Origin of the sequence: Acinetobacter sp. 243_ASPC, assembly GCF_001054715.1 — a bacterium.
GTDB lineage: Bacteria > Pseudomonadota > Gammaproteobacteria > Pseudomonadales > Moraxellaceae > Acinetobacter > Acinetobacter soli.
In genome coordinates this window covers 1-57,671 of the sequence record NZ_JVOR01000046.1, presented here as the reverse complement: position 1 = coordinate 57,671, position 57,671 = coordinate 1, and the positions used below count along the sequence as shown (strand labels likewise).

General features: G+C 45.2%; 47 protein-coding genes and 1 riboswitch (1 of these 48 running past the window's edge). Of the genes, 18 read left to right on the top strand and 29 right to left on the bottom strand.

Translation table 11 applies throughout. The features are described 5' to 3' along the window. From ADA42_RS04945 to ADA42_RS04880, 14 genes are all read right to left on the bottom strand, one after another. Positions 1 to 1,198: the 5' portion of a monovalent cation/H+ antiporter subunit D gene (locus ADA42_RS04945; RefSeq protein ID WP_048763910.1), read on the bottom strand. Its footprint begins 611 nt before the window's first position; the window shows 1,198 of its 1,809 coding nt (coding positions 1-1,198); its start codon is at positions 1,196 to 1,198; its stop codon lies off the left edge, out of view. Then, positions 1,198 to 1,566 (bottom strand): Na+/H+ antiporter subunit C, encoded by a 369-nt coding sequence (locus tag ADA42_RS04940; protein ID WP_004943971.1) that lies wholly within the window; start codon positions 1,564 to 1,566, stop codon positions 1,198 to 1,200. Before ADA42_RS04940 ends, ADA42_RS04945 begins: the two co-directional genes overlap by 1 nt. A 2-nt stretch (positions 1,567 to 1,568) precedes the next feature. After that, positions 1,569 to 4,412, bottom strand: coding sequence for a monovalent cation/H+ antiporter subunit A (locus ADA42_RS04935; RefSeq protein WP_004932499.1), 2,844 nt, complete (start codon positions 4,410 to 4,412; stop codon positions 1,569 to 1,571). A gap of 325 nt (positions 4,413 to 4,737) precedes the next feature. Continuing rightward, positions 4,738 to 6,108 carry an ATP-binding protein gene (locus ADA42_RS04930; RefSeq protein ID WP_048763908.1) on the bottom strand — a complete coding sequence of 457 codons (1,371 nt, stop codon included), beginning with the start codon at positions 6,106 to 6,108 and terminating at the stop codon, positions 4,738 to 4,740. Between the two features lie 14 nt (positions 6,109 to 6,122). Continuing rightward, positions 6,123 to 7,625: a UvrD-helicase domain-containing protein gene (locus tag ADA42_RS04925; RefSeq protein ID WP_004932507.1), complete on the bottom strand. Its 1,503-nt coding sequence runs from the start codon at positions 7,623 to 7,625 to the stop codon at positions 6,123 to 6,125. Between the two features lie 9 nt (positions 7,626 to 7,634). Beyond that, positions 7,635 to 8,408, bottom strand: coding sequence for a bifunctional phosphoribosyl-AMP cyclohydrolase/phosphoribosyl-ATP diphosphatase HisIE (hisIE, locus tag ADA42_RS04920; RefSeq protein ID WP_004932512.1), 774 nt, complete (start codon positions 8,406 to 8,408; stop codon positions 7,635 to 7,637). A 227-nt stretch (positions 8,409 to 8,635) separates the two neighbouring features. Beyond that, on the bottom strand, positions 8,636 to 10,255 hold the full coding sequence (locus ADA42_RS04915; RefSeq protein WP_048763906.1) for an ABC1 kinase family protein: 1,620 nt from the start codon (positions 10,253 to 10,255) through the stop codon (positions 8,636 to 8,638). Positions 10,256 to 10,268: 13 nt separating this feature from the next. Continuing rightward, entirely contained in the window at positions 10,269 to 10,934 is a 666-nt protein-coding gene (locus tag ADA42_RS04910) for a ubiquinone biosynthesis accessory factor UbiJ (RefSeq protein WP_048763905.1), read from the bottom strand. A 13-nt stretch (positions 10,935 to 10,947) separates the two neighbouring features. Beyond that, positions 10,948 to 11,892: a bifunctional demethylmenaquinone methyltransferase/2-methoxy-6-polyprenyl-1,4-benzoquinol methylase UbiE gene (gene ubiE / locus ADA42_RS04905; protein ID WP_004943959.1), complete on the bottom strand. Its 945-nt coding sequence runs from the start codon at positions 11,890 to 11,892 to the stop codon at positions 10,948 to 10,950. A gap of 170 nt (positions 11,893 to 12,062) precedes the next feature. Continuing rightward, complete coding sequence (locus ADA42_RS04900) at positions 12,063 to 12,767, bottom strand: FFLEELY motif protein (protein ID WP_004943957.1); 705 nt, start codon at positions 12,765 to 12,767, stop codon at positions 12,063 to 12,065. 104 nt (positions 12,768 to 12,871) lie between these two features. Next, entirely contained in the window at positions 12,872 to 13,945 is a 1,074-nt protein-coding gene (locus ADA42_RS04895; RefSeq protein ID WP_048763903.1) for a fimbrial protein, read from the bottom strand. A gap of 1 nt (position 13,946) precedes the next feature. Next, a complete protein-coding gene (locus ADA42_RS04890) occupies positions 13,947 to 16,535 on the bottom strand; it encodes a fimbria/pilus outer membrane usher protein (protein WP_048763901.1) in 2,589 nt (862 codons plus the stop codon). Positions 16,536 to 16,553: 18 nt separating this feature from the next. Continuing rightward, a complete protein-coding gene (locus tag ADA42_RS04885) occupies positions 16,554 to 17,252 on the bottom strand; it encodes a fimbrial biogenesis chaperone (RefSeq protein WP_048763900.1) in 699 nt (232 codons plus the stop codon). Between the two features lie 20 nt (positions 17,253 to 17,272). Then, entirely contained in the window at positions 17,273 to 17,809 is a 537-nt protein-coding gene (locus tag ADA42_RS04880; RefSeq protein ID WP_048763898.1) for a fimbrial protein, read from the bottom strand. 308 nt (positions 17,810 to 18,117) lie between these two features. Here ADA42_RS04880 and ADA42_RS04875 point away from each other — a divergent pair, with 308 nt between their 5' ends. Together ADA42_RS04875 and ADA42_RS04870 are read left to right on the top strand one after the other, a co-directional pair. Beyond that, the gene (locus tag ADA42_RS04875) at positions 18,118 to 18,450 is read left to right on the top strand and encodes a hypothetical protein (protein ID WP_004943943.1); all 333 of its coding nucleotides are present in this window, start codon (positions 18,118 to 18,120) and stop codon (positions 18,448 to 18,450) included. 155 nt (positions 18,451 to 18,605) lie between these two features. Further along, positions 18,606 to 20,030, top strand: coding sequence for a hypothetical protein (locus tag ADA42_RS04870; protein WP_004943939.1), 1,425 nt, complete (start codon positions 18,606 to 18,608; stop codon positions 20,028 to 20,030). A 33-nt stretch (positions 20,031 to 20,063) separates the two neighbouring features. Here ADA42_RS04870 and ADA42_RS04865 read toward each other — a convergent pair whose 3' ends face one another. Next, a complete protein-coding gene (locus ADA42_RS04865; RefSeq protein ID WP_004943936.1) occupies positions 20,064 to 21,404 on the bottom strand; it encodes an MFS transporter in 1,341 nt (446 codons plus the stop codon). Positions 21,405 to 21,582: 178 nt separating this feature from the next. Next, positions 21,583 to 22,086: a hypothetical protein gene (locus ADA42_RS04860; RefSeq protein ID WP_004932539.1), complete on the bottom strand. Its 504-nt coding sequence runs from the start codon at positions 22,084 to 22,086 to the stop codon at positions 21,583 to 21,585. Positions 22,087 to 22,253: 167 nt separating this feature from the next. Between ADA42_RS04860 and ADA42_RS04855 the strand changes: the two genes are divergently transcribed. The 3 genes from ADA42_RS04855 (at position 22,254) to recD (ending at position 31,465) form a co-directional block, all read left to right on the top strand. Continuing rightward, entirely contained in the window at positions 22,254 to 25,916 is a 3,663-nt protein-coding gene (locus ADA42_RS04855) for an exodeoxyribonuclease V subunit gamma (RefSeq protein ID WP_048763897.1), read from the top strand. Positions 25,917 to 25,919: 3 nt separating this feature from the next. Then, the gene (locus ADA42_RS04850; protein WP_004943929.1) at positions 25,920 to 29,639 is read left to right on the top strand and encodes a UvrD-helicase domain-containing protein; all 3,720 of its coding nucleotides are present in this window, start codon (positions 25,920 to 25,922) and stop codon (positions 29,637 to 29,639) included. 74 nt (positions 29,640 to 29,713) lie between these two features. Beyond that, a complete protein-coding gene (gene recD / locus ADA42_RS04845) occupies positions 29,714 to 31,465 on the top strand; it encodes an exodeoxyribonuclease V subunit alpha (protein ID WP_048763895.1) in 1,752 nt (583 codons plus the stop codon). A 553-nt stretch (positions 31,466 to 32,018) separates the two neighbouring features. On the opposite strand, the gene ADA42_RS04840 is transcribed toward recD, so the two are convergent. Continuing rightward, positions 32,019 to 33,317, bottom strand: coding sequence for a serine hydrolase domain-containing protein (locus ADA42_RS04840; protein ID WP_048763894.1), 1,299 nt, complete (start codon positions 33,315 to 33,317; stop codon positions 32,019 to 32,021). Between the two features lie 275 nt (positions 33,318 to 33,592). Here ADA42_RS04840 and rpsO point away from each other — a divergent pair, with 275 nt between their 5' ends. The 4 genes from rpsO to crcB all read left to right on the top strand — a co-directional run bounded on the left by rpsO (position 33,593) and on the right by crcB (position 38,175). After that, a complete protein-coding gene (rpsO, locus tag ADA42_RS04835) occupies positions 33,593 to 33,862 on the top strand; it encodes a 30S ribosomal protein S15 (RefSeq protein ID WP_004920392.1) in 270 nt (89 codons plus the stop codon). 256 nt (positions 33,863 to 34,118) lie between these two features. Next, positions 34,119 to 36,206 carry a polyribonucleotide nucleotidyltransferase gene (gene pnp / locus ADA42_RS04830; RefSeq protein ID WP_171063713.1) on the top strand — a complete coding sequence of 696 codons (2,088 nt, stop codon included), beginning with the start codon at positions 34,119 to 34,121 and terminating at the stop codon, positions 36,204 to 36,206. A 171-nt stretch (positions 36,207 to 36,377) separates the two neighbouring features. Next, entirely contained in the window at positions 36,378 to 37,601 is a 1,224-nt protein-coding gene (locus ADA42_RS04825) for a CorA family divalent cation transporter (protein WP_004943916.1), read from the top strand. 58 nt (positions 37,602 to 37,659) lie between these two features. Then, positions 37,660 to 37,726: riboswitch (Fluoride riboswitch) on the top strand. 65 nt (positions 37,727 to 37,791) lie between these two features. Beyond that, positions 37,792 to 38,175, top strand: coding sequence for a fluoride efflux transporter CrcB (gene crcB, locus ADA42_RS04820; RefSeq protein WP_004943914.1), 384 nt, complete (start codon positions 37,792 to 37,794; stop codon positions 38,173 to 38,175). Here crcB and ADA42_RS04815 read toward each other — a convergent pair. From ADA42_RS04815 to ADA42_RS04795, 5 genes are all read right to left on the bottom strand, one after another. After that, the gene (locus ADA42_RS04815) at positions 38,163 to 38,522 is read right to left on the bottom strand and encodes a chaperone modulator CbpM (RefSeq protein ID WP_004932565.1); all 360 of its coding nucleotides are present in this window, start codon (positions 38,520 to 38,522) and stop codon (positions 38,163 to 38,165) included. The two genes, crcB and ADA42_RS04815, sit on opposite strands and share 13 nt — an antisense overlap. A gap of 11 nt (positions 38,523 to 38,533) precedes the next feature. Continuing rightward, complete coding sequence (locus ADA42_RS04810; RefSeq protein ID WP_004943911.1) at positions 38,534 to 39,475, bottom strand: DnaJ C-terminal domain-containing protein; 942 nt, start codon at positions 39,473 to 39,475, stop codon at positions 38,534 to 38,536. 200 nt (positions 39,476 to 39,675) lie between these two features. Further along, positions 39,676 to 40,551 (bottom strand): Hsp33 family molecular chaperone HslO, encoded by an 876-nt coding sequence (locus ADA42_RS04805; protein WP_004943908.1) that lies wholly within the window; start codon positions 40,549 to 40,551, stop codon positions 39,676 to 39,678. Between the two features lie 50 nt (positions 40,552 to 40,601). Continuing rightward, positions 40,602 to 42,443 (bottom strand): monovalent cation:proton antiporter-2 (CPA2) family protein, encoded by a 1,842-nt coding sequence (locus tag ADA42_RS04800; RefSeq protein WP_004943905.1) that lies wholly within the window; start codon positions 42,441 to 42,443, stop codon positions 40,602 to 40,604. 72 nt (positions 42,444 to 42,515) lie between these two features. After that, on the bottom strand, positions 42,516 to 44,747 hold the full coding sequence (locus tag ADA42_RS04795; protein WP_004943903.1) for a primosomal protein N': 2,232 nt from the start codon (positions 44,745 to 44,747) through the stop codon (positions 42,516 to 42,518). Between the two features lie 138 nt (positions 44,748 to 44,885). Here ADA42_RS04795 and gspF point away from each other — a divergent pair, with 138 nt between their 5' ends. The 3 genes from gspF to ADA42_RS04780 all read left to right on the top strand — a co-directional run bounded on the left by gspF (position 44,886) and on the right by ADA42_RS04780 (position 47,244). Further along, on the top strand, positions 44,886 to 46,091 hold the full coding sequence (gene gspF, locus ADA42_RS04790; protein ID WP_048763890.1) for a type II secretion system inner membrane protein GspF: 1,206 nt from the start codon (positions 44,886 to 44,888) through the stop codon (positions 46,089 to 46,091). 24 nt (positions 46,092 to 46,115) lie between these two features. After that, positions 46,116 to 46,637, top strand: a complete 522-nt coding sequence (gene gspG / locus ADA42_RS04785; protein ID WP_004943896.1) for a type II secretion system major pseudopilin GspG — start codon at positions 46,116 to 46,118, stop codon at positions 46,635 to 46,637. Positions 46,638 to 46,899: 262 nt separating this feature from the next. Next, positions 46,900 to 47,244, top strand: coding sequence for a hypothetical protein (locus ADA42_RS04780; protein ID WP_039909751.1), 345 nt, complete (start codon positions 46,900 to 46,902; stop codon positions 47,242 to 47,244). Between the two features lie 40 nt (positions 47,245 to 47,284). Here ADA42_RS04780 and lnt read toward each other — a convergent pair whose 3' ends face one another. After that, positions 47,285 to 48,847 carry an apolipoprotein N-acyltransferase gene (gene lnt, locus ADA42_RS04775; protein WP_048763886.1) on the bottom strand — a complete coding sequence of 521 codons (1,563 nt, stop codon included), beginning with the start codon at positions 48,845 to 48,847 and terminating at the stop codon, positions 47,285 to 47,287. Then, complete coding sequence (locus ADA42_RS04770) at positions 48,844 to 49,683, bottom strand: HlyC/CorC family transporter (RefSeq protein WP_025095328.1); 840 nt, start codon at positions 49,681 to 49,683, stop codon at positions 48,844 to 48,846. The genes lnt and ADA42_RS04770 overlap by 4 nt, the downstream gene beginning before the upstream one ends. A gap of 187 nt (positions 49,684 to 49,870) precedes the next feature. Here ADA42_RS04770 and tusA point away from each other — a divergent pair, with 187 nt between their 5' ends. Next, positions 49,871 to 50,128 (top strand): sulfurtransferase TusA, encoded by a 258-nt coding sequence (gene tusA, locus ADA42_RS04765; RefSeq protein ID WP_004932596.1) that lies wholly within the window; start codon positions 49,871 to 49,873, stop codon positions 50,126 to 50,128. 98 nt (positions 50,129 to 50,226) lie between these two features. On the opposite strand, the gene aroE is transcribed toward tusA, so the two are convergent. Together aroE and ADA42_RS04755 are read right to left on the bottom strand one after the other, a co-directional pair. Further along, positions 50,227 to 51,027 carry a shikimate dehydrogenase gene (gene aroE, locus ADA42_RS04760; RefSeq protein WP_048763883.1) on the bottom strand — a complete coding sequence of 267 codons (801 nt, stop codon included), beginning with the start codon at positions 51,025 to 51,027 and terminating at the stop codon, positions 50,227 to 50,229. A 76-nt stretch (positions 51,028 to 51,103) separates the two neighbouring features. Next, positions 51,104 to 51,292, bottom strand: a complete 189-nt coding sequence (locus tag ADA42_RS04755) for a DNA gyrase inhibitor YacG (RefSeq protein WP_004932603.1) — start codon at positions 51,290 to 51,292, stop codon at positions 51,104 to 51,106. Between the two features lie 98 nt (positions 51,293 to 51,390). Between ADA42_RS04755 and ADA42_RS04750 the strand changes: the two genes are divergently transcribed. The 5 genes from ADA42_RS04750 (at position 51,391) to metC (ending at position 55,832) form a co-directional block, all read left to right on the top strand. After that, on the top strand, positions 51,391 to 52,029 hold the full coding sequence (locus ADA42_RS04750; RefSeq protein WP_414629810.1) for an SAM-dependent methyltransferase: 639 nt from the start codon (positions 51,391 to 51,393) through the stop codon (positions 52,027 to 52,029). Then, positions 52,019 to 53,224: a TIGR03862 family flavoprotein gene (locus tag ADA42_RS04745; RefSeq protein WP_048763879.1), complete on the top strand. Its 1,206-nt coding sequence runs from the start codon at positions 52,019 to 52,021 to the stop codon at positions 53,222 to 53,224. Before ADA42_RS04750 ends, ADA42_RS04745 begins: the two co-directional genes overlap by 11 nt. A gap of 79 nt (positions 53,225 to 53,303) precedes the next feature. Further along, positions 53,304 to 53,717 carry a GFA family protein gene (locus ADA42_RS04740; protein ID WP_004932613.1) on the top strand — a complete coding sequence of 138 codons (414 nt, stop codon included), beginning with the start codon at positions 53,304 to 53,306 and terminating at the stop codon, positions 53,715 to 53,717. 183 nt (positions 53,718 to 53,900) lie between these two features. After that, complete coding sequence (locus ADA42_RS04735; RefSeq protein WP_004932617.1) at positions 53,901 to 54,371, top strand: Lrp/AsnC family transcriptional regulator; 471 nt, start codon at positions 53,901 to 53,903, stop codon at positions 54,369 to 54,371. Positions 54,372 to 54,668: 297 nt separating this feature from the next. Then, positions 54,669 to 55,832, top strand: coding sequence for a cystathionine beta-lyase (metC, locus tag ADA42_RS04730; RefSeq protein WP_004932619.1), 1,164 nt, complete (start codon positions 54,669 to 54,671; stop codon positions 55,830 to 55,832). A gap of 66 nt (positions 55,833 to 55,898) precedes the next feature. Here metC and ADA42_RS04725 read toward each other — a convergent pair whose 3' ends face one another. The 3 genes from ADA42_RS04725 to ADA42_RS04715 form a co-directional block, all read right to left on the bottom strand. Further along, positions 55,899 to 56,231, bottom strand: a complete 333-nt coding sequence (locus tag ADA42_RS04725; RefSeq protein WP_004932623.1) for a HopJ type III effector protein — start codon at positions 56,229 to 56,231, stop codon at positions 55,899 to 55,901. Positions 56,232 to 56,467: 236 nt separating this feature from the next. Then, positions 56,468 to 56,716 (bottom strand): type B 50S ribosomal protein L31, encoded by a 249-nt coding sequence (locus ADA42_RS04720; protein WP_004932625.1) that lies wholly within the window; start codon positions 56,714 to 56,716, stop codon positions 56,468 to 56,470. An 85-nt stretch (positions 56,717 to 56,801) separates the two neighbouring features. Continuing rightward, positions 56,802 to 57,671 (bottom strand): AarF/UbiB family protein (locus ADA42_RS04715; RefSeq protein WP_048763877.1); only part of this gene is annotated, 870 nt, incomplete at its 5' end.

Here is a 57,671-nt window from a genome sequence, read left to right as displayed (position 1 = left end):
GCATGAGTGCAATCAGTAGATAAACAATCGAGAGTAGCTTGTCTTGTTTCATTTGCGGCGCAATTTTAAGGTGATCCTTAAACTCACCACGTTGCGCAGTAATCCAGCCTGAAAACAGATAAAATGCTGCTGCAATCAGGGTACTATGCACCAGATAATACAGCGCTGCAGCCCATGCTTGCGTGTTGGCCATGGCAATGGCAATCAGTAATGTACCGACCGACGATAAGATCATAAACCCGATAAAGCGACGTAAACGATCTGCTCCAATAGCGCCAATCACACCATAAATGGAGGTGATCAGGCCAATTGGTAGTAGCCATTGCTGTAACATCGCTTGTGAGAAGGTATCATCAAATACCGTACCATTAACACGTAAAATGGCATAAATCCCCACTTTGGTCATAATGGTGAAAATTGCAGCGACGGGCGTTGTGGCCACAGCATAGGTTTTCGGTAGCCAAAATCCAACGGGAAGCATGGCTGCTTTAATTCCAAAAACCACAAATAACAATAAGCCACCCGCTGCTGCAAGTTTGTGTGCATCAGGCTCAAGAATTGGCATTAAGCGCGCCACATCCGCCATATTGAGACTGCCGACACTGCCATAAATCATCCCGAGGCCAATCAAAAATAGTGCAGAAGCCAGCAAGTTGATGGTGACGTAATGTATTCCCAATTGAAACCGCGCTTTGCCTTGTGTATGTAACAGCAGTACATACGATGCCAACAGCAAAACTTCAAAAAAGACAAACAGGTTGAATAAGTCGCCCGTTAAAAATGCCCCGGACACCCCCATGAGTAAAAAATGAAACATGGTGTGGAAATAACGACCACGCGCATCCCACTCTTTGCTGGCAAACCACAATACAGGTGCAGCAAGGGCATAAGTGAGCAACAGCATGAATGCAGACAAGCGATCCAGAATTAATACAATGCCAAACGGTGCCGACCATTCTCCGAGTTGATAAACCGTAATCTGACCAGTATTGGCGATCATGAAATAACTAATCGCGGTTGCCAGACTCAACAAGATTGAAACTAAACTGATGCCGCGGCGCCATGGTTGACGCGGATCGTGATCTAAAGCGCCCGATCCGGGATTCCCCAACAAAATGAGTGCAAATGCAGTAAAAGCCGGAATTAAAATACTCATGATTGGCGCATGAGCATGCCAGAAGGTCATAAAATCAAACATTATGGCTTGTCCTCACGCGGGTCATAGTTCAGTGATGGATCTTCTTTTGAATCGACATGATCGGTTCCAGACTCATAACGACTGCGGATGGCCAATTGCACCACAAAGGCTGTGGTCGCAAATCCAATCACAATCGCAGTCAACACCAAAGCCTGAGGTAAGGGATCTGTTACATTGGCTGTTTCGGTGAGTACGGCAGGAGAGTTCGTCTGCAAGCGTCCCATGGCAAACAAAAATAAATTCACAGCATAACCCATCATGGCCAGTCCCAATACGACGGGAAAGGTACGCGCACGTAGAATCAAATAAATACCAGTTGCAACCAATAACCCGATTGCAGAGGCCAGTAAAAACTCAAGACTTATCATGATCAATCTCCTTCACGTAGAACAGGACCAGACATGGTGGAATGTCGAGAATCCCCCAAGACTGAAATCAGCAGCATGGTGGCGCCCACAACCGTGGCATAAACGCCCACGTCAAAAGCTGCGGCACTGGCCAGATGCATTTCTCCCAAAAGTGGCGGATGCACATAAATATGCGCACTGGTCAAAAATGGACGTAACCAGTACCATGCGGCTAAACCCGTAAGCCCTGCAATCATGAGTCCTGAACCAATCCAGATTTCATATAAGCGACCAGACTTAGCTTGCAATAGACGCTCAGCGCGATCCTGACCCTGTGCAACATACTGAATGATCAATGCCATGGAGGTAATCAAGCCAGCAATGAATCCGCCTCCAGGATAGTTATGCCCACGTAAAAAGATATACAAGCTCACCACCAATGCCACAGGAAGTACCCATGAGGCTGTGGTTCTGAGCATGAGAGGAGAGGGATTAAAACGATAGGTCAGACCTGGTGTCACGCTGGTGCCGTGGATTCGCATGCCATCCATGAGGCACAGTGCACCCAAGGCAGCAATTCCGAGTACCGTGATTTCACCGAAGGTATCGAAGCCACGGAAATCGACCAGAATAACGTTGACCACGTTTGAACCGCCGCCAAGTGGAAGCGATTGTTGTAAGAAGAACCATGAAATTGAATTGTGATCACGCGTTAGAATCAGCCATGCAATCCAGCCCACCCCAGCGCCACCCAAAATCGCGATACTGGCATCGCGCCAGCGACGCGTACGTTTGGATTCATAAGGTGTAAGTTGTGGCAGCAATGACAAACTCATCAGCAATAACACTGTGGTCACCACATCGACGGTAATTTGGGTCAAGGCAAGGTCAGGTGCAGAAAGGCCGACAAACACCATGGTCACCACCAAACCAATCGCACCGCTGATCAAGACAGCTTTGATTCGTTCATGATGGAACCAGATCATCATCCAGCAGGCACAGAAAAGTACCAGCCATAACACCACAGCAGCCCACGGCGCCAGTAACAGCTCACGTGTTCCTGTGGTCAAGCCCTGATTCACCAGAGGTGTGGCGACAATGGCAATGCTAAAAAGTAAAATCCAAAACAGATAAAGCTGTAATGATCCGGTTTCTGTGCTGAGCTTGATTTTACGACTGCCCAACAATAAATAATGAAGGAAACGATCAAACAGCTCACGCCCTTGCAAGCGCCCCAAATAAGGGTCTAAATCGATATCGCGCAAGCGCTGACCTTTTGCAAGTGCAAAATAAAACAATGCCCCACCCACCAGTGCGATGACACTCATCAGCAGTGGCAGATTAAAACCATGCCAAATCGCCAGATGACTTCCTGCAAAATCTGGTGTCATCAGGCTTGCACGGGTGGTTTGATTGACAATGTTTTCGACCAAGAGCGCCGGTAAAATACCGACTAAAATACACAAAGTTGCCAGTAAGATTGCAGGTAAACGCATGCCGATTGGTGGTTCATGTGCATTTTTATTGGGAACTTTACTGCCGATTGGACCATCAAAAAATACGCCGTGTACCAGTCGAATCGAGTAACTCACGGCAAAAATACCCGCCAGTGTTGCCACGATAATCGAGAAGATCAGCGCACCACCCGAAAGATTGGCCACCAACTCGGTAAAGAACATTTCTTTAGAGATAAAGCCATTGGTGAGTGGGACACCAGCCATCGAAGCGGCAGTGATCATGGTCAGGGTGCCGGTAAAGGGCAGCATTTGCCAAATTCCGCTGAGTTTGCGTAAATCGCGTGTTTGGGTTTCGTGGTCGATAATTCCCGCGATCATAAACAGCGCTGCTTTAAAGGTGGCATGGTTAATGATGTGAAAAATCGCCGCAGCCACCGCAAGCGGTGATCCGATACCGAGCAAACACACAATAAGCCCTAAGTGGCTGATGGTGGAATATGCCAAAAGACCTTTTAGATCTTCTTTAAAAATCGCAAAGAAAGCAGCCATACATAAGGTAAATAGGCCGACAAACGTCACGATATTATGATACAGCGCTGCACCCACAAAAATTGGGGCCAAACGTGCCAGCAGGAAAATTCCTGCCTTCACCATGGTTGCAGAATGCAAATAGGCCGAGACAGGTGTAGGGGCTGCCATGGCATTGGGTAACCAGAAGTGAAACGGGAACTGCGCGCTTTTGGTAAATGCACCCAGTAGAATCAGCAGCAAAGCCGGTACAAATAGGCTATGTGATTGAATCAGCTCTTTCATTCCGAGCAGTTGATCAATCTGATAAGTTCCTGCGATTTGACCCAGCAAAATAAATCCACCCAGCATCGCAAGACCGCCCATACCTGTAATGGTAAGTGCCATACGTGAGCCACGCTGTGCCGCTTCGTAATTCCCCCAATATCCCACTAGTAAAAAAGATGAAATACTGGTCAATTCCCAAAAAATCAGGAGCAGAATGAGGTTATTGGAAAGTGAAATTCCCAGCATGGCTGCCATAAAAATCATCAGCAACATATACAGCTTGGAGAGGGAATTTTTGGCGCTCAGGTAATAATATGCATAGATGTAAATCAGTGTACCGATGCCGGTAATGAGGAGGCTAAACAGCAAGCCCAACGCATCGAGACGAAAACTGAGATTGATTCCAAGTTGAGGTAACCATGCCCAGCTTTGCTGAACAACGGCACCACTAAATACCGCCTGAGCTTGGGTCAAGAGCAAACTGAAACTGGCGAGACTGACCCCAATGGCACCGAGTGCGGTGATCCCTCGAGAAAATCGCTGCAGAAATAAGACAAGTGTTGTGCCTAATATTAACGGTAATAAGATAATGATCGGTAACACGCTGGTATCCATGTCATGAGTTAGGCCGCAGCCTAAACGTGAATCTTATCTTTTAAGCGGTCTAGGATGACAAAGAGCCTTCCAAATATTGATCACTTAAAAACCAAAATAGAACAAAGCAAGGAAAAAACAAGCTGTATTGCGCAACTTGAAAAAACAAAATAAAACTATCCAAAGCAGTATACAGGATAGAAAATAAACACACCTCAACGCTTACATGAAAATAACATTATCAAAGACTTAAATGAAGACTTCAGGCTAAGATAGTGATTTTCATTGATAGGTAATTTCAATTGTAACACAAAATCTGATTTAATTTGTTAATTATTCAGCCTATTTATCGTGCGGAATCAACATGCGGTTCATCTGAGGGTAAATCTGGCTTGAGCAGCTGAATCAGTTGCTGTTTTTGTTCTGGCGAAAGTGACTGAATTTGCGCCACTAAACCATCTAGTTGCTCGGTGCCAGCCAGTAAGCAAGGCGACTCATCGGGAGCCGATTCAGTCGCTTGATTAAACAGTCGATTATAGATTTGATCATAAAGATGTACTGGGGCACTGGGTTCAATAGTGTGAATTTGAAAATGGATCAGTTTCAACGATTGATAATCGCTGGCATGCTCAAGTAATTCGTCCCGATTGCCTGTCGCAATAATTTGAATGGCCGGAAAGGCACGACTCAGACGCTTTAATATTTCATGCGAAAGCTGATGGTCCAGCTGAGCATCGATATGGTCGATCATCAAAATCCCTTCGCCTTCAAGGCAAGGGTACAGACTAAATGGATTCAGCAAGCATAGGCGTCTGACCACATCTCCCACCAGTGCGATCCAGACTTTGAGTGAGTTAGACAATTGTTGATAAGGGAGGAGCTGCCCTTGATAGCGCGCCATAAGTTGCAATTTAGGGTGATACTCAAGGTAAAGATCGGTCAATTCAGGAAAAACCATTTGCAAACTATTTTTCAGTGCTTGTAAATGTGGCGTTTTTAATTGAGCCTGCGCATGAAACATTACTTCTTCAAGTGGTGGTGCATTGCTGTCTTCATCATGTTGGGTGACGCGTTGTAGAAGCTGAGCAGCCTGAGCATTTTCAACATCACTGACTTCACGCAACCATTCAAAGAAGCGTGCAAATGTGGTGTAGGGTGGCGTCACAGTTTCATAGGCAGAAATGGGTTGAAACACCGCCGGAATATTTTTGCTGAGTAAATTTACTTCGTGAATAAAACGATCGGCAGGGTAGTAAGCGATCAGAGGCAGGCCTTGTAACGGATCTTGATGTATGGCGTGCTGATAAAGACTAACCAGTTGTTCAAGTTGTTGCGTATCAACTTGACTGATGCCTGTCCCACTGGCCGATAAGGTTTTAAATAGTCGCCATGTGCATCCGTGAGCGTCGTATTGTTGTACATCGCTGCTTTCTGTGATCACACCTATTTCAGCAGGAAATTGCACATCTAATTGAATTTTTGCCTGCGTTTTTTGAAAGCTGATATCTTGATCTTGCATGACAATGCCGGCAGCACGCGCGTCTTTAAAGCGTGCAGGAAACCAACTGAGCGCCTGAAAAAGATGCTTGAGCAGCGTGGTTTTACCTGATGAATGCTCACCCAGAATCAATGTGACGGGCTTTTGAGCGTAATCGAACTGTACGTCAAGGTTTTGAAATGGACCAATATGTTTTAGACGGATCGATTTTAGCTTCATCAGTGGCTCACTCTCTATACGACAGATGTACTCAAGCGCTGTGACGAGCGTAACTTGAGCTGTTGCACAAGATCATAAATATGATGGATGTTCAAACTTACTTTAGCACGGGTACAAGCCACATAGAGCAGACGAAGTTCTTCATCTGTAATTTTATGCTCTAAATTGTTAATTTTAAATTGGTAGTCGTCTTCAATATGCACGCGGTTCCACTCAAGACCTTTGGCTTTATGTGCCGTTGAGATCACATAGTCTGCTTGCTCAATCGGTGTAATTTTGGACAATGCCTTTTTAAGAGGGGCTGTACCGTGGTCATCGACCAGTTTCACCAAAGGCTTAATGTCACTGCCATCATTGGTTTCACAATATTCATGTACATCATGCCATGAATTGAACCATGCCAGCTCTGGAACGTCGGTCACACGTTTGCCCTGTTTGAGCTGGCTGGCCGCATCGACAAAGCGATTGAGTTTATTGTGATCGGCTTGGAGGCTGACTTTATCGCCATGAACCAGACCAGAGAGGAGTAACTCCATGGCACGGGCATTGGTTCTGCACAAAATCGCATCACGCTGTTTGGTATGCGGTTTGTTGACGACTTTTGAATTCAGTTCGGGATTGCCCAGCAGCGGGATGGTTTCATTCAGTCCATGCAGCAGATGATTGGCAATATCGGCAATACTTTCGCCAAAGCGAAACGAGGTGGTCAGGCGTGACTCAGGCAAGGGCAGTTGTTGCATGGCATTGACTGCACCGCGCCAAGCATAAATTTGCTGATGCGCATCCCCTACATAGATCACCTGTGTACTACGTTGTTTGAGCAAGATGCCGAGCATGAGTGGATCGGCATCTTGTGCTTCATCAAATAGCACATAATCGGCTGGAATGACGGGATTTGATAACGCCCAGAGCTTGAGGTAGATATCGTGCCCGATACCCGCCTGATGCTGTGGATCAATCGATTCTAGCCAGCGCCGCTCAACTGCCGGATAAAGATGCTGTTGAAGCTGATCGATGTCATCGGGATGCAGCCAGCTCGGTGCCTGAATATGTCGAGGTGCAGGATATTGCGAGTTGGTCGAGCAAAAGTAACTGACCGTGTTGGCCACTAAACTGGCTAGACGACTGGGCATCAGCACATATTTTTCGTAACGCCCGCCCATCAATCGACGTAAAGTAATCGGCTCAAGCCGATAATCCTTGGCCATAAAGCTGGGGCTGAGTCGTGGTAAGCGAAGTTTATCGGTAACGCCGCGTGGCACACTACGAAATGCCAATGAATGAAAGGTTCTGCAATCCACTTGTCGATGAAACTTTTGCTGTGCCTCACTGGCAATGGCTTTGTTAAAAGCCAGATACATGCCACGCCGTGCAGGCATGGCATCACTGATCATTTGCAAGGTGGTGGTTTTTCCTGTGCCTGCATAGGCAATCACCTTAAACGATTCACCCAAACGGGCATTGTCAATTGCGGTCGCTTGTTCGTATGTGGCTTTTGGTTTTTCTTGGCTCGACACAGGTGGCAGTTATCCTTTTATCCGATTGGCTTTTTCGACCAGACCCGATAGGCCTTGACGTCGTGCCAGTTCATTGAGTACCAATTCAGGACTGAGATCGAAATAGCCCAGCATGATAATGCTATGGAACCAAAGATCGGCTGTTTCATAAATTAAATCATTGCGCGTTGCATCACTTGGTTGGTGTGCAAACTCTTTAGCCGCCAGCAGGGTTTCAATATTTTCTTCACCCACTTTCTCTAAAATCTTGTTTAGGCCTTTTTGATACAGACTGGCCACGTAGGAGCTGTCTGCTTGTGCCTGCTTACGCGCTTGCATGAGCTGACCAAGGTAGGCAAGAACATCGATTTGATCATCGGTCTTGAGAGTGTCGTGTGGCTCTTGCTTGGCCGTTTCACCATAAATGGCGGTTGGATCTTTGAGCTGCGCATCAACGATTTCCCAGCCTTGCGGAGTCAGTACGCGATAAAAACAGGATTCACGGCCTGTATGGCAGGCAATGCCTCCGTGCTGCTCGATCTGTAAGATAATGACATCCGCATCACAGTCGAGACGAATTTCATACACGGTTTGAAAGTGCCCAGATTCTTCGCCTTTATGCCAAAGCTTTTGACGCGAACGTGAGAAATACACGGCCTGTTTTTTTTCTGCGGTTAAAGCCAAGGATTCACGATTCATCCAAGCGACCATCAAAATACGACCAGTTTGATGATGCTGCGCGATGGCTGGAATTAATCCTTGTTCGTTAAATTTTACTTCATCGAGCCATTGCACGTTGTTCATGAGACATCACCAATATGGAAATAGAAAAAGAGTTGTTGGTCATTTAAGACGGTTATAGTGTACGGCATCTGACCGGATTTGCGAAAAAAAACTCGATCTTTTGGCCAGATTCATGGGGGCTTTACCAGCATATACGAAAAACTGGGCCATATGGCCCAGTCGGATTGGCGTACTTCATTAGGCAGATAGCGCTCATGAAGCAGTCTGCACGAGATGACGCCGTGCTTTTATTTGGTCACGCGCCAGAGCGCAATCAGTGTAGCCACGACAATTAAAGGAGCTGAGAAATACCACGGTGCAATCACAGCAATACTGAGTAAAATTGCAATCATGCTGCCAAAGATCCAGCTCCGCTTTTGTTGCTGTTCCATTTGCAAACGTAATTGCAGAATTTCACGCACCTGACGATCTTGCCATGCAGATTGATTTTTTAATCCGTTTAAACTGTCGATCATTAAAGTCGGGAGGTCATGCGCGCCCAATAACAGATCAGGAATTTGCTGACCCAGCGCCTTCATGTTTTTGACTGGATTCATTTCCGCTTTCACCCATTCAGTCAAAATAGGTTTGGCCAGTTTCCAGATATCCAGTTGTGGATACAAATCGGTGCCCAAACCTTCTACATGGACCAATGTTTTGAGCAGCAGCATCAGTTGAGGTGGAATTTCCAAACGAAAGCGTCGGGCAATATCCATCACCTGCAATAAAATACCGGCAAAGTCGAGCTGATCCATGGGTTTAGAGACCATCGGGCCTACGGTACGGCGCATTTCACGAGCCAAGGCATCCTGATCGGTACCGGGTGGAATCCAGCCCGCTTGGTGTACAATCTGAATCAACTGCATAAAGTTGCTGTTCATTACTGCCAGTAGCATGCGTGCAACGGTCATCTGATCTGATTTAGACAACTCGCCCATAATCGCACAATCGAGTCCAATGAAACGTGGATTAGTTGGATTGAGGGTTTCAACAAAGACATTGCCAGGATGCATGTCGGCATGGAAAAAGTTGTCGCGGAAAACCTGTGTAAAGAAAATTGTGAGACCTTTTTCGGCCAGTTGTGCACGATCCATACCAAGGCGATCAAAGGTAGCGGTATCGGAAATCGGCACACCTGTAATGCGCTCTGCCACCATCACGTCGGTACTGTCCATATAAACTTCGGGCACATACATCATGCTTGAGCCCGTAAAGTTATGGCGCATGCGACGGGTATTGTCCGCTTCAAGTGTGAGATCCAGTTCATTGAGAATGATCTGACGGTAATCTTGAATAATTTCAGTTAAATGCAGTGCGCGTGCGGCCTCAATCCGGCTTTCGAGCCATTGACCAAGCCATGTGATAATTTCAAAATCTTGCAGAATCTGACTGCGAATATTGGGACGAGTGACTTTAACCACCACTTCGCGACCATCAAACAAAGCCGCGGTATGCACCTGTGCAATTGAGGCAGCAGCAAGGGGCTGTTCGTCAAAACGTGCAAAGAGTGTATTTACATCGGCTTTCAGCGCATTCTGGATCCGCTGTTTGGCAATCTGGGTATCAAATGGCTTAACCTGATCTTGTAATAATACCAATTGTGCCAAAATTTCAGGTGGAATTAGATCACGACGTGTCGAGAGCAATTGCCCCATCTTGATGGCCAGTGGCCCCATATCTTCAATGGCTTCTTTGAGCTTGAACGGATTTTTACGTTCACGGCTCGACCATGCGGCAGGATGTAGACGGATCAGATTAAGGGCATGGCGTGCTTTGGTAGGCAATTCTTCCGCAGGAAACAGGGTGTCGAGCCGATAGTGTGCAGCAATACGCCAGAGTTCGAGTAACCGTGAAACGTGCGGAACCATAGTCAGTTGTCACCTAATTGTTGGGTAGTATCTTGGTTTTAAGTTGTGAAAGTCTGGCTTCGATTCGATCCAGCTCTTGATTCAATTTACGGGTTTGGCCTTGAAGTGCGTTTATTTGCCAACGTGAAGCGAACAAACCGGTATCTTCTTTGAGTGCATCTTCAGCAAAAAATAATCCGCTTTCGACTGCACGTTTGAGGTGTTTGGGCACACCACCGAGTTTGCCCAGTTCATGTGCAAGCGCAGGGCCAACCCATGGACTTAAATGTGATGCAAGATCAGGTTCAGCTTCATTTAAAATACGCTGAATGTCTTGCAACAGATGATAATCACCTTGAAGCGGTACGTTACCGATCTGCTCTGGATCGCTGAGAAGCAATTTAAGGAGCGAGATGACATTGGGCACATGCAAGGTAGCGGTGGCTTCGATGACGCAGTGTTGTTGATCAAAAGGGCGTTGTTCAAAGATTGACGCTTTCTCGGCATGTCCTGTCACTGTAGGTTCAAGACGCACCTTGTGTTCATCAAAAAACACATCCACCGACAGCTGCGGACTGTCAATCACCACACGCAGCAGCTTGTCTTGGAGACGGTTGAGCTGGATGCGGGTAATGGCATCCAGATCGATAAAATGATGAATACAGCGTTCGATTGCACCTAGCGCAAGAATCGACCACATCAGATTACATCCTTTAAAGTTTGAATCCGCGGTGAACAGCCACAATACCGCCGGTGAGGTTGTGATAGTCGCAGTTTTTAAAGCCAGCCTGCTCCATCATACCTTTTAAGGTACGCTGATCAGGATGCATACGAATCGATTCGGCCAGATATTTATAACTTTCGGCATCGTTGGCTACAAGTTTGCCCATGATTGGCAAGGCAGTAAATGAGTAAAAATCGTAAAGCTTTGAAAAAGGTTCAAAGACGGGTTTTGAAAACTCAAGGACCAACAGGCGACCACCCGGTTTTAGTACGCGATACATCGCTTCAAGTGCGGCATCTTTATCCGTGACGTTACGTAAGCCAAAGCTGATCGTCAGCAGATCAAAGCTGTTGTCTGCAAAGGGTTCGAGTGTTTCGGCATTGGCCAGTACAAAATCTACATTGGTACAGCCTGCATCAAGTAAACGGTCACGCCCGACGTTAAGCATCGACTCATTGATATCGGAAAGTACGACACGTCCTTGAGGGCCGACTTCACGGCTAAACACTTTGGCAAGATCCCCAGTACCGCCCGCAATATCCAACACATGCTGCCCACGGCGCACACCCGACATATTAATTGCAAAACGTTTCCACAAACGATGAATACCAAATGACATCAAGTCATTCATGATGTCGTATTTACTCGCCACGGAGTGGAACACTTCGGCCACTTTTTGGGCCTTATCTTCAGCTTTTACAGTTTGATATCCAAAGTGTGTGGTATCACCGACATTGCCTGTTTTACCTGCACCCCGTGGTAAATTGTATTTTGGTACATTACTGATCGGCGCATCGTTGAATTCTTGTTGTAACGACTGTTGTTGACCTTGTGGTGTACCTTGAGGAAGTGGGCTATTCAGGAAAGGACTGGTACTGTCTGAACGTTGAGCCGGCTCAGTAGGAGTAGTGGGCGTTTGATTTTCGTTAGACATGATGTCGCTCCTGAATGTAAACACACATGATCAAATGATAATGGCTGTGCATGATGACAGAGTTTGGAGTTGTTTGACAGACGTCATCATGCAATTGTTATTAATACTATACATAAAATGCAGCAGTGCAAGCATGGCATGCACCCTGCTGAAAACGCAAGGAAAGCAGATCAATAAAATGGATCAGGATGCCCTGCATGAACCTTTTCAACAATCTCACGCTCTTTGTGGGTAAAGGCCTTGATAAACGCTTCAGCCGACTTCATGGGTTTCATGGCGCGAAAGCCTTCATCAATAAAGTGATACATCAACTCAAAGTTATGCTTCATGACTGGCCCTTTGGCCATTTTAAATGCGGTATACATTACAAATGAGCGCATATATTTATCAAGCGCTTTGCCGAGGTCATCGAGTAAAGCCAACTGATGTAGTCGCTGCGCTTTCTGGTCGAGCTGAATTAAAGTTTGACGCATCATTTCGTCTGTAATGGGTGTGTCGACTGGATAGTCTTTAAGAAGTTGCAGTGCAATTTGTTCGTCTAATTCAAGCGCAAGAATGGCTAAACTAATCGATTTCGTCCCCGTTTTGATGGCATTGTCGGGCACCAGTTTTTCAACTTTGTGGGCATATTTGAGTAATCGTTCAATTTGAGCCGCCAGTGGATCAAAGTCGGGACCACCATATAAACGATTTAAAAAATAATCTGTCATTAAGCGATATTGTGGTTGTTCAAACAGATCGGAATGGGTATGTATCATGCGGGCTTTTAGCCAGCTTTGTGCATCAAAAAGACGATCGCGCAAAATCGGATCATGATGATGCGCAAGCGCATGATACTGCTTTAATAAGTCATCAAATGGAGCAAGCTTGGACATAACGAACGTGCAAAAAGAACATATTTAGAAAAGCATACGTTGCTTTCATGAGTAGAGCTATGGCCATTTAATCTGGACGCTTAAAAAAAATCCCAATGCGTAAACTATTTAAAATAAACCTCATAATTGAGCGTAGAGCTAAATTGTCCCGCAGTAGACGGTTTGGCTAGAAAAAAGACACCCGCTTCAAAGTTTTTCGTGAGGGTCGAACCGTTGCTGCTTCCAAAATCAAATGTACTGTCTAGCGCAATCGGCTGGGTGCTGCCTGCTTCATAGACTTTAATGCCCACTACATTTTTCATACCGGTTTCAGAAGGCGTTATGGTGTCGGTGTCATAGGCTTGTGTTGAAGTAAACTTGCCTGCAAAAGGATAGGCCGCACAATTTTTACCTGTTGTAGTTACATTAATAGTGAAAGGTGTACGGCGTAAAATAGGACCGACATCTTGATAAGTGTAGTAAGAGCCTAAATCGACATTTTGTGTATTTAAACTGGTTACGCAGTCAATATAAGTCACAGCAACATTCGAAATTTTTTCCTGAAAGTTGCCATTAGCATTTCGGGCACCTACACCATCCAGCTGAAAAGCCTGATAGGTCTGTGCACTTCCAGTGTAGTTGTTGCCCGAACCACGAGACTTAATAAATAGCGAATAACTTACCGTGATAGTTCGAGGGTCCGAACAATAACCTGATGATCTACCAATTAAGGCACAATTATTACGCGCTGTTGAATCTCTATTTCGTCCTGAAATCGCGATATAACCTGTATCGACTTTATAATCGGTTAAAGAATCGATTGGATAATCAGTACCATTGTAACGCACCCCTATAATTAAATTAGTACTTCTAAAGGCTTGAGCGAGTGTTTTGGTGGCATCGTCTAACCATAGGTAGGCTCGTTCAGTGCCATTTGTTGCATAGTCGTCATAACAGGTAAAGGTTGTAGTATAGACGGCCGATTGCCAAAGCAGGGTATTTGCAGCCTGGTTTGAGTTAGTCACTCGGATTGTACCTACATTGGTGGTGTGTGTAGTGTTCGTTGCCGAGTTGATATTAAAATTGGTGGGCGATTTTGAGCCTTCCAGACAGCGTGTTGCCCAGCTATTTTGAGTACCGATAAGAATCGTTAAAATAAACATACACAGCTGTAAGAAGCCAGATCGGGTCATTTGCATGTTAATGTGCTCCTACAGCAGTACATGAAACATTGATTTCATCATAACCTGTTTGACGGTTACTTAAGGTAGGCAATGTCAATTGGCACTGCTCGGTTGTATCTTCACCCCATTTCACCAAAAGTGTTTGTCCTGAGCTGACACCGCTTAAAAATGCCTGACCATTGAGTCCAACCAGACCAACATTTTTCTGGGTTTTTATATCGATTACAGATGCGCCTGTCGTGACTGTTTTACCATTAAAAGATAATGTGGTGAGTACACTCTGACCAGATCTCACATCGAATTTTACTTTCACAACAGCATATTTGGTTGGAACAATATCACTAATGACAGGATCATCAATGTTTACGTTCTGACCGATATCTTCAGCTCTTAATGCAACACGGTTGCGCATATAGGCTGTACTGCCACTGATAACCGCATAGCCGGATTTATCAACTTTTAAACCCGCCTGATTCTCAACACGTACACCTTCTGCACCTTTGGCCTCAATCACGATTGGATTGCTATACATTTGCTGACCAAAAATAATGCCATCGGAATGTACCAAAACACCGCCGTTAATATTGGCTGAAGCTTGCTGATACTGATTAGAGTAAGTATAGCCAAAGCTGGAATTGAGTTTGGTTCCTCTGTAATTGGTATTAAACGCAACACTGTTATTATTATTTTGTTCAGCATATCCAAACTGAACCTGAGCGTTCAGATTCTTGTCTTCGAGGAAATTGCCTGAAAGCGCTGTGGTGGTGTTGCTACCTGTAGAACCTGAATATTGATAACTGGTATTCGAAATCAAATCGTATTTTTTGATGGTCATTGGACGATCAAGCGGAATACTGATGTTAAAGCCGACATTGTAGTCTGAGCTTTGGAACATGGATTTTGTTTTTTGATAGTACAAGCCATAAAAGATACCTTTATAGTTATGGTTGTACCCGACTTGCCAGCTTTCCTGATTAAATTCTTTCTGCCAAAAATCAGTTTTGGCTAACGTTGCATATACTTGTCCGCGCTGTCCCAAACTCTGATTAAAAGACACCTGAAACTGATTACGTTTATTGTAATAAGTAGAAGAATAATAGTAACGACGACGTTCCTCTTCACTTAATTGATCATTATTGCTTGCAGTGGTGTCGTCGTAGGTGTATTCGTAGAGCCCATTTTTCCATTGGGCCTTTTCTTGTAAGGCATCACCTAGACTATAGTAGTTTTGAGTAGAATAGCGATATCCGACAACACGGATATTGGTCCCTAAACTATTGAGTGATTTAGAGTAAAGAAAACGTAAACTTCCGCCTTCTTTCTTATCGCCTTGAGCTGTAGTATTTTGCGCATAAGTGATATCACTTGAAAGTGCGCCAAAATTCCCCATCGACACCGCAAGACCTGTGGCAACGGCGTAGTAGTCCTGAGCGGCAATCGCACCTGTATATGGGGTCAGGTAATTATTTAAGCCGTAGGCATAACTTAATTGGGCAAAGTATGGATGATAGTTATTATAGGTTCCATCACGGTACTGTCCTGCCGTCAGCTGGAACTTACTTTGACCTGCCCGCACCATATTAGGAACAGCAGAATAAGGTTGAACAAATTTTTTAATGCGTCCATCACTTTCAATAATGGAAACTTCTAGATCACCACTTTGATTCGCTGCATATAAATCGTTAATGACGAAGTTGCCTGCAGCCACATTGGTGGTATAGATAATATAGCCATTTTGACGAATCTCGATCAGTGCATTGGTCTGGGCAACGCCTCGAATTACAGGGGCATAGTTTTGTAAACCCAATGGCAGTTGAATCGTATCGCTACTGAGCTGAACACCACGAAAATTAATGCTATCGAATACATCATTGCTACTTGAGGCATCGCCAAGCTCCAGACGCATCGGAATTGGGGTATGCAAATCACGTTCAAATTTATTCGAAACTGTTTGCCAGTGCGTGGATTGACCTGAATATTGAGTTAGGCTGCTTTGGTTGCGATAGCGCCATGCGCCGTAATTGAAGCCGCCGTTTAAAAAGAGGGCGTTATTATAGCGATCTTCAGTATTTTTATTATTGAAATAGTTAGAGCTAAGAGAGTAGTTGAGAACAAGTGCATTAATGCCTTGATTAAATAAACGTACAGGCACATAACCACGTGCATATTGTTGTAAATTGATTTGTGGTATCGATAAATCAATCTTTTGTGCATTGGTATCGGTGGTAATTGTGGCATTTGGGATTGCACTTAAATCATAACAACCAGCAGCATTTTGTCTTTTTTCTGAAGGAGATTGAAATAAAATGCTGTAATCGTCAATTAAATGCTGATCAAGACAAGGCATAACATTATTGTGCTCATCTTTTAAAAACTCGACTGAGCGAGTTCCTACTTTTTGTCCATTAATAAAAATTGAAAAATCGTATGTTCCTGGCGTAATGCTATATCCATTTTTGACTGCCTCAATGGAAACCTGATCGGTTACATCCTGCAAAAATGCAACATTAAACTCAGTATCAGCCGCATGTGCAAGGGAACTATATATTCCTATGCACACCGCTGTGAGCCGAAAAGGGAGATTTTTCAATAATAAATTTGGCATATAAGATAGACAGGTCGTTTATTTCAATGCAACAGTAGGCATAGACGTATTGCCGCCATATTCATTGATATACGTATAGCTAATACTGCTTAAATTTTTTGGTAGATTTTTTAATACATCAATCGTTTTAAATGGCGCAACCATATCATGATTCATATTGGCCACAGGCTGTGTCTCATTGTTTAATTTCAAGTCGCCAATGGTGACAAATAACGGGCTTTTATTTTCAAGCTTTAAGGTATTGCCTTCGACATACCAGCGTAACTGTTTAACGGCATCGGAAAGCTCAACTGATTTTGGTCGATAAAATAATTTGATTTTTGATCTAACTGCCAGTTGAAGCGTATTTTCAACTTCCGGCTTTGGCGGAATTTCTTGAATATTAATCCAGAACTGACTTTCTCTGTCTGTTGCCAAACCATTTCCCGAATAAATGATTCTTAGTACAGTTTCTTTTTTTGAATCAAGCTTCAGTAAAGGTGGGGTAATGACAAAAGGGACTTTGGTATCTGCAAGAGGTGTCTCGCCAGCTTCAATCCAGTTTTGAACCATATAGGCTTTATCTGCATTGTTGCGAATAGTGAGCGTTGCAGCTTTGGCATCACCATTGTAGATGACGCGGCTTGCTAAGGCTTGAACAGCTGAATGGCTGGTGATGGGTAAACAAATACTGCTCGCAGTAATACAGACAGCTGTTAAAAGACGATTCAAGCGCATAGCAAACCTACTTCAATAAATTACTTTTGTTGTAATGTAACACGTGCAGTCGCGTTTGCCGCGCCAGCCGCTACAGTTGCACCAGTTGCTTGGTAGAATGCTTGCAAATTAAGCGTACCTGTTGCTGCACCAGCAGTTGAGCCTGTTGTGGTTAAAGATGCATTTGATGCGCTACTTGCAGTTGTGTTGATGTTAACTGCTGTAGAACCGTCAGCACTTGCAAGACCAATACCGACGCCAGTTGCATTGCTCACTTTAAACAAGTTTGTATTGGCTGCATCTGCTGTACCGATAAAAGCAAACTGATAAGTACCCGCATTACAGTTATTTACTGAAAGAGTAAACGGTTGTGGGCTTGATTTATCGCCTGTATTTTTGAATGTAGAAGTTGGCCAGTTTCCTAAAGTAACGTCAGCTGAAGCAGTGCCATTTACTGTAACGTCGCATGCAGCTGCAACAACGTTACCTTTAAAGTTGATTGTACCCGCGTCAGCAAAGCTCTGAGTTGAAATTGTTAAGGTAGCAACAGTTGCTAGAAGAGCAATAGTAGACTTCATAGGAGAACCCTTTTCCAAATTAAGTTTTTAAATTGATAGTTTTTGCATAAAAATAAACATTGCGTCAATAAATTTACTTAATCTAGAATTTATGTGACGAAGTTCATGTTTTAATCATACTATATCTTTACAAAAAAAAACCATACTTAAAATTATAAAAATGAGACTTTTCTTCATATTTTTTTGTTTTATGCGACCTTTAGTGGTTTTTTTATGCTTTTTGTATAGTGTAAGCACTTATTTCATAATGATAAATTTGCTAAAACATTCAATATAAAAAATAAATAGCGCCTCAGAGGGAGAGTGTTTTGAAAAATAACTACAAACATCTATTCCCTATATTCTTAGCTGTCACCTGTTATTCGGGATGTTATGCGGCAGAAAGTGCGGAAATTCATTTTGTTGGTAATATTGTAGAGCCTGCATGTGAGGTCACGGTGCAAATCGATGATCCGCGATGTGAGCAGCAGGTAAAATCGGCAGGTCTTGAGCGTTTGGCTTCAATTACTCAAACAGAAACCTCTTTTGATGCGCTTTCTGCGTGGTTAAATTCAAATACGTCGTCTTCCTTTGCTTCAATGCAATTGGTTGCGGTAAAGCAGAATGTTCAACTTGGTAATCTGGTGGTGCAATACCGTTAAGCAAAACTCGCATGAGCATCTGTACATGAATTTAATGCAGGATTGTTTTTTTGTCGGCTGGATTCATCCCGTGCTGTAAATTCAATGACTTTAAACCAGTGAAAAACTGACATAAGATGGGCAAAGCATTTTTCAAAAAACGACCGAGAACAAGAATGAATGATGACGCTATAGTCTTACCTCATCGACACAAAAATCCCAACCGATTGTCTTTAGATTTAATTGAGGCACAGTACGCCCTGAAAAATAGTTGGGGCAAAAAAAATGCAAAAAGCGTGCTGGTACTGGTCAGTGGGATTGAACTTGCAGGCAAAGGAGAAGCAGTTAAACAACTTCGTGAATGGGTCGATCCGCGCTATTTACGTGTCAAGGCAGATCCGCCGCATGTGCTGAATGTTAATCAACCGTTTTGGCAGCCGTATGCTTCATTTATTCCGGGCGAGGGACAGATCGTGGTGATGTTTGGTAACTGGTACAGTGATTTGCTGAGTACCGCCATGCATGTGTCCAAGCCACTGGACGATACTTTATTTGATGCCTATGTCAAAAATATGCAGGCATTTGAGCAGGATCTAAAAAATAATCAGGTCGATGTGGTCAAGGTCTGGTTTGACTTGTCTTGGAAATCATTGCAAAAACGCTTAGATGATATTGATGTTTCAGAACGGCGCTGGCACAAACTTCACGGGTTAGACTGGCGCAATAAAAAGCAGTACGACAATATCCAAAAGCTACGAAAACGCTTTAGCGATGACTGGATTGTGATTGACGGCGAAGACAAAACCAAGCGTGATCAGCTTTTTGCTGAATCGATCTTACATGCCATGCAGGATTTGCCTGAACATCCAGATCAGGGCACAATCAACTGGACTCAGGCGCTTGTACCAGACCTGTTGCTACATCCAGAGTCAGACGCGCTTGAGCATGATCAATACAAGAAAAAACTCAAAAAACTCACACGCAGAGTGGCTGAGGCGCTACGTTATGATGAGCGTCATGTGATGGTGGTATTTGAAGGTATGGATGCTGCGGGTAAAGGTGGGGCAATTAAACGCATCGTCAAACGGCTCGATCCGCGCGAATACGATATTTTTACCATTAGTGCACCCGAGAAATACGAATTACGCCATCCGTATTTGTGGCGGTTTTGGACCAAGCTTGAAAATTGTAGTGATATTCGAATCTTTGACCGTAGTTGGTATGGGCGCGTTTTGGTGGAACGGGTAGAAAATTTTGCCAACGAACGTGAATGGCAACGCGCTTATGATGAGATCAACCGCTTTGAAAAAGACCTGATCGACAGTCAGACGGTTATTATTAAAATCTGGTTATCGATCAGTAAAGATGAGCAAGAACAGCGTTTTCATGCTCGGGAAAAAACACCACACAAACGCTTTAAAATTACCGAAGATGACTGGCGCAATCGAGAAAAATGGAATGAATATTTAAATGCGGCGGCCGATATGTTTGAGCGCACCAGCACCGATGCAGCGCCTTGGACCATTATTGCTACAGATGACAAATATAGCGCTCGGATCAAGGTATTAAAAACGATTCTTAAATGCTTAAAAACCACCTGAAGCGGTGGTTTTTAATATAAAAAACTTACAAACTTAAGTGGTTTGATTCATCAGTTTCCCCGTGTTTTGTCGAGCCAATTGTGCACCGAGTGGCGCTTTGGGCTCGCTGCGTGACTGACGCTGACGAAACACAATGAGCGTCGCAATCAAACTGATAATTGCGGCAAACATGAGCCAAAAGGCGGGCATGCTTTTGCTGCCACTTTGTTCGACCAGATAAGTTGCAATCATTGGAGTGAGGCCACCAAATACCGAAGTTGCCAAACTGTACGCAACAGAAAAACCTGCAATTCGAACTGAGCTTGGCATCATTTCAGTCAAAGACACCACCAGTGCACCGTTGTAAAAACTATACAACAATGACAGCCACAGCAAAGACACCAGCATGTGTGACAGACTGATATTTTGAGTTAACCAGCTCAAAAGCGGATAAGCCGTGACAAAGATCAGCGTCGTGGTTGCAATCAATAGCGGTTTTCGGCCGATTTTATCCGATAAATAGCCACCAATTGGGAGCAGAATAAAGTTACTTGCACCCACCATTACAGTTGCTAATAAGCTTTCTGCACTGGTCAGATGCAGCACTTCTTTGCCGTAGGTTGGCGTGTAAACGGTAATGAAATAAAACATGGTGGTGGTTGTAGCAACCATACACATGCCAGTCAGTACAATTTTCCAATTCGCGGCCAGCGTAGACATAATCTGGGCAGTGGTTGGATGTTCGGTGCGTGAAGCAAATGCTTCGGTTTCTGTTAATGATTTACGCAACCAGAAAATAAACGGAATGATGGCGCAGCCCACAAAAAATGGAATTCGCCATGCCCAGTCGGCCACTTGTGCCTTGGTAAAGACCAGACTCACCACATAACCTAATGTGGCTGCAAAAATAACCGCCACTTGCTGACTAGCAGACTGCCAACTGGTAATAAAGCCACGATTATGGGGCTCTGCAATCTCGGATAAGTAAACCGAAACACCGCCCAGTTCTACGCCAGCAGAAAAGCCTTGTGCCAAACGTCCGGCAAAGATCAGTACCGTCGCGGCAAAACCAATGGTGGCATAGCCAGGTGTAAGGGCAATAATCAGTGAGCCAACAGCCATGATGCTTAAAGTCACCATCAGGCCTTTACGTCGACCAATACGATCTACATACGGACCCAGTACCAGTGCACCAATCGGGCGCATCAAGAAACTGACCGCAAAGACCAAAAATGTTTTCATGAGTGCAGCGTAACTGCTATCGGAATGGAAAAACGTTTCGCCAATGGCTTTAGCGTACAAACCAAACAGGAAAAAATCGTATTGTTCGAGAAAGTTACCACTTGTTACGTTAAAAATGGCACGTATACGGGATGTTGATTGTCCATGTTCCACAACGACTCTCCATAGTTTGTTTGTCATCGTGTGATGGATAGTAAGTAGACAATCTTTAAAAAAACTTAAAATTTACGTGAAAAGTCAAATGATATATGGATACGCGTTGGTCAAATATACAACTTGTTTTTTAAAATCAGGCAGATAAAAGGCACACAAGGTGCCTTTTAAATGATCATTAAACAGCTGCGGTCGTGCTTTTTTGCTGAATACGTTTCGCCAGATGATAACATTCTTGGACATGCGCTTCGGCCACTTTTTTCATCACGATATAGCCCAAGCTCGCAGCGACGATCTGGCCACCAAGCGGAATAAATTTGGTCACTTGCTTGGTCAATACTTTTCCGATCACGCCATTGAGTGACTTTTTGACTGCAGTACGTGCGACAACCAGCCCCGAAAATTCGAAGCCGCGTTTACGTAATTCGTTCCAGTGAATCTGTTTGGTCTCTGGATCATAAACCGTAATATGGTCGGGAGATAAACCGAAGCGAGCGCTGATATCGGGAATAATTTGTGACAAAATGCCGATATCAATCACGACATCAAAAAATGGAATAGGAACGACGGCGGCGCCAGCGGAAAAATAGGCACGCTTTTTGACCATTTCCAGACATTCGTCACGAACGGCTTCAAGGTTTAAACTTGGATCAATTGAATCTGGGATATTCTCAATTTTCATGGATTTATACTCAATGTGGTCCTTTGCTGTTATTCAAACATTTTTTTTGAGCATGACTCAAATTTTTATACACATGGCAAACGTGACATAGTTCGCCAACGATGTATAGTGACGAATCTTTATGATTTTGTGCATAAAAAACTGCGATTTACAAAGGTAAGGGCTACATGGCGATTCATGTAATACAAAGTCAGCGTATCGATGTTTTGCTTCAAGGGGTGTGGCAATCTGTGCAGCAGCTGAGCCAGAATCCGTTTGATGTACTTGAAACTCAGCATTTCATTGTGCCAAGCGCGGCCGTGCAGCAGTGGTTGACCGAAAAACTCTCAGAATTGCAAGGGATTACCGCTAATTATCAATTTCATCAGCGTATCCGCGGGTTCCAGTGGTTTGTCTATCAGCAAGTGTTGACTGAACATAAAGATCAGGTACGTAAAGCCAATATTCCACGCCTTATTTTAAAGTGGCGTGTGTTTCAGGCGCTCAATCCTCTGATTCAGTCAGCTCATATGACCTTATCGCCTGAGCATCCGGCCTATTCACTGGTCGACCGAATCTATACCAGTGCAGATCAATTACAACAAGTCGATCAACAGCAACAGAAAAAACAAAAAATGCTGTACTGGGTGGCCGAACAGGTATCGCAGCTATTTGGTCATTACATGACGTATCGCGGGTATTGCCAGAAAAACTGTAGCGGTCCTTGTACCTGTGCCACCAACTGGCTCAGTGCATGGGGAGAAAATCGGGCGCTGGATATCGAGCAACTGATGGGGCAAGCCCGCCAAGAGATTTCGGCGTTTCAGTTCCAGCACGCGCAAGATTTAGAGGCATGGCAACGTTGGTTATGGCAAAACCACTTTCATCAGGATTATCTGGATATCCTGAACATTGACGACTTATTTTGGCAACTCTTAGATGGGGCACAGAGCCGTGAAACTGCCTTGCAGCGTTTGCCTAAGCAAGTGGTTGTATTTACCGTGCTGGATTTGCCGCCGATGCAATTACAGTTTTTGCGCCGTTTGGGGCAATACATTGATATTTTTATTTTGCACTACAATCCTTCTCAGGAATACTGGGCAGATAGTGTCGATCCTCTGTGGAAACAGCAGTACGATGTACGTGTGAAATCCCGATTTATCGAGAAAAACCCACAGGCAAGTGATGCAGACATTGCACAATTTTTTGATCAATTTACCTTGCATTTTAACGCTGAAGCACGTGAGTCTCGCCATCCCTTACTCACCCGTTGGGGCAAGCAGGCGCGTGACCATTTTAGTCTGTTGGCCAATTTGTCGTCGGGAGATGAGGGGCAGTGGGTCGATGCATTTGTCGATGAGTTTCCAAACACATTGCTGGGGCAGATCCAGTCCGATATTTTAAATTTGGCCGAGCCTGTCGCCAATCAATATTCTCTCGCACCCAACGATCGCTCGATTCAGTTTCATGTTTGCCATTCAAGCTTACGGCAACTGGAAGTTTTGCGTGATGAACTCATTCGCTGGCTGGCCGACACCTCGCATGGCCCTCGTCGTTTAAACGATATTTTGGTGCTGGTTCCCAACATTAAAGAAATCGAGCCAGCGATCCGCGCGGTTTTTCCGGCAACCCCTACCGAAGATACGGTGTTTTTGCCGATTAAAATTGCAGGCGTGGCCCAGCTCGATGTATTAAATGCATGGCAGGCTGTGGTCGGGAGGATCAATTTACTGCATGGACGTTTTGAATTTGACGAATTTGCCGACTGGCTGAGTTTATCAGCAACGCAGCAGTATTATGCCCTTGAAGATAGCCAGATTCGTCGCATGCTCAGTCTACTTGAACAGGCTGGTTTTAAACGCGGTTTCGACGCTGAACATTTACAGCAGAGTTTAAGTCCGGACGATCACGACCATCGTTATAGCTTTAAGTTCGCGCTTGATCGACTTGCACTCGGAATCGCCATTCCGGCACATGTACTGTTTGAGCAGACCTTAAGTTTTAGCGATATCGCTCCTGATGATTTTGAGCTGATCGGCGTGCTGATTCAGATTTATCAAGATTTGCATACGCGAAGAAAATGGCGAACCGCACATGAACAACACGAGAAACGTTCGGTTGAAGCGTGGCTTCAATTGCTGATGGAGGATGTCACTGCCTTTGAGCAGGCCGGTGTGATGGCTTTAAAAACGGCTCGGGACATTATAAAAAAACAAGAACGAATGGTGACCTTGGCCAGTTTCTATGGCGATAAAGACACACATGGTTTACGCGATATTACGCTACCGCTGCCTTACTTGCTTGATGAAATTCAACGTACTTTGGAAAATCAGTCTTCACAGGCCGAACCGACCGGACAGATTACCTTTAGCCAGATCGGTCAGATTCGACCGCTCCCTTATGCACTGGTTGTGATGCTGAATCTGGACACGGGCAAGTTTCCAAACCGAGAGACCCATATTCCTTTTGATTTAATGGAGCAACTGCGCCAGCAACTGGGGGATCGTTCACGTTTGGAGGATGATCAGGGTGCCTTTTTAGATGCCGTGGTATTGGCAAAATCAGCCGTGTGGTTGTTTTATAATGGCTTTGATGTGAGTGATGGTGAGGTACGCGATCCATCGAGTATTGTGCAGGAATTCAAAGCGCATTTGGCCTTAATTGTGGCAGATGCACCGTGTGCAGAGGAAGCAGTAGCGCTTAATCCATATATTGCAGAGCAGCAGCAATGGCTCAAGCAGCTGGATGTGCCTGAGCGCCTCTGGCCGATGTACCATGTTCATCCTTTGCAGCCCTTTGACCCACTCGGCTTTGCCAATGACACTGCACCGCAGCGTTATCGAGATCACTGGTACCGCGTAGCACAGCAGGTGCAACAGCCTGAAGGAACGGTTCAACCATGGGTGAACACCTTGCAGCCCGCCTATCAGGAATTGCGCGTTGTCGATAGCCGCCAGTGGATGGCCGATGTCACCTTTCCTGCACGGTTGTATTTGAAGCACTTGGGTGTCGATAATATTGCCTTGGCCGAACAATTTGAGCAGGCCGAACCGTTGTTTTTAGATGGACTGGGGCGTTATTCTATCCGCCAGTTTTTATATGAGCATGATCACACGGCGCCATTAGAATTGCTGCAAGACCAGTTACCAGTTGGCAAAATCATGCACAGTGCATGGCAACAAAGCAGCGCCGAACAAGCACGTTTGCTGGCGCGGTTACAGAACTATGCACCTGCTGTAAGTCGTACCACGCAAACCATCTGGCGCCTTAGCAAACAGTTGCACATGAATATCACGGTTCCGCTCGATAACCGTAGCGACTGGGTGAGTATGGAGGCCTCAAGTGCACGGGCCAAACGCATGGCATGTGTATGGCTTGAGTACTTAATCTGGTTGGCATTTGGTCAGCAGGGTGCAGCCGCAAAAACCTTACGACGTATTGTGGTATTTAGCGATAAAACCGTAATTTGCGAAGGTCTGAATGCCGAGCAGGCCAAGCACTACTTAGATCAGTGGCTGGCGATGTGGCATTATGGCGCTACACAGCCTGTGGTGTTGCCAGCGGCATTAATACTCAAAGCGCTAGAAAAAGAGAAAAGCCATCATTGGTCTGCCACAGAGCAGGGCGAAATGCTGCTCGACGAGCAGGACCTGAAAAGCCTGTTGAACGCGTGGCAAGACGCCAAAGCCTATGTGAATCTGGATATCCGTCAAGATGAAAGCAGCCAAGGCCATCGAGATTGGGCATTTATACTTGATCAGCAAGATAGCACTGCATTACTCAAAGATGCGATGAACCGCTATTCATATGCACTCTATGCCCCTATTTTTCAGTATTTGCGTCTGGAGTAAGACATGCCATTAAGCTCAAAAACGTCTTATCAACCGATTACAGAAATTGAATTTTCAGGTCTGCATTTAATTGAAGCGTCTGCCGGCACTGGAAAAACCTATACCTTGTCGAGCCTGATGGTCCGCATTTTCCTAGAGCGCTATTTACCTAAGCAGGTGATTGCCACCACGTTTACCCGTGCTGCTGCGGCAGAGCTTAAGACACGAATCCGTTTGCGTGTCCAGCACATCTATAGTGTGCTGAACGCGTCTCTGGGTTTCACAGAGCAAGAGGTCATACAGCGTGCTGAGCAAGAAGCAGATCCATTGCTACAGCATATTTTGAAGCAATTCGCACCGCGTATGGGCTATGCGGCTGAGCGCTTAAAACTGGTATTGGATCAGCTCGATGAACTTTTTGTTGGTACATTGGACAGTTTTAGCCAAAAGCTGTTACGAGAATTTGCGTTTGAAAGTGGCAAAATTGAAGCAGCGGCAATTACCGACGATGCCAAGCGCTATACCCGCCAACTGATTCATGATGTCCTGCGTGCATGGATCAATGCCCAGCCACAGGCGATTATTGATGGTTTATATAATATTGGTGCGCTCAAACAGATAGATGCTTTTGTCGATGTAGTCGAACAGGCACTCAATTTTAGCTCTGCCCAGTTTGATCCCTATGTGGCACCGCAGTTGAATGTTGAACATTTTTATGCACAACTTCGGCAAGCACAGTCCATTCAGCTTGATGATCTCTTGGCTTACACGGCACGAGACGGAGAGTTTTATGGCTTCATCAATGGCACTTCTTTTCGTAATGATGCCTTTCATACCTTATTTTGTCGTGACCTGCCGCAATTGCTCCAAGCACTTGAACAACCCGATTTGAGCATCTTTGAAGCATATCTTGGGTCGGCGCGTGAAGCCGCATATAAATTTTTAGAAAAATATCATCAAAATAAAATTTTTAAAAAATGTTCCGTGGCCATCAGTGACGGTTTTTATCAGCATCCAGCGGTACTCGCTCTGGTCGAGGTGCTGCAATGCTTAAAAGATCACGAACAACAATTTACCCAGTTGCATCATCATTTAAAGGCTTATTTGTGTCATGAAGTGAAAAATCGTTTACCCGAAGTGTTGCAAGAGAAGGGAGAAACCACATTTTCACAGCAGATCCGGACGCTCTCTGAAGCGCTTAAAGGCGAGCAAGGGCAACGCTTTGCCCAGTATGTGCAGTCACGTTATCCACTTATTTTGGTCGACGAATTTCAAGACACCAATCAGGATCAAGATGACATGCTGGCCAGTATCTGGCGCCATCCGCAGCGTTATCAAAACGGCTGCATGATTATGGTGGGCGATCGAAAGCAAGCGATTTATGGCTTTCGTGGCGGCGACATGCTGACATTTTTAAATGCCCATCAAGACATCATGCGCAAGCAGGGACGCAACTACAAACTGGTGAATAACCATCGCTCAGTCAGACCGCTGGTCGAGGTGGTCGATGCACTTTTTCAACGACAGCCCGATTTTGGCGAACAGGTACTTTATGATTCTATTGAAGCCGGGCAGCGTGCGCATCCTGCATTAATCGATCAGGGGCAACATAATCCGGCTCCATTACGCTGGCTGATGCTGGAAGATAAAAATCGTGAGGCTGAGCAGGTAAGCTGGAAAATCCGTGCGCTACTCAATCAGGCCCATCGTGGAGAGTTGTATTTAGACGAACCTGATCAGCAGCGTGGATTGATTAGCGATGATATCGCGGTCATTTCCAAAAACCATAAAGGACTGGATGATGTTCAGGCCAGACTTGAGTATTTGGGAATTAAAGTGAACCGACCGTCACGCTGCAGTGTATTTGATCATGCACTGGCACACGATGTGGCTGCATTTCTCACCGCTATTTTACATCCTTACGATGAAGCCAAAGTCAAACGGGCATTGCTTGGGCGCATGATTGGACTGGATTTAAGCACCTTGCAGCAATTGCAGCAGCAGGCATCGGGATTGAGCCAGTACATGACTCAGTTTGATGCTGTGCGTGAAATCTGGATGCATCAGGGGTTTTTACCCGCATGGCAACACGCACTGGCCGTGTTTCAGGTATGGCAGAATCTGGTCAAAATCCAGCGCCGTGACAACGAGCGTGCAGTGGTGAATGTCCGCCATTTGGGTGAACTTTTAACTCAGCACAGCGAGCGTTATGCCGGTGCCCAGAACCTTTACCATTGGTATCTGAAACAGCTCACTTCACCCAGTGAGCGCGAATGGGAACTAGAACGCAAGCTTTCAAGTGATGCCGGTGTGCAGCTCATGACCATCCATCAGTCTAAAGGACTTGAGTTTAAGGTGGTGTTTTTACTCGGCGCAGACAAGCCGTTTAGGGAGCAAAGTACAGGGCTGAATTTTTCCGAGTTGACGGTGCCAGACCCAGAGACTGGCGCATTGCAGCAACGCCGATTGGTTTCGATTGCCGATAAAGCACGTTTAACCGAAAGAGCACAGCAGCAACATAGTGATCGGGCTAAAGCCGAACAAAACCGTTTATGGTATGTGGCATTAACCCGCGCCAGTCATCGGGTCTATGCAGTTATGCAAGATGCTCAGGCAAAATCGCAAGATGCACTGGCGTACTGGAAACATCAGGGAGAGGCATTTTTTCATCCCTACAGCATGGATGAACCGTGTGAGCCACAATGCCCACCGGCATTACATCGCGCCGCGCAGCAGCAAACCTATCGTCTATATGCGCAGCCCGTACCGTCACAGCGATTTTATCCGCGCGGCAAAACCAGTTTTAGTTATTTGGCCCAGCATCTAAAGCCGTCCTTGCTGTATGCCGATACACTTGCGCTGACTCAGGTGCCCGAACAACAGGCCGACGATGAACGTGATCTGAATGTATCGTTCAATACAACCACTCAATTGCCACTCGAGTGGATTAAACAGCATTTTCCAAAAGGGCCTCAAGCAGGAAATTTCCTGCACGAAATTTTTGAACATATTGATTTAAAAAAACCAGACGAATGGCCGATTGAGCTGCGTCGTCGTTTTAAAAATGATTACAGTACACTTTGGGAGCAGCTCTATCGCCAATACACCGAGGCCTATCCTGAGCACAATGGTGAAGATGGACTATTGTTTCAATGGCTGACCGAGTGGCTCATGCATGTGGCGACCACACCCTTGCATCAGGGTTTTCAGTTGAATCAGCTTGAAGCAGGGCAGTATTTAAGCGAGTGTCCGTTCTATCTGGCGTTATCTGATCGTGTACTGGCCATGCGTCGCATTCAGCAACTTTTTGCCGAATATGACATTCATATGCCCGATTTTTTAGATGCGCATGCCGCGCGCTACCTGAATGGATCAATCGATCTGATGTACTTCGATGGCCAGCATTTTCATATTGCCGATTATAAAAGTAATTATTTGGGCAGCGACCAGCAAGATTATTCGGCGCAAGCCATTCAGCACAATATGACCCAGTCGAGTTACTGGCTACAAGCCGCATTGTATCTGGTGGCTTTGCATCGTTATTTAAAAGTGAAATTGCAGCATTACCAGATCGAGCAGCATTTAGGAGGGGCAACTTATTTGTATCTTCGAGGCATGACTGGCGCTGCCCATCAGGGCTATTTTTACTGGAAGCCGGATAACGAGTTTATTTTGCGTCTAGATGCGATCTTGGGATATTTTGTTGAGGATAAAATGGACAAAAAAAGTGACAAATCTGAATAATAACTTGAAATTCAGGTGGTTATTTTGTGGATAAATGTGTTTATAAGTGTGTGGACAAGCTTGAGGATAACTGTGTGGATAATCAAAACATCAGTCTAGACAAGGATTTGGCGTGGCTGAAAATGTGGAGTGAGTATCTGGTTCAGACACCGTTCAATCTCAGGGAGCGCAATTCTGAACAAATTCGTGACATGTTGCAAGCATTAATTGAAGCAAGTTTGCAAGGAGATAGCGGTTTGGCGATTTCTTCGTCAGATGTGGCGCAGTTGGGTAAGTTTGCGGTGCATGCATCCCAAGCAGCACAGACGGTTGCCCCCATGGTCTATGACGACGAGATGCTGGCGCTGTATCGATATTGGTCGCTCGAACAGCGTTTGGCCACGCAAGTACACCGTTTAACACAGACGCAACTATCAGCGGTTGACGTCACGTCGTACACCAATTTGCTCACTGATCCTCACCAGCAGGCAGCCATGAAAATGGTGGCAAACCATGCGCTCAATATTATTACAGGCGGGCCGGGAACAGGTAAAACCTACACCTTGGCCCGTATTATCGCGGTTTTAAATCAGGCCATTCCCGATATCCGAATTGCGATGGCAGCCCCAACCGGTAAGGCGGCACAGCGCATGCAAGAGGCGCTTCAGGCGTCTTTTCAAGATCCTAAGCTGCTCGAATCCGGTTTGTTGAGCGAAGAGCTGCAACAGCAGTCGACTCAAACCCTGCATCGGCTTTTGGGTTTGGGGCACCAGCAGCGACCCCGTTACCATGCCAAACAACCTCTGCCGTATGATGTAGTGGTGGTCGATGAAGCATCGATGCTTGATTTGCAATTGGCGACGCTGTTGTTCGAAGCGATTCCAGCAAATTGTCGTTTAATTTTACTTGGAGATGCCAAACAGTTGGCTTCGGTGGATGTAGGTGCGGTACTGGCCGACTTGCAGCAAGTGCCCGCGCTTAAACACAATCACGTCCAACTGGTGACCAGTCGACGCTTTAATGCCGAGGCAAAAATTGGTCAGTTTGCTGGATTTATTCAACATCTCTCGGATGTGAAGCCATCTGAGGATATTTTAGCTGCGTTTGAACAGCAAGTGGCATCACCTCAAACGCTTCAGTCCATTCAGCTATACGATAATATGTCGGATCTGGTTCAGCTCGAATATCTGAACGATTTATTGCTTCATGAGCCTACTGCCTATTATTTGCAACTCATGCAAGGCTATTTACCTTATGTCAATGCGCTCAAACAGTATCGTGAGCAAGCCGCTTCTATTGATTTAGCAAAAGTGATACAGGCATTTGATGATTATCGGATTTTGGTGGCCATCCGTTTTGGCAAATTTGGGCTTGATCAGATTAACCGCTTTGCAGAAGACTGGCTGACCACGCAATTAATGGTTGTACCTGTGGCAGGGTGGTATTTGGGCCGGCCAGTCATGATGACATACAATGACTATCAGTTAGGGTTGTCGAATGGTGATATCGGTATTTGCTTTCGACACCGCACACAATCCGATCAGTTTGAAGTGTATTTTCCAAGTTTAGACAAATGGGTAGCAGCCAATCGACTGCCCAAAAACATTCAAACGGCCTTTGCATTGACCATTCATAAATCTCAAGGTTCCGAATTTAAACATACTGCAATTGTGTTTGATGCCAGTGCAGAAAAAATTCTGAGTCAGGAGCTGCTTTATACCGCCATTACCCGCGCCAAAAACGTGGTCAGCCTGTTGGTAGATCGTGCGGCCTTTTTACAATCACTTACACAGCGCACCGCTCGAAAAAGTGGCTTAGTGAAAAAATTAATAATGATTTCATTTTAGTAAGTTTACCTAAGGAGTAGACAGCTCTGTACGAAATTGCTTACACGAATTCGAGAAATTAGCTTATAGAGTCCGAAGCAATATTTTGAGATGATGTTCCTGCACAAAAACTTAGCAAGGAATGCTAAGAAAAAACCGCATAAAAATTAGAATAAGTCGAAGACAGCGAACTTACAGTGAAGTAAGGATAAACGAGGAACTTACAGCCGCTAAGCCTTGTAGTTTTGGGAGAGACTACAAGGCTTTTTTATGTCTGGCATTTCAAAAAAAAACAAGTTACATATTTATATTTAGAAAAACTGCTATGTTTTCTGATATATACAGACCTGTACGTTTTTGCTTACATACTGATACGAAAATCACTACTTTTATTCATAATTAAATGTGGCAGAATAGAACTTGTTAGGAAGTTCGTTCATGTCAGGGACAATGACCATAATCAATAAAAGGGTTCTAAGAAAACTCTCCAGATAATAACAAAATACAAGAACAATCGTTCAGAATAAGAAACTACAGCGCATAAAGCCCAAGCACCGCTTGGGCTTTTTATTTTTTACACCATATTGGTTTCGTGGGTATCGCTTCCAAATAATGAGCGACGCTGACCTTTGGCAACTTTAGGACACTGCATCGAGATTTGATACAGCAGTTTGCCCAGCACAGGTAAATGTGTACCAATGACAGATTTCCCTGTAGTCAGCAGCGAGACACTGATATCCCGCTCTGGATCGGCCCAGCATAAAATATTAGAAAATCCCAGATGGCCAAAGGCTTGTCCTGTCATCGGGCCAAACAGCCCCACTGGATTGCTGCCGAGCATAGGGCCTAATGCATAGCGCATCGGTGCCAATAATGTCCGATCTAAGCTGGTCACTGAGGTGGGTAAAGTGGCACGAAACACGGTTTGTGGTGTGAGAATCTGCTGATCGTGATATCGTCCACCGCTCAGCAACATTTCAAAAAAACGGCCTGCTTGCTCTGCACTGGTATAAATATTACCCGCAGGGCATACCGTATCCATAAAGCGGGGGTCATTGGTCAGGTCCACTGCCAGTTGTAAGCCGCCGCCAAGTACATGCTGTAGGTAGTGATCTGTACCTAGGCGAGGGTGTAAGCCTGTTGGGGCATTGAGTGCAACCCGATCACGCCACTCGGGCGCAAGACCATAATTGAAACAGGCCATTTGCATGGGTTTTTCGATGGTTTCATGTAAAAACTGCCGAAGATCCTGTCCGGTTACACGTTCAATCAGCTCACCCAATATATAGCCGGCAGTGACCGCATGATAAGCCAGATGTGTACCCGCTGCCGATACTGGCTTCGCGCGATATAATCGCGCCAGAATCTCTGATTTATCGAACAGCAATTCTGGTGTCACTTCAGTTTCAAGCCGTGGAATACCACCCCGATGTGCCAGTAAATGAAAAATGGTGGCGCGGCGTTTGCCATTTACGCCATATTCAGGGATGTAATAACTCACCGGGTCGAAAAGATTAATCAGGCCACGCTCATTGAGCACATGGATCAGCATTGCCGTAACAATTTTTGAGGCAGAAAACAGGCAAATCGGTGTTTCGGGCGTTGCAATCTGTGCATCACTTGCCAAGCCATCCACCGTATTGCCGCGTGCATAGCCCAAACTTCGATTTAGTAAAATATGTCCGTTGCGACGCAGGCAAAAACCAATCAGAGGATAATTACCGCTTTTATACAACTGCTCGACTCTGTGCCAAATGCGCTGAACCTGTGCAGCAGTCATTGCGCCAGAGGCGGCATCATTTTCATGCTGGGCACGCATCACGCTGTGAATATCGGGTGGTACGTAGCAGGTATTGGCTGATAATAGTTTCACGTCATTCCCATGATCATTCTTTTTATAGTGGCAGTGTGCAATGAATAACACGGTAAGTCAGTGTCTTTTTTGACCAGCTTGTTCAGACACTAATACCACTGATAAGCACCGCCACACCGTATTGAATTGATTTATGAATTGTCAATTACGGTCTTATCCTTTAAAATGGCAAACTGCTGTAGTGATGCACGGCAGTCAAGAAATGCTATCTTTTTAGATAATATTTTTGATTTTTATCATTTTATTTGTTTTTTTAAGCATCTCGGAGAAATCGAATGGCTTTAACAAACGCAGATCGCGCAGCGATTATCGCTAAATTTGCACGTGCTGAAAACGACACGGGTTCACCAGAAGTTCAAGTTGCACTTTTGACTGCTCAAATCAATGATTTGCAAGGTCACTTCAAAGAGCACAAACACGACCATCATAGCCGTCGCGGTCTCATCCGTATGGTTAACCAACGTCGTAAATTACTTGACTACCTCAATGGTAAAGACCACGGTCGTTATGTAAGCTTGATCGGCGAATTAGGTTTACGTCGTTAATTCGATTTTGGCTTGTTTTTCGGTTGTGCGCGCGATGACGTCTCTCACAACTGAAGACGGGCGAGTGTCTGGTGTTTGCATCAGACTACGCTAGAAGGGGCGAATGTTCGCTCCTTCTTTGTGTCTATTCTCTAGTGAGGTCGGCTTCTAAGCTTTGTCATTTATCATTGCTGTTGGGGTGATATGAATGCCAAACCTTAGGGGTCTCCACTAGAATAACTGTTCAAAAAGAACCAGGAAAAAAGATTACATGTCGATGTTTAATATTATTCGTAAAGAATTCCAGTTTGGTCAGCATCAAGTTGTATTGGAAACAGGTCGTGTTGCGCGTCAAGCAAACACTGTTCTAGTGACGATGGGCGGTGTGACCGTATTGGTTGCAGTTGTTGCACAAGCGAAAGCGAAAGCGGGTCAAGACTTTTTCCCACTGACTGTAAACTACCAAGAAAAGCAATATGCTGCTGGTCGTATTCCAGGTGGTTATGGCAAGCGTGAAGGCCGTGCCTCTGAAGCTGAAACGTTAATTTCACGTTTGATTGACCGTCCAATTCGTCCGTTGTTCCCAGAAGGTTACTTCAACGAAATTCAAATCACCGCGACAGTGGTTTCTTCTGACAAAACCATGGATGCCGATATTGCAGCCATGTTAGGTGCTTCAGCGGCATTGTCGATTGCTGGTACACCTTTCCGTGGCCCAATCGCGGGTGCACGTGTTGGTTTAATCAACGGTGAATATGTTTTAAACCCGAACTTTGAACAATTAAAAGAAAGCGATCTTGACCTTGTGGTTGCAGGTACTGAATCTGCTGTCTTGATGGTTGAATCTGAAGCCAAAGAATTGTCTGAAGATCAAATGCTTGGCGCTGTACTTTTCGGTCATGACGAAATGCAAATTGCAGTTCAGGCGATCAAAGAGTTTGCTGCGGCTGCGGGTGCAGTTGAGTCAACTTGGGTTGCGCCAACCAAAAATGAAGCATTGCTTGAGCAATTGAAAGCAGCGTTTGAAGCGAAAATTTCTGAAGCGTATACCATTGCGGTAAAACAAGATCGCTATGCAGCAATTGATGCGCTTTATGCAGAAGCAGTCGCTCAGTTCGTTCCAGAAAATGACGAAACGGGTATTGCTGATGAAGTGAACGAATTGTTTGAAGACCTTAAATACCGTACCGTACGTGACAATATCTTGTCTGGTAAGCCACGTATTGATGGTCGTGACACCAAAACTGTTCGTGGTATCGATGTACAGGTGGGTGTATTGGATCGTGCGCACGGTTCAGCATTATTTACCCGTGGTGAAACTCAGGCCTTGGTGACCACTACTTTGGGTAACACACGTGATGCCCTTATGGTGGATACGCTTGCAGGCACCAAAACTGACAACTTCATGTTGCACTACAACTTTCCTGCATACTCTGTAGGTGAAACAGGTCGTGAATCTGGTCCAAAGCGCCGTGAAATTGGTCATGGTCGTTTGGCACGTCGTGGTGTTCAAGCTGTATTGCCTGCGGCTGACCGCTTCCCGTACGTGATTCGTATCGTATCGGACATCACTGAATCAAATGGTTCATCTTCAATGGCGTCTGTATGTGGTGCATCACTTTCATTGATGGATGCAGGTGTTCCTCTTAAAGCGCCAGTCGCTGGTATTGCGATGGGTCTTGTGAAAGAAGGCGAGCGTTTTGCTGTACTTTCTGACATCTTGGGTGACGAAGATCATTTAGGTGATATGGACTTTAAAGTTGCTGGTTCTGCCAATGGTATTACTGCACTTCAAATGGACATCAAGATTGAAGGCATCACCGAAGAGATTATGGAAGTTGCATTGAATCAGGCGTATGCAGGTCGTATGCACATCCTGAATGAAATGAACAAAGTAATTTCACGTGCACGTCCTGAAATTTCAGCACATGCACCAACGTTTGAAGTGATTACGATCAATCCAGACAAGATTCGTGACGTAATTGGTAAGGGCGGCGCGACGATTCGTCAAATTACTGAAGAAACCAAAGCTGCAATTGATATTGAAGACAATGGTACAGTGCGTGTATTTGGTGAAACCAAAGCCGCTGCACGTGCTGCGATTGCGAAAATTCAGGCATTAACTGCTGAAGTTGAGCCTGGCAAAATCTATGACGGTAAAGTCATCCGTATCGTAGAGTTTGGTGCATTCGTGAATATCATGCCAGGTACCGATGGTTTGCTACATATTTCACAAATTTCAAATGAACGTGTTGCGAATGTCTCTGATGTTCTTAAAGAAGGTCAGGACGTTAAAGTACAGGTTGCAGATGTCGATAACCGTGGTCGTATCAAATTGACCATGAAAGACATCGAACAGGTTTAAGTTTTAAATCTGTTACATGATTAAAAAAGTCCGCTTCGGCGGACTTTTTTATGGCAAGTCACAACATAAATGAAGCGCTGGCAAATACTCGGGTACATTTTTCATTGAGTATTTTAAGCTAGATTTAGTACCATCAACCTATGCCACACCGCATCGAAAATACGGGTACACATGCAAATTTATTATGTTTATAAGCATGCTGCTGAACAGTATGCCTTTATTAGCCAACAGGTTCAGGACGAGCATCATCTGGCATTTATGTGGGTCGATTGCATTCGTGAAGATGTGGTGATGCAAACCGAGGAATGGCAAAAAAATATCAATGGCCTGACTCGTCTCTCTATTAACGAATTTCATATTCGCGATATCTTAAATATCGATCATCCATGTGCATTTGACACGATGGACGATTATGATTTACTGATTTTTCGTAAAATCATTACGCCTGACGATCAGATCAGCAACAGCGAAGTGACCGGAGAAGTACATGAAAGTATATTTGGTTTAGCCACAACCCCGATCAGTTTTATCATCTCGCAAGACGTGCTGATCAGTATCCGTGAGACAGGCAATAAGGCGATGGATGCCTATGTGCAGCGTTATGAACAGATTGTACAGCGCGATATCAGTGATCAAAACAAGCCACGCAAGTTGCCTTCGACACCGATCGATTTAACCCTGCGCATGCTCAATAGCATGATTGATGCCTATCTGGATTTGCGTACACCGCTCACGCGTCGGGTCGAACACTGGCAGCGTGAGCTGTTGCAAGGGCGTAAACGATTTCACCAATGGCCACAGTTGTTTCAAGAAAACATGGCATTTCAGCAAGTCGAAAATCTGTGTGAGGAGCAGATTGAAACTTTACAGGAGCTACGAGACGAACTGGTCGAAAATTATCATCATCTGATGGGTCAACACGCCTCGGAATCGCCAGATTTACTATTGGTTAGAATGAACGATCTGGTGAGTCATATTGAGCGCACGCAAAAACACACCTCCAGATTACGTGCCGCAATTCAGTCGGCCATCGATTTGCATTTTAATGCGATTGCCAATCAAACCAATGAAAATATGCGGATCTTGGCCATTATTACCGCCGTTTTTGCGCCATTGACGCTTCTAACCGGCGTATATGGTATGAATTTTGAGTTTATTCCCGGCTTAAAATCTCCCGAAGGATTCTGGATGATGCTGGCGGCGATGTTGCTCAGCACACTTTTGCTTTTGTATTACTTTTATCGACAGCATTTGGTGGGGCGTGGTGAAAAAAGCGTCATTGAAATGCTGGCACATCAAAAACGGCAGCGTAATATGAATTTGTTCTGGTTTCTAGATTATGAACCCATCAAACAAACCCTGAAAGAAGTTGAAAAAATAACCAAATTGAAATAAAACCGCTTGAAGAGGCTTGGCGCAACTGCTTCACATCAAGCCAAGATTAGACTAAACTGAGCACACAGGAGATGACATTCCTCCTCGCAAAAACCGCCATTCTGGCTAATGATGTCTACGTTACCTCTTTTCAGCAGGGGCGTAGGCATATTGTGCGTGCTCTGCATGAAAAAAATATTGGAGCATGCCGATGTACTCATCTTTACTCTCAATTGCTTGTGGCGCTGTGCTTGGTGCATGGATTCGCTGGTTCGTTGGGCTTAAATTTAATCCGACTTTACAGTATTTCCCTTTAGGCACCATTCTGGTCAATCTGGTTGGCGGCTTTATTATCGGCTATGCCATCGCCTTTTTTGCACATGCGCAGATCAGTGCCAATTATAAGTTATTTATTATTACAGGCTTTTGCGGCGCATTGACCACATTTTCGACCTTTTCTGCCGAAGTAATCGATCTGCTTCAGCAGCAAAAATACAGCTGGGCGATTGGCCTGATCTTGATTCATGTGCTGGGATCACTCCTTTGTACGGTACTTGGTTTACTCAGCTATCAGTGGATCAGTCAGCATTCATGACGGTTTGTTTGCTGGTCTGAAGGAGGCGTCAGATGCCGGACAGCATGGCGCAACTGTTGTACTTCATCAAGTAAGTCCAGCATCAGTGCCACCGCCGATAAACTGGCATCAAAGTCACGTTGCAGACGATAGGCTCTGCGCGCCCGTGCGACATCCTCTCCCAAAAACTGATGTTGATCGGGATGTCCCACCAGCAAAATATCATAGTCAATCAATTGCAGCACCCATTCTGGGCTTTGACCACAGACCTGTGCAAACTGCTGTAAATTGAGTCCGCGTTGCTCATCGATAATCTCGGCGGTGGTCTCATTCTGACAAATCACTTCCACATAATGAATTTTAGACATGAGCTGGCTCCTTATCGACGGGGTTGAAATGAAGAAAATGCCTGAGCAAGTGCTTCATAGGCGCTGTGTTGGGCTTCGGTCTGTGCTTCGGGTAAAACCAGATTGATCATTAAATACAAATGTCCGGGCGTTTTATTGGGAATCCCTTTGTCTTTTAAACGCAACTGCTGACCAGTTTTGGAATTTTTCGGTATATTGACACTAACGCGACCACTTGGAGTTTGAACCTCAATTTTTTGCCCAAGTGCTGCTTCCCACGGTGCCACATCGACTGTGAGATAAACATCAGCACCCTCAACATGCATTTGTGGGGTGTTTTTGTAGTGAATTTCGAGGTATAAGTCGCCATTTTCACCGCCGTTTATCCCAGCTTGGCCCTGACCATTCAAGCGAATTTGCTGGCCTTCTTTCATGCCTTTGGGGATTTTCACTTGCAAGGTTTTACGTTGTACTTCTGCCTCGCCATAAGCATTTAAAGTTGGAATTTGTAAGGTGAGATTTTGAGTACTGCCATGGTAAGCCACTTCAATATCTACCTCGATTCGTGCATGTTGATCTTCACCACGAAAGCGGTGCGTCTGACGCTGATATTGGTGATTGGCACCACCAAAGCCTGCACCAAAACGACCGAATAAGTCTTCAAAGCCACTAAAGTCAGCGCCCTGACCTTGCTGGTAAAATGATCCACCATCAAAACCCGCACTGCCTTGAGCACCTTGCCCAAAACCAGAAAAGCCTTGAGGATAATCAAGTTGCTGATCGTACTCTGCTTTTTTTTCAGTATCACTTAGCGTGTCATAGGCAATATTCAGCGCTTGCATCTGCGCCTCGGCATCTGGCTCCTTACTCACATCGGGGTGATACTTGCGTGCCAGCTTTCGATAGCTTTTTTTAATCTCTTCAGGTGTCGCATCTCGCGAAACACCGAGCGTTTCATAATAGTTCTTGGCCATGTACGGTGTCTTAATTATAAGTGACTTATACTGTGTTATACGGCGATTTACTCATTCAATTCAAGTCATCTGTAATATGAAACTGTTGGGTTTTGGCAATAAAAAACCCGAATCATCTTCTAAGACGATTCAGGTTTGTTTAAACCAAGCCATCACAACATCCAGATCGCTAGAAAATGCGTCTGCGTTGATCTGTGTATTTAGCTGAGATGTTCACCAAACAGGCCTAAAGCCTCTTCTGCGGTAAAGGTATAGCGGGCTTGGCAGAATTGACAATCCATCTGTATTGGATTTTGTTCAGCCAATGTTTCACGCACCGCATCTACCCCGATCTGTTGCAGGGCAGCCGCACAGCGTTCTTTTGAACAGGTGCAGCCAAACTTTAGCTGTTCTTGCTCAGGCAGGCGTACTTGCTCCTCATTGTACAAACGGTACAAAATTTCATTGGCTGGCAAATCGGTTAATTCGTCTGCTTTTAGCGTTCCTGTGAGCATGATCAGGCGTGGCCAGATGTCTTCATCAATCAGTTGTTGCTCTTCTTCGTTGTTACGCGGCAACAGCTGAATGAGTAAGCCACCCGAACGCTCGGCGGTCGTTGCCAGCACGATGTGTGTCGGAATCTGGGCCGACAAATCGTAGTACTGCATCAGGCAGCCTGCGAGGGTTGGCTGATCGAGCGGTACGATCCCTTGATAGCGCTCACCAAATTCTGGCTCAATATTAATAAACAGCACTGGATTTTGCAGTGTGCTCAGTACCACGCTACTGTCTTGTGCCTGCTCAAAATGTGGATCATTTTCATAGTCTGCCAAAGCACGCACTTCACCCAAATGGTTGCACTCGGCCATTCCCCAGCGAAACGTGCCTGAGGCCTGAATTTGTAAACTGATACGACCTTTGATTTTGAGGGTACTGGCCAAAAGTGCCGTTGCGCTTAACATTTCCCCAAGCAACACCTGCACAGCAGGTTGATAGGGACGTTGAGCCAAAATGGTTTGTAATGCTTCTTCTAAATGTACGACTTCTCCACGAACAGGGCAGTCCTCAATAAAAAAGCGTTGGCGTAAATCAGACATATTTTTCTCCATAACCCTGTCTTAATGGTGTCAATATTGTAAAACACAAGTCAGTGACGATCATCTTGTGTAACATCAATACGATGATTTTCGTGTCTGTTTTCACGATTGTGTTCGGGGTATTCATCTTGATGGCGTTGATCACTGTCGAAGAGGTGTTCAAGTTCAGCCATTGCATTGCGATGTGTTTCAAAAACTTTCTGTTCGTCGTGATAGATGCTTTGCTGCTGCTCCAGCAACTGTTCATCATAATCACGGAACACTTGAATATTTTGACTGGCTTGCTGCTCTGACAGCCCCAATAGATTGAGCGCCCGATGTGCCATGCCCAAAGACGATAAATACGTTTCACGCCAGATGTGCCTTACGCCCAGATCACGCAATAAATGCACATGGTGCCGATCTCGGGCACGAACCAGCAAATGAATATCGGGATAGTTCAAGCGAATATGGCGTGCGGCATTCATGCTGTCTTCGACGTCATCAATTGCCAAAACAAAGACCTTCGCCTTTTCGATACCCGCAGCACGTAAAATTTCCGGTTCGGTGGTATCACCATAGTATAAGGTGCCACCATAACGTCGGACAAAATCAATCTGCTGTAAATTGTTGTCGATGGCAGTAAAGGCAATCTGATTGATACGTGCATTTCGAGCGATAATTTGACCAAAACGACCAAAGCCCGCAATAATCATAGGGGGGGACTGATCTGGAATTTCGTCAAATTCTGGCGTGGTGTCCTGTTGCAGTCTTGGTATAACAACATGCTGAATCAAGGCGTAAAAGAGTGGCGTCAGCACCATCGACAAGGTGACAATCAGCACTACAGGCTGAACAATGGCCTGAGTCAAAACCTGCTCGCTTTGTGCAACGCTCAGCACCACAAATGCAAACTCACCCCCTTGAGCCAAACAGGCTGCCAGCATCAGGCTGTTGTTCCACTTGTATTTAAAGTAACGAGCGATACCCATCAGTAACACGCCCTTTATCACAATCAGCGCAAGTGCCGAACCAATAATGATTTCTGGCATATGCAGCATGAGCGTCAGTTGTGCGGTCATGCCCACTGTCATGAAGAACAGCCCTAAAAGCAAGTCTTTAAAAGGGGCGATGCTGGCTTCAAGTTCATGACGAAACTCTGAGTCTGCCAGCAGAACACCTGTCAAAAATGCGCCAAGTGTAGTGCTGATACCTAAAATTTCCATCAATTGCACCACGCCCAGCACAATGAACAAGCCCACTGCGGTAATCAGCTCTGTCGCACCACTTTTGGCAACAAAACGAAAAAAGGGCCGCATCACAAAACGGCTAAATAGAAATAAGCCGCTAAAGGTGGCCAAAATCGCAGCAAAGTAGGCAATACCATGGTGCGTGGTTGAGCTACCGGTTAAAAGTGGAATAACGGCTAAAAGGGGGATGGCTGCGATATCTTGAAACAGCAAAATAGAAAAGGACTGCTGACCATAAGTGGTGTTGAGTTGCTGCTTTTCTGCCAGCAATTGCAGCACAAACGCGGTCGAAGACAGCGCCAGCGCAAATCCGATGACAAAACTACTGGTCACCGATTGCTTAAAGACCAAAAACACCAGCCCCATTAACACCATGCCAGTCAGAATCACCTGCGTACTGCCCATCACAAAAATCGAGTGACGCATTTGCCACAAGCGCTGCGGGCGTAACTCAAGCCCAATAATAAACATCAGTAAAATGACGCCAAATTCAGCCATATGCATGATGGCTTTGGCATCGGTTGCAACATTCAGAACATGCGGACCCAGTACAATACCGGTCAACAGATAACCAATGACGGTTGCAATACCAAAACGTTTACCTAGCGGCACCAGGAGTAATGCGGCACCGAGAAAAATCGTGATTTGTAGCAACAGTGACATAGAAAACTCTGAATGCGTTGGGGGCTAAGTAAAGGTTTAACTCTAGCATTTTCAGCCATGAACATTAAGCCATCAGCTAAATTCTTGCGGATCGACATCAATCGAAAGCCGTAATTGATGCTGGCGCGGTTGCTGTACGGTATCGGCCCACCAAGAACGTAAAAAGAAATGTAAGCGCGCCCGATCTTGCGCCAAAATCACCATATGTGCCCGATAACGTCCTGCTTTTCGTTCCATTGGCGCGGGAATAGGCCCCCAGATCTCGGCCACACTGCCTGCCTGTTGTAAGAAACGTGCTGCGGCTTGTTGTAAAAACGCCTGACTGTATTCACGATCTTTGGATTCACAGCGGATCAACACGCTATAGCGATAAGGGGGCAACAACGCCACTCGACGTTCATTGAGTATTTCGGCGGCAACGGCACGATAATCTTTTTCAATCAGCGTTGTTAGCATTGGATGATCGGGGCGCAGGGTTTGTAGATACACTTCGCCTTTATGTTCACCGCGACCAGCCCGTCCCGAAACTTGAACAATCAATTGAGCGGTGCGTTCTGGCGCACGGACATCGACACTCAGTAAGCCAGCATCGATATCTAAAATCGCCACCAAGGTCACAAACGGAAAGTGATGACCCTTGGCCAGCATTTGGGTTCCGAGTAAGATCATCGGCTTGTTTTGCTGGATTCGGTCATAAATTTTTTGCCAGCTGCCGACTCGGCTGGTACTGTCACGATCGACCCGAATCACATCATGCTCAGGAAAGAGTTCGGTCAAATGCGCTTCGACTTTGGCAGTGCCCATGCCCAAGGTTTTTAAGGTCGGGTGATTGCAGGCCAAACACGCCTCTGGCATGCGCTGAATAGTGCCACAGTGGTGACAGTGCAGATAGGTATAGGGTTGGGTATGTACGGTAAAATGTGCGTCGCAATGTGGACAATTGGCTTGCCAGCCGCAACTTTCGCAGACCAGTACGGGGGCATAGCCACGTCGGTTTAAAAAAATCAGGACTTGTTCTTGGCGCTTGAGGGTGTGCTGGATTTGTTCGATCAGCTTTTGGCTCAATCCGTGCTGCTTTTTGGCTACTTTTAAGTCGATCAAGTGTACTTTAGGCATTAATGCCACACCAGCACGTTGATTTAACTCAAGTAATTCAAGTTTGTTTTGTTCGACCAGATGATAACTGTCGATACTGGGCGTGGCAGAGCCAAGAATAATCGGACAATTTTCCAGATGCGCACGATACAGTGCTACATCGCGTGCATGATAGCGAAAGCCTTCTTGCTGCTTAAAAGAAAGATCATGCTCTTCATCTAAAATGATCAATCCCAAATGCGGTAAAGGGGTGAAAATTGCAGACCGCGTGCCCAAAATAATTGAGGCTTTGCCCATTTTGGCCTGTTGCCAAGCCTGTAAGCGCGTGGAATCGTTTAAACCTGAATGCAGCAACGCGACATCACAGTGAAATCGGGATTTGAATCGGGCAATGGTTTGTGGTGTCAGACCAATTTCAGGCACCAGCACCAGCACCTGTTTACCTTGCTTGAGCACCTCGTGCATGATGTGCAAATACACTTCGGTTTTGCCGCTGCCGGTTAGCCCATCGAGTAAAAAGGCGCGGTAGGCATGCAAATGTGCCATAACGCGTTCAATGGCATGCTGCTGGTCTGGATTGGCAGTTAATGGCATTTGTGCCAATTGTACCGGCGTGGGACGGAAATCTTGGATTTCCTGTGTGCAAGTCACCAGTTCTTTTTTTTGTAAAGCCCGAAGGGTCGCGGTATCGACGCCGCTTAAATTTAAAATGGTCTCGGTGGTGCCGGCTGGATGCAGCTTGAGAATTTGATAGGCTTCAAACTGTTTGAGCGAACGCTTGAGTTTTGCGTCTGGGTCGGGATGCGCCGCGATGCGCCAGATGTGCGTCAGGATATCCTCGTCCTTGCCTTGACGTAGCAAACCGGGTAATGCCGTTTGAATCACTTCGCCTAGAGGAAATTGGTAATATTGCGCCGACCATGTCAATAATTTTAAAACTTTCTGGTCTAAGATCGGTGATTGATCCAGTAAAGCCTGAATCGGTTTTAATTGAAATCTTGGATCGAGTGGCAGATCAGGCGCCAGTTTTTCAGTAATCATACCGACCAGTGTCTGACGGCCAAACGAGACTAAAACGCGTGCACCGATCGCTGCCTGTTCATAATCTGCTGCGCTTACGCTATAGTCGAAGGTATCGTATAAATGCACAGGAACGGCCACACGAACACGGAAAATGTCTTGAGGGGGCTGAGGTGGCGTAGTGTGCATCAAGATGGAGTCGCTCTATGGATCATCTTGCGCATTATACTCAAACTGAGCATGTCTGAGGTGCTTAATCAATCATGCTGGATTTAACACGACGTATTTACATCAACACGATTTTTTGGGAAAAACTAAAATACCACCATGCCTGCATATCAATTTACGGCGCTTGATGCCGCTGGAAAACAACACAAAGGTGTTTTGGAGGGTGATTCTGCGCGCCAAATTCGCCAGCAGCTCCGTGACCGTGAATGGACACCCATTCTAGTCGATCCCGTAGAAAAAAAAGACAAGCAACAGGGGCGTGCATGGTTTCAAAAGAAATTTACTGCCTATGATCTGGCCTTAATGACCCGTCAGCTTTCCGTGTTGGTGGCGGCTGCGATTCCGCTTGAAGAAGCCTTAAGAGCCGTGGCCAAACAAAGTGAAAAAATCCACGTACAAAATTTATTGTTGTCGGTGCGCTCTAAAGTACTAGAAGGGCATTCTCTAGCGCAAGGTATGCAGCAGTCGGGGCGTTTTCCAGATTTATATATTGCGACCATTGCGGCCGGAGAACGATCTGGACATTTGGATCTGATTTTAGACCAGCTCTCGGACTACACCGAAAACCGTTTTGCCATGCAAAAGAAAGTACAAGGGGCCATGATTTATCCGATCATTTTAATGCTGATGTCATTTGCGATTGTGATGGGACTCATGACCTATGTGGTGCCAGATATTGTGAAAACCTTCGATCAGAGCAAACAGGCACTTCCGTGGATTACTGTGGCGCTGATGAATGCCAGTGATTTTATTCGTCAGGCATGGCCGTTTATGCTGGTGATTGGCTTTTTGAGTATTGTGATGTTTGTACGTTTTCTTAAAACCAGTGCAGGACATTATGCGTTTGATCGCTTAACGCTCAGATTGCCATTATTTGGTAAATTATCACGTGGTATAAACGCAGCACGTTTTGCAAGTACGCTGTCGATTTTGACTCGATCCGGCGTACCTTTGGTAGATGCGCTACGTATCGGTGCGGCTGTCAGCAGTAACTGGATTATTCGAGATGCGATTAATTTGGCAGCAGAAAAAGTGACCGAGGGTGGCAGCCTTGCTACCCAGCTTGAGCGCTGTGGTTATTTCCCGCCAATGATGGTACAAATGATTCGAAGTGGTGAAGCATCTGGCGAGCTGGATCGCATGCTGGAGCGCGCATCGAGTATGCAAGACCGTGAAGTGTCTACATTTATTTCGACAATGCTGGCCTTGCTTGAGCCATTAATGCTCGTTCTCATGGCTGCGATTGTCTTGGTGATTGTGATTGCGGTGATGCTACCGATTGTCAATATGAATAATATGATTTAAAAACGATTGAAACTAGAGATGAATATGGAATTAAAACAGACACGATTAAACGATTCAAAGCAGGACAATACCTCTGCGGTTCTTTCTCAAGGCCTGTCGGCGTCTGCATTGCGTGCACCACGCCTGAAGCGTGCCTCTGGTTTTACCTTAATCGAAGTCATGGTGGTGATTGTGATTTTGGGTGTGCTGGCGGCACTGATTGTACCTAACGTCATGGGCCGTGGAGAAAAGGCTAAAGTCGATACCACGCAAATTACGTTAAAAGGGGTGGCAGGTGCACTCGACCAGTTCAAGCTCGACAATGGCCATTTTCCAACCATGCAAGAAGGTGGCTTAGATGCCTTGGTGAATCAGCCTGCAACTGCGAAAAACTGGTTGCCGGGTGGTTATGTAAAAGGCGGCTATCCGAAGGACAGTTGGGACAATGATTTGCAATACGTGATTCCGGGTACTGAAGGACGTGCCTACGATTTATATTCTTTTGGTGCAGATGGTAAAGCCGGTGGCGAAGGAAATGATGCTGATATTTATTATGCTGAAAAATAATTAAGATAATGATGTTCTTCACTTATGGCTTAAAATAAGTCATAGGTGAAGTGATAATCGCTATTAGTTATTGTTAAATATTTAAGTTGCTGTTATTTAATTAAAAATATAATAACTAAGATATGAGAGTTATAATAAGAATTATTATTAAACTGGATAGTTACAAGAAAAACAAGCAGTTAGAAAGATTCAGCTTTTTATTTGATAAAAACTACGCATAATGACAAAAGAAAATAAATTAAACATAATGGGGGCGATCAGTATGAAAGCATTGTTCTTATCCGATGAAGTGAACCAATTGCATTGGTCTGTGCTTAAGGCGCTATGTTTTGTGCTGAGTCTTCTGCCGCTTAGTCAAAGTGCAATCACGCTTTGGTCGCTTAGCGATGCCAGTAGCCAGATCATGGTGGCTTTTTTAAGTATTAGTGTTTTGAGTTCAGTATGGCTGGTGACCTTTTTCAATGCATTGCAACTGACTGTGGTTTCCTTGGCGCATTTAAACCTCTCGCCTTTAGAAACTCAACTCATCCGAATTTACCGTCAGGTACCGATGATGACGCTCGCAGGCATGATGGCGTATATGAGCTTCATCCGTCTGTCACTTTAGAGAATATAAAAAAAGCCGAGAATGTCTTCTCGGCTGGTGTTTAGCGTCTGGATTTGTAAGAAACATCTTGAGGCTTACGCGGTCGGTAAAACCAGCCCAAAAGTAATAATAATCCAGAAAAGATTAAAATTGGCCAGTCACTTAGGCGGGTATACAGCGTTTCACCTTGCATTGCAGGCAATTCACCACGCAATACGGCTGCCTGATCCATAGGTGCTTGTTCAACAATATGACCGTTACTATCGATAAACGCGGTTACACCAGTGTTGGTTGCGCGGATAAACCAGCGACCATTTTCTTTGGCACGCATTTGTACCATTTGCAAATGTTGTAACGGGCCAGCCGTACCAGTAAACCATGCATCGTTCGATACCGTGATCAAAAAGTCACTATTTTCAGCATTGCGACGGGTCAAGTTTGGATAGGCCACTTCATAACAAATGGCAGCAGCCAGTGAATGACCTTTAATCATTAACGGTTTTTGATTGTCTGGTCCGCGGCTAAATCCACTCATCGAGGGATCATTTTGTAGTGCCGGTAGCACCCAGCTTAATAATCCAGAAAGCGGAATATATTCTCCAAAGGGCACCAAACGCTGCTTTTTATACAATCCGTGTGCATCGGAACCTGAGGCCATAATACTGTTGTAATACAGCGGTGTTTGGGCCTGACGCGATGCAGGAAGATCCCAGTACGGTATGCCGGTCACCCATGCAGAACCACTGGCCTTGGCTTGCTGGTTCATGGCATCTAAAAACGGTTGAATGTCGGTCTGAAACATCGGGATAGATGATTCTGGCCAAACAATCAGATCTCGGCCCCATTCGCTTCGGGTCAGATTGGCGTAAATCATCAGTGTTTTAAGCTGATATTCGGTAAGCCATTTTAAATCTTGCGGAATATTGCCCTGAATCAGGGAAACCGACAAGGGTGCTGTTTTCTTTGGCTCGACAAATTGCAGCTTAGAGGCACCCCATGCGCCCACCAGCAAAATGGCAGCCGGAATCAGCCAGAAAATACGGCGTTTGAGTAACTCGACCAAGGCACAGGCCAGTATAATCACCACAAACGACACCCCAAATACACCAAAGAGGGGTGCATAGTGATCGAGATAACGCTCGGTAAAGGCGTAGCCTGCAAATAGCCATGGAAAGCCGGTAAATACCCAAGTCTTTGCCCATTCAAATACAATCCAGAGCGGAGCGAAGGTGAGGGGAGTTTCCGGAAAAAAACGACGATAAAGCCAAGTTTGAACCGCTGTGAACAGGCCCATCACCAAGGCCATCACGGCAATCATCAGCACACTCAGGGCTGCATTGGTATCTCCATAGACATGAATGGAGGTGTACAGCCAAAATGCCCCAACAAACCAAAGCCCGAATCCATAAGCCCAACCTAAGGCAAAGCCTTGTTTCGCTGAGCGCCCATGCAATACCGCATACAAAAGGGCTGGCGATAAAATCGCAATCCACCAATAGTAATAAGGTGCAAGGGCAAGGCTAAAAATTGCGCCAGAACAAAGAGAAATCAGTAAGGGAAAAATAAAGGGAAGCTGTTTTTGCTGCCGGGATGATCCCAGCAGCTGACTAAAGTATGCTCTCATTTACGTACAGCTCGAATCAGATGAATTATGCGTGCATCTGCTTCAATAATTGTAAACTGCCAGTTATCAAGCTCAATTACCTGACCTTGTAAATCACTGACCAGTCCAATTTCCTGAAGCAATAAACCGCCCACAGTTTCTACTTCATCGTCAGAAAAATCAGCATCTAAAACTGTATTAAAATGTTCAATTGGTGTAAGTGCTTGCACTATCCACGAGTTGGCTGTGGTGTGATTGCTGTCAGGTACAATGTACTGGGCTTCTTCATCGACATTGTCATGCTCGTCTTCGATTTCACCCACAATTTCTTCTAAAATATCTTCAAGCGTGACCAAACCTGCCGTCGTGCCGTATTCGTCGATCACAATGGCAATATGGGTTTGGGTATGTTTGAGCATGCGTAGCACTTGGTCCGAGCGGGCACTTTCCGGCACAAACAGTGGCTGACGCATTAGAGCGCGGATATCGACAATGGCAGTTGGTTCGGTCAAGAACGGCAGTAGGTCTTTGGCCAGTAAAATCCCGACCACATTGTCGGGCTGATCCGATGAAAAAACCGGAAAACGGGAATGAGCCGACTCAATCAAAACATGCAAGATGTCGAGTAATTGGTCATCTTCTTGTAAGCTGATCATGGACGTACGAGGGGTCATGACTTCGCGAATTTTTGTGGCGGGAAGATCAAGAACACCTTCTAGCATCGCCACCGTATCAGGTTCTAAAAAACGACGTGAATCTTGAACTAATTTGAGCAGTTCATCGCGTGTTTCTGGCGCAGTTCCCAGCCATTTTCGTAAACCGCGCATTCCCCACGATGGGCCTGATTCCTCGTGCATAATCTTTCCTAAAGACTCTTTATGCTAGTAAATGAATTTTTATCATACCGAAGAAAATATGCTTATGCATCATCCAATCGGCGGGAAAAAGTAAATGATTCAGCTTGATGGATCAAATTTGCCGAATTTCGGGTTCCATGTCGGTTTATGTTAAACTATGGTCTGTTTTTTGAAGTGAAGTGTACGCATGTCAGCACGCGATTTTACCCCGGCCATTCAGTTGAATACGCGTGGTTTACGATGCCCTGAACCGGTCATGATGTTGCATCAGGCAATTCGTAAATCTAAATCTGGTGATATTGTTGAAGTTTTGGCAACCGATCCTTCAACGTCGTGGGATATTCCAAAATTTTGTATGCACTTGGGTCACGAGCTGTTACTGCAAGAAGAAACACAAGATGATCAAGCACTCAAAGCATATCGTTATCTGATTCAAAAAGGCTAATTCAGCGTTCCAATGACCATTTACACGATTTGGGATGTGGATTATTGAGGTGATGGCATGCGCCGAGTCAAGCGGCGCATGGTCACACTATGCTTCGATCAAGAAGACTTAGATAAAAAATCTTTAAGCTGAGGTTTTACGCCGTGCCAAATCGAAAACGCTTCAATGGCCTGACCCACCAGCATACCAAAGCCATCTGTGCTCGGCACGCCACGCTGCTCGGCTTGTTCTAAAAAGCTTGATGCTTTGCCGTAGGCCATTTCATAAGCATAATCAAAACGAAGGGCAGCGGGCAATTGTAGAGCATCGCCACTTAAACTGGCCGATGTCGCATTGATGACCAGATCAAAATCGCCAGCAAGTTGATCCAGCGCCATGACGTTAAGTTGTGCCGGCGCGACTGCATCATGTAAATCTTCGACCAGTTGAACAGCCCGTTCAAGTGTTCGGTTGGCAATGGTTATTTCCTTCACACCTGCTTGTACCAGCGGATAAATCACACCACGTGTTGCGCCGCCTGCGCCCAGAATTAATATACGCGTTTTTTCTAATGGCCAATCTAGCGCACGAATGGCATCGACTAAACCCTGACCATCAGTATTGTCACCATGCAATGCTCCGTTTTGCATCCAGAGTGTATTCACGGCTTTTGCGGTTTTGGCGCGTTCAGTCAAGACATCACAAAGTGCAAAGGCTTGTTCCTTAAAGGGTACGGTGACGTTCATGCCCACACCGCCGTCTTCAAAAAAATTACGCACCGAGGCCTCAAAGCCATCCAGTGCGGCCAGCCGTTTGCTGTAGTGCAGCGTGATGCCGAGCTTTTCTGCAAAGGCATGATGCAACTCGGGCGAGCGAGATTGTTCAATCGGATTACCAATTACAGCAAACTGCTTGGTCATGCAAGACATCCATGAAAGTCAAAATGGCTTCACTATACGTGAAAAATCCCTAAACTTTAAGACGATCTAAAGCACATCAATCGTCATAATCGTCTGGATGTTTTTGCTCGGAGCTGGGTGAATCTTGCGTTGGAATTTTATAATCTTCACTGGCCCATGCACCCAAATCAATCAGCTTGCAGCGCTCTGAACAAAAGGGACGAAACGGGTTGTTCTCCCAGTGTGAGGGTTGTCCACAACGCGGGCAGGGAAATGTACGTGGCATACCGGAATTCCTTAAATTCATCATCAAGATGTTAGGCAAAGTCATGATGAGTTGTTAGACTTATGCCTGATTTCACGATTAAGTTTAAATAGTTTGCTGTGATTATGTCGATACGTCAATTTCAGGCTCAGCGTATGCAAGCCCCTCGTGCTTTTACTCCTGTGGCCAACATGCCACTGTGTCTCGAAATCGGGGCGGGTAAGGGCAAGCATGCCATGTTGTTTACCGAGCAACATCCAGAGCGGCATTTGGTGGCCATTGAACGAACCAAAGAGAAATTTTTGGCGATGCAAAAGCAGCAAGAACTACATGCGCGTGCGCATTTAACGCCTATACATGCCGATGCATTGCCTTGGATTGTGCACGCACTGTATCCGGCGCAAGTTGAACAGGCCTTTATTTTATATCCGAACCCAGAGCCGCATAATCCAGCACAGCGCTGGCTAAATATGCCGTTCTTCGAGTTTTTACTGTCACGCATACAGCCAGAAGGCACACTTACACTGGCCAGTAATATTCCAGAGTATATCGACGAAGCCGCTCAGCAACTTGAACAGCTGTGGCAGTTACCTTATGAAAAACAAATCATTGCGTCTGACTCTGCACGCACGCATTTTGAGATTAAATATTTACAACGCGGCGAGCTGTGCCAGCAACTGGTGATCACCAAGCCCGCGGCGTATCAAACTCGCTTTGACCAGTTTATGCCGTTATTGGGTCAAAATCATGCCGAATAAGCAGATTGCGATTATTGGTGCCGGGCCTGCCGGATTGGCCTGTGCCGAGGTTCTGTCGGCACTTGGCACATACGACATCACAGTGTATGAGCAAAAACCGTCTGCAGCGCGCAAGTTTTTGATGGCAGGGAAAACCGGACTCAATATCAGTCATGCTGAAGCACTCGATACCTTTCTAACACGCTATGATCATACCGACTGGCTTGAGCCAATGATCCGGCCGTTTCATGCACAGCAGATTCAGACTTGGATGCAGGAGCTGGGGATTGCATCATATGTCGGCAGTTCCGGGCGGATTTTTCCCAATGAAATGAAAGCCGCACCCTTACTGCGGGCATGGCTGAAGCGTTTACAAGATCGTGGCGTGACATTTCGCTATCGCCATGAAGTCATCAATGTGTCTGATCTTGAGCTTTCAGTGGTTGATATCCAGCGGCAACAGCATCGTACTGTTCTGGTCGATGCGGTGGTTCTGGCCTGCGGCGCCGTTTCATGGCCGCAATTGGGTAGCGATGGAAAATGGCAAGCGTGGTTGCAACCAGAGCAGATTCAGCCTTTTCAGGCCAGTAATGTGGGTGTACTGGTGAATTGGTCGGCCTATCTTGCTCCTCTTTTTGGGCAACCGTTAAAGCGTATTCAGGCGTGGGTTGATGGTCGAGCGCCACAGTTTGGTGAAATGGTCATCAGCCATTATGGCTTGGAAGGCGGTTTGGTCTATCGTTGTAATCGTGATTTGCGTGAAGCAATGCAATCTCAAAACTCCAGCTTTTTATATCTAGATTTGCTGCCAGACCAGCGTGTGGAACAAATTTTACAAAAACTCCAGCAAGGCAATAAGCAATCACTCAATACCGTGTGGCAAAAAGCAGGACTGGATAAAACCAAGATTGCCTTAATCCGCGATGTGGTACCCAAAATCGACTGGAATGACGCACAGAAAATGGCACAGCACATTAAGCAGCTGGCAATTTGTGTACAAGGTTTTCGTCCGATTGAAGAAGCCATCAGCTGTGCTGGCGGGATTGCACGAGATGCGCTGGATTCAACGCTCCGTCTAAAAGACACAACGGCCACCTTTGCCTGTGGCGAAATGTTGGATTGGGATGCACCTACTGGTGGCTATCTACTGACCGCTTGTTTGGCCACAGGACGGGCGGCTGCTCAGGGTGTACATGCGTATTTGGGGGCTCAATAAGCAGAAAGTCGTGATGTTACTCAGCTGAAAAATCTGTTAGTTTGGTTGAAAAATCAATGCAAACAGGGAGAGCATCATCATGTCAAATACAGCGCTATTGACCGGCAGTTGTTTGTGTCAGGGCATTCGTTATGAAATTTCAGGCCGTGGAATCGGTGAGATTATCGAATGTCACTGTCAGCGCTGTCGTAAAGCCAACGGTACGGCTTACGCCACCAATGCGCCAGTACACATTGATGATTTTAAGATTGTTCAAGGTGAGCATCTTCTTAAGAAATATCAGTCTACGCCCACCACACAGCGTTGTTTTTGCAGTGAATGTGGTTCACCCATCATGAGCATTAAAACCGATACACCAGAATATCACCGACTGCGTATTGGAACGCTCGATACCAAAATCGAGCAAAAACCGAGTATGCATATTTTTGCAGCGCATAAAGCAGAGTGGGACAGTATTCAAGATGATCTGCCTCAATATGCCGAGCGCCCATAAGCAGCGCACGATAGATGAGTCATTATGCACCGTGCATGGATTATGAGGTTTGTGCGGTGTACTTCACACATAGATTGAATTTGACTCAGAAACAGTATTAATCTTAATCACAGAAAAATAGAATTCCATTTCACTTTTCGCTACATTGATGGCATAACTTTTCACTGCCTCTTCACCGATACTATGAATGTTCAACTTGATAAATATGATCGCGGAATTTTAGAACTTCTCCAACAAGACTGTACATGCGCCATTGGTGATATTGCCGATCGGGTGGGGCTGAGTAATACCGCATGCTGGCGCCGGATTCACAAAATGGAAGAAGCAGGGATTATTTACGGTAAAGTGGCCTTACTGGATCGTAAGAAGCTCAATATCAATGTGGTCGTCATGGTGTTTATCAAGATTGCACAGCACAATATGGAATGGATTCAAAAGTTTCGCGATCATATCCATACCATCGATGAGATTCTTGAGGTATATCGAATGGCAGGCGAAACCGATTATTTGCTTAAAGTGGCGGTGCCAGATGTGATGGAATATGATCGGGTGTATAAACGACTGATTCAGATTCCGGGTTTAGCCGATATTAGCTCAAGCTTTGCGATGGAGCAGATCAAGTACACCACGCGTTTGCCACTCAATTATTTCTAATATCGATGCGACTTGAGTTATCTGCCTATTCTTTTAATCACAACTAAAATATAAGCCCATTGAAACTTAACATAGGTGAGATATATGCCGATGATCAACATCGTTAAAAATGTCAGACAAAAGGATGTAATCCACAATAGCAGAATAAATATGGAGCATAATTTCTTTTTAATCTATGAAAGTGAAATAAAATTCTAATTTGAAGTGAAACTGATATTTTTTTTAAACTCAAAATTCAATCGAGCTTAATTATGATGATGTTGTCGAAAAGAACTACATAATCAAAAGGGTATCGAAATGAATCATGTATGTACCGATGTCATCAATTTAGGAAGAACACCGCATCGCTTTGACGGGCTTGTGAATACACCGGTGTATCGCGGCTCGACCATTTTGGTCAATAGTTTTGAAGAGTGGGAGCAGCACAAGCAAAATGGTGGTGGTTATCGGCATTATGGTCGTTACGGCGCTGCAACCACTAAATCTTTTGAAAGTGCAATCAATACACTCGAAGGCGGTGCTGGCTGTCTGGTGTTTCCTTCTGGGCTTTCTGCATGTACACATACGCTTACCGCCTTTGTTCAAGCGGGTGATCATGTCTTGATGGCCGATAATGTGTACGGCCCGACGCGTAGTTTTGCCGATCAGATCTTACCTCGTATGGGCGTTGAGGTTGAGTATTTTAATCCATGCGACTTAGCAGCATTTGCACAAAAATTACAAACCAAAACCGCTGTGGTGTATATCGAGTCTCCGGGTTCCATGACCTTTGAAGTGACCGATCTGGCTGCAATTTCTGAACTAAGCCACAAAAAAAATGCCAAAGTACTGGTCGATAATTCATGGGCAACGCCATTATTTTTTCAGCCACTACAACAGGGTGCGGATGTTTCGATTCAGTCGGTGACCAAATATATTGGAGGGCATTCAGATATTTTGATGGGCACTGCAACGGCCAACGCCGATTCGATCGAACAACTGAGTCGTGTTGTGTATAGCTTTGGTGAAACCACCAGTCCAGATGATACTTATCTGGCTTCACGTGGACTACGCAGTCTGGCAGTACGATTAAAACAGCATAATGAAAATGGTCTGGCGGTGGCGCAGTATTTAAGTGCACATGCCAGTATCGGCCGTGTTAATTATCCTGCGCTTGAACACGCAGCGGGGCATGAAATATGGCGCCAATCTTTTAAGGGCGCGACCGGATTATTTTCTTTTTATCTCAAGCGCTCAGATCCTACTTATGTTGCACGTTTCTTTGATGCCTTAAACTTTTTTCACATTGGATTGTCTTGGGGAGGCTTTGAAAGCCTGATCTTGCCTGTGGGAGTGGCGCATCGCACGCAAAGCTCGGTACAAGAAGGGGGTTACTTGGTGCGCCTACATGTGGGGCTTGAGCATCTGGATGATCTAATTGCAGATCTGGAACAGGCACTTGATTTTGCCGATGCGCTTTAAGCCTGTTTCGAATCATTTGATTATTCCCTAATGCTTTGTTGGGGAATAATCAAAATCTAAAAAGACTTATTTGGCCTGAAGTGCCTTACCTTCAAAAGCCACACCATCCCAGCCATGTTGCATAAACTGACGAATATTTTGATGGTCTGTCCCTTCGGGAGTATTTAAAACGGCAGCATAATGCTCTGCAAACAAGCTTAACGTATCTGCCTGATTCAGCCCTTCAATTTTTGCATAAGACAGTACTTTGGCACTCCCTTGATTTTCTGTTGCGGCATTAGACTGCGCGCCATTTTGAAATGCAGTTGGGGTATGAACAAAATGTGCTTCAATATGAGCCAAGACATCTGCAAATTTGGCTTCGCCATTTTGTAACTGTTGAAGTAATGCCTGAGACATAAGATTCCCTCATTATATCTGCCGTAAAGGGTTGTAAGCATAACATTGAAGCAAGCAGCAACTAAATGCTAAATCGAGAAATGAGATCGCTCATGGCGACATGAAGCCATAAAGTGCTGTGGATAACAATGAGCTTATACACAGAATCTGGACACAAAAAAAGAAGCCTAAGTGGAGGAGATAGATCCTTAGGCTTCGAATTCTTTTCACCTTAACGCGATAAACTTAAAATAAAATTAACGTTTAAAGCGCTTGAAGCGTTTGTTGAAGCTCGCAACACGACCTTCATTGCTGGCTTGACGTACTTCACCGGTATAAAACGGATGTGAGGCACTTGAAATATCCAAGGTCACGTATGGATAGACCTTACCTTGGTACTCACGTGTTTGTTTGGTTTGAAGTGTACTGCCAATTAAAAAATATACATCAGCATTGGTGTCATGAAACAATACTTGTTGATACTCTGGATGAATACCTGAACGCATGTCGACCTCGAATAATTAACCAATAATTATGTAATGTTATATTATAACAAATGTTTCAGTCAATGTATGCTCTGCTTAAAATTTGTTAACTGGGGTTGGGTACCAGTTCTTCAAACAAATCGTTGAGGTTGTCTTCAACTTTCAAATGAATGAGATTCCAGTAATGTCCGGAAATCGTGCGGTTGACCATCAAGGTGTCGGGCGACGGTCGAAATACATCCCAGTACTTTAACGACTTTTTAACCAGTGTGACGCTGTCATGATAGGCAGAATTTTCTGCAAAGTTATAAGGTTGAGTTAAGGGTCGCAGCAGCACATCAATCCACTGAATATAGAGCTCTTCAGGAAAAGAAGATTTGATGGCAAGTGCTTGTAATGCCTCCAAATGATCTTCAATGGCAGGAATATTGTGTTTGCGTGCAGCATAAATGAGTTGTTTAAAATGTTCTACAATTTCGACACTTAAGGTTTTAACACCGCCAAAATCATAAATCACCACAGTACCATCTGGTCGAAAAGCAAAATTACCCGGATGAGAGTCGCAGTGAAAACGTTTTAAGTAAAACATTTCTTGCCCAAGGGTGCGAATCAATCGACGAGCCAGTGTATTACGCACTTCAAGTGGCCAAGTGCTTGCGGTTTCAAGCGACTCACCATGCTCAAGACTTAAAGTTAAGACGCGTCGGGTCGAATATGCCTTAAATACGCTAGGAATGACCACTTTGGCGTCTAGCGACTGATGAAAAGTTTTAAAAACTTCAAGATTTTGTGCCTCAATTTCGTAATTAAGCTCATCAGATAAGCTTTCTTGAATTTCGGCAAACAGTTTGTCCTGAAGCTTTTTATCGATTTTAATCACGCCCATGAGTCTTAAAGCCAGACGTACCTGTTTCAAGTCACTTTCACAGGCTTCATCTACGCCGGGATACTGAACCTTAACCACAACCTCCTGCCC

Excerpts from the sequence above, each read along its gene's own strand:
- ADA42_RS04940 (WP_004943971.1), bottom strand. The coding sequence starts at position 1,566 with ATGATAAGTCTTGAGTTTTTACTGGCCTCTGCAATCGGGTTATTGGTT.
- ADA42_RS04935 (WP_004932499.1), bottom strand. The coding sequence starts at position 4,412 with ATGGATACCAGCGTGTTACCGATCATTATCTTATTACCGTTAATATTA.
- ADA42_RS04930 (WP_048763908.1), bottom strand. The coding sequence starts at position 6,108 with ATGAAGCTAAAATCGATCCGTCTAAAACATATTGGTCCATTTCAAAAC.
- hisIE (WP_004932512.1), bottom strand. The coding sequence starts at position 8,408 with ATGAACAACGTGCAATGGCTCGATGAAGTAAAATTTAACGAACAAGGA.
- ADA42_RS04915 (WP_048763906.1), bottom strand. The coding sequence starts at position 10,255 with ATGGTTCCGCACGTTTCACGGTTACTCGAACTCTGGCGTATTGCTGCA.
- ADA42_RS04910 (WP_048763905.1), bottom strand. The coding sequence starts at position 10,934 with ATGTGGTCGATTCTTGCGCTAGGTGCAATCGAACGCTGTATTCATCAT.
- ubiE (WP_004943959.1), bottom strand. The coding sequence starts at position 11,892 with ATGTCTAACGAAAATCAAACGCCCACTACTCCTACTGAGCCGGCTCAA.
- ADA42_RS04900 (WP_004943957.1), bottom strand. The coding sequence starts at position 12,767 with ATGTCCAAGCTTGCTCCATTTGATGACTTATTAAAGCAGTATCATGCG.
- ADA42_RS04895 (WP_048763903.1), bottom strand. The coding sequence starts at position 13,945 with ATGCAAATGACCCGATCTGGCTTCTTACAGCTGTGTATGTTTATTTTA.
- ADA42_RS04890 (WP_048763901.1), bottom strand. The coding sequence starts at position 16,535 with ATGCCAAATTTATTATTGAAAAATCTCCCTTTTCGGCTCACAGCGGTG.
- ADA42_RS04885 (WP_048763900.1), bottom strand. The coding sequence starts at position 17,252 with ATGCGCTTGAATCGTCTTTTAACAGCTGTCTGTATTACTGCGAGCAGT.
- ADA42_RS04880 (WP_048763898.1), bottom strand. The coding sequence starts at position 17,809 with ATGAAGTCTACTATTGCTCTTCTAGCAACTGTTGCTACCTTAACAATT.
- ADA42_RS04870 (WP_004943939.1), top strand. The coding sequence starts at position 18,606 with ATGAATGATGACGCTATAGTCTTACCTCATCGACACAAAAATCCCAAC.
- ADA42_RS04860 (WP_004932539.1), bottom strand. The coding sequence starts at position 22,086 with ATGAAAATTGAGAATATCCCAGATTCAATTGATCCAAGTTTAAACCTT.
- ADA42_RS04855 (WP_048763897.1), top strand. The coding sequence starts at position 22,254 with ATGGCGATTCATGTAATACAAAGTCAGCGTATCGATGTTTTGCTTCAA.
- ADA42_RS04850 (WP_004943929.1), top strand. The coding sequence starts at position 25,920 with ATGCCATTAAGCTCAAAAACGTCTTATCAACCGATTACAGAAATTGAA.
- rpsO (WP_004920392.1), top strand. The coding sequence starts at position 33,593 with ATGGCTTTAACAAACGCAGATCGCGCAGCGATTATCGCTAAATTTGCA.
- pnp (WP_171063713.1), top strand. The coding sequence starts at position 34,119 with ATGTTTAATATTATTCGTAAAGAATTCCAGTTTGGTCAGCATCAAGTT.
- ADA42_RS04825 (WP_004943916.1), top strand. The coding sequence starts at position 36,378 with ATGCAAATTTATTATGTTTATAAGCATGCTGCTGAACAGTATGCCTTT.
- crcB (WP_004943914.1), top strand. The coding sequence starts at position 37,792 with ATGTACTCATCTTTACTCTCAATTGCTTGTGGCGCTGTGCTTGGTGCA.
- ADA42_RS04815 (WP_004932565.1), bottom strand. The coding sequence starts at position 38,522 with ATGTCTAAAATTCATTATGTGGAAGTGATTTGTCAGAATGAGACCACC.
- ADA42_RS04810 (WP_004943911.1), bottom strand. The coding sequence starts at position 39,475 with ATGGCCAAGAACTATTATGAAACGCTCGGTGTTTCGCGAGATGCGACA.
- ADA42_RS04805 (WP_004943908.1), bottom strand. The coding sequence starts at position 40,551 with ATGTCTGATTTACGCCAACGCTTTTTTATTGAGGACTGCCCTGTTCGT.
- ADA42_RS04800 (WP_004943905.1), bottom strand. The coding sequence starts at position 42,443 with ATGTCACTGTTGCTACAAATCACGATTTTTCTCGGTGCCGCATTACTC.
- ADA42_RS04795 (WP_004943903.1), bottom strand. The coding sequence starts at position 44,747 with ATGCACACTACGCCACCTCAGCCCCCTCAAGACATTTTCCGTGTTCGT.
- gspF (WP_048763890.1), top strand. The coding sequence starts at position 44,886 with ATGCCTGCATATCAATTTACGGCGCTTGATGCCGCTGGAAAACAACAC.
- gspG (WP_004943896.1), top strand. The coding sequence starts at position 46,116 with ATGGAATTAAAACAGACACGATTAAACGATTCAAAGCAGGACAATACC.
- ADA42_RS04780 (WP_039909751.1), top strand. The coding sequence starts at position 46,900 with ATGAAAGCATTGTTCTTATCCGATGAAGTGAACCAATTGCATTGGTCT.
- lnt (WP_048763886.1), bottom strand. The coding sequence starts at position 48,847 with ATGAGAGCATACTTTAGTCAGCTGCTGGGATCATCCCGGCAGCAAAAA.
- ADA42_RS04770 (WP_025095328.1), bottom strand. The coding sequence starts at position 49,683 with ATGCACGAGGAATCAGGCCCATCGTGGGGAATGCGCGGTTTACGAAAA.
- tusA (WP_004932596.1), top strand. The coding sequence starts at position 49,871 with ATGTCAGCACGCGATTTTACCCCGGCCATTCAGTTGAATACGCGTGGT.
- aroE (WP_048763883.1), bottom strand. The coding sequence starts at position 51,027 with ATGACCAAGCAGTTTGCTGTAATTGGTAATCCGATTGAACAATCTCGC.
- ADA42_RS04755 (WP_004932603.1), bottom strand. The coding sequence starts at position 51,292 with ATGCCACGTACATTTCCCTGCCCGCGTTGTGGACAACCCTCACACTGG.
- ADA42_RS04745 (WP_048763879.1), top strand. The coding sequence starts at position 52,019 with ATGCCGAATAAGCAGATTGCGATTATTGGTGCCGGGCCTGCCGGATTG.
- ADA42_RS04740 (WP_004932613.1), top strand. The coding sequence starts at position 53,304 with ATGTCAAATACAGCGCTATTGACCGGCAGTTGTTTGTGTCAGGGCATT.
- ADA42_RS04735 (WP_004932617.1), top strand. The coding sequence starts at position 53,901 with ATGAATGTTCAACTTGATAAATATGATCGCGGAATTTTAGAACTTCTC.
- metC (WP_004932619.1), top strand. The coding sequence starts at position 54,669 with ATGAATCATGTATGTACCGATGTCATCAATTTAGGAAGAACACCGCAT.
- ADA42_RS04725 (WP_004932623.1), bottom strand. The coding sequence starts at position 56,231 with ATGTCTCAGGCATTACTTCAACAGTTACAAAATGGCGAAGCCAAATTT.
- ADA42_RS04720 (WP_004932625.1), bottom strand. The coding sequence starts at position 56,716 with ATGCGTTCAGGTATTCATCCAGAGTATCAACAAGTATTGTTTCATGAC.